This window comes from Halorubrum sp. SP9, from assembly GCF_005435015.1.
GTDB classification, from domain to species: Archaea; Halobacteriota; Halobacteria; order Halobacteriales; family Haloferacaceae; genus Halorubrum; species Halorubrum sodomense.
This window is the reverse complement of the sequence record NZ_SGXU01000002.1, coordinates 48,527-102,185: the sequence shown is the minus strand read 5'-3', so window position 1 is coordinate 102,185 and position 53,659 is coordinate 48,527. Positions and strand designations below refer to the sequence as shown.

At 70.3% G+C, this 53,659-nt stretch carries 59 protein-coding genes and 1 tRNA gene (1 of these 60 only partly in view); 30 read left to right on the top strand and 30 right to left on the bottom strand.

The features are described from left to right. On the top strand, window positions 1-647 hold the 3' portion of the coding sequence (locus EXE45_RS02280; protein ID WP_137693405.1) for an aldehyde ferredoxin oxidoreductase family protein. Its footprint begins 1,075 nt before the window's first position; only the last 647 of its 1,722 coding nucleotides appear in the window; its start codon lies beyond the left edge, outside the window; the stop codon is at window positions 645-647. A 94-nt stretch (window positions 648-741) separates the two neighbouring features. Here EXE45_RS02280 and EXE45_RS02275 read toward each other — a convergent pair whose 3' ends face one another. The 5 genes from EXE45_RS02275 to EXE45_RS02255 all read right to left on the bottom strand — a co-directional run bounded on the left by EXE45_RS02275 (window position 742) and on the right by EXE45_RS02255 (window position 7,579). Beyond that, window positions 742-2,397, bottom strand: coding sequence for an ATP-binding protein (locus tag EXE45_RS02275; protein WP_241989413.1), 1,656 nt, complete (start codon window positions 2,395-2,397; stop codon window positions 742-744). 2 nt (window positions 2,398-2,399) lie between these two features. After that, entirely contained in the window at window positions 2,400-3,137 is a 738-nt protein-coding gene (locus tag EXE45_RS02270; RefSeq protein WP_092920068.1) for a DUF5806 family protein, read from the bottom strand. A gap of 72 nt (window positions 3,138-3,209) precedes the next feature. Then, complete coding sequence (locus EXE45_RS02265; RefSeq protein WP_137693404.1) at window positions 3,210-4,283, bottom strand: TrmB family transcriptional regulator sugar-binding domain-containing protein; 1,074 nt, start codon at window positions 4,281-4,283, stop codon at window positions 3,210-3,212. A gap of 156 nt (window positions 4,284-4,439) precedes the next feature. Beyond that, window positions 4,440-5,042: a PGF-CTERM sorting domain-containing protein gene (locus EXE45_RS02260; RefSeq protein WP_137693403.1), complete on the bottom strand. Its 603-nt coding sequence runs from the start codon at window positions 5,040-5,042 to the stop codon at window positions 4,440-4,442. Then, on the bottom strand, window positions 5,042-7,579 hold the full coding sequence (locus EXE45_RS02255) for a glycoside hydrolase family 3 N-terminal domain-containing protein (protein ID WP_137693402.1): 2,538 nt from the start codon (window positions 7,577-7,579) through the stop codon (window positions 5,042-5,044). The genes EXE45_RS02260 and EXE45_RS02255 overlap by 1 nt, the downstream gene beginning before the upstream one ends. A 175-nt stretch (window positions 7,580-7,754) precedes the next feature. On the opposite strand from EXE45_RS02255, the gene EXE45_RS02250 reads away from it, so the two are divergent. The 4 genes from EXE45_RS02250 (at window position 7,755) to EXE45_RS02235 (ending at window position 10,357) form a co-directional block, all read left to right on the top strand. Continuing rightward, window positions 7,755-8,123: a universal stress protein gene (locus EXE45_RS02250; RefSeq protein WP_092920072.1), complete on the top strand. Its 369-nt coding sequence runs from the start codon at window positions 7,755-7,757 to the stop codon at window positions 8,121-8,123. After that, complete coding sequence (locus EXE45_RS02245; protein ID WP_137693401.1) at window positions 8,120-8,689, top strand: GNAT family N-acetyltransferase; 570 nt, start codon at window positions 8,120-8,122, stop codon at window positions 8,687-8,689. Before EXE45_RS02250 ends, EXE45_RS02245 begins: the two co-directional genes overlap by 4 nt. 65 nt (window positions 8,690-8,754) lie before the next feature. Continuing rightward, window positions 8,755-9,378: an adenylate kinase gene (locus EXE45_RS02240; RefSeq protein WP_092920074.1), complete on the top strand. Its 624-nt coding sequence runs from the start codon at window positions 8,755-8,757 to the stop codon at window positions 9,376-9,378. A 73-nt stretch (window positions 9,379-9,451) separates the two neighbouring features. Then, window positions 9,452-10,357: a DUF106 domain-containing protein gene (locus tag EXE45_RS02235; protein WP_092920075.1), complete on the top strand. Its 906-nt coding sequence runs from the start codon at window positions 9,452-9,454 to the stop codon at window positions 10,355-10,357. 26 nt (window positions 10,358-10,383) lie between these two features. On the opposite strand, the gene EXE45_RS02230 is transcribed toward EXE45_RS02235, so the two are convergent. From EXE45_RS02230 to EXE45_RS02220, 3 genes are all read right to left on the bottom strand, one after another. Further along, entirely contained in the window at window positions 10,384-11,631 is a 1,248-nt protein-coding gene (locus EXE45_RS02230) for a DHH family phosphoesterase (protein WP_092920076.1), read from the bottom strand. 88 nt (window positions 11,632-11,719) lie between these two features. Continuing rightward, window positions 11,720-12,184 carry a universal stress protein gene (locus tag EXE45_RS02225; protein ID WP_092920077.1) on the bottom strand — a complete coding sequence of 155 codons (465 nt, stop codon included), beginning with the start codon at window positions 12,182-12,184 and terminating at the stop codon, window positions 11,720-11,722. Between the two features lie 468 nt (window positions 12,185-12,652). After that, a complete protein-coding gene (locus tag EXE45_RS02220) occupies window positions 12,653-14,278 on the bottom strand; it encodes a heme-binding protein (RefSeq protein WP_092920078.1) in 1,626 nt (541 codons plus the stop codon). 214 nt (window positions 14,279-14,492) lie between these two features. Here EXE45_RS02220 and EXE45_RS02215 point away from each other — a divergent pair, with 214 nt between their 5' ends. Continuing rightward, window positions 14,493-15,089, top strand: coding sequence for a PadR family transcriptional regulator (locus EXE45_RS02215; protein ID WP_092920478.1), 597 nt, complete (start codon window positions 14,493-14,495; stop codon window positions 15,087-15,089). 43 nt (window positions 15,090-15,132) lie between these two features. Here the strand turns inward: EXE45_RS02215 and EXE45_RS02210 are convergent, their stop codons facing one another. After that, window positions 15,133-15,966: an SDR family oxidoreductase gene (locus EXE45_RS02210; protein WP_199233587.1), complete on the bottom strand. Its 834-nt coding sequence runs from the start codon at window positions 15,964-15,966 to the stop codon at window positions 15,133-15,135. Between the two features lie 134 nt (window positions 15,967-16,100). Between EXE45_RS02210 and EXE45_RS02205 the strand changes: the two genes are divergently transcribed. From EXE45_RS02205 to EXE45_RS02190, 4 genes are all read left to right on the top strand, one after another. Next, window positions 16,101-16,322: a hypothetical protein gene (locus EXE45_RS02205; protein WP_092920079.1), complete on the top strand. Its 222-nt coding sequence runs from the start codon at window positions 16,101-16,103 to the stop codon at window positions 16,320-16,322. Window positions 16,323-16,535: 213 nt separating this feature from the next. Beyond that, entirely contained in the window at window positions 16,536-17,564 is a 1,029-nt protein-coding gene (locus tag EXE45_RS02200) for an ABC transporter substrate-binding protein (protein ID WP_092920080.1), read from the top strand. After that, the gene (locus EXE45_RS02195; protein ID WP_092920081.1) at window positions 17,564-18,370 is read left to right on the top strand and encodes an ABC transporter permease; all 807 of its coding nucleotides are present in this window, start codon (window positions 17,564-17,566) and stop codon (window positions 18,368-18,370) included. Before EXE45_RS02200 ends, EXE45_RS02195 begins: the two co-directional genes overlap by 1 nt. Then, a complete protein-coding gene (locus tag EXE45_RS02190; protein ID WP_137693400.1) occupies window positions 18,358-19,152 on the top strand; it encodes an ABC transporter ATP-binding protein in 795 nt (264 codons plus the stop codon). The genes EXE45_RS02195 and EXE45_RS02190 overlap by 13 nt, the downstream gene beginning before the upstream one ends. 11 nt (window positions 19,153-19,163) lie before the next feature. On the opposite strand, the gene EXE45_RS02185 is transcribed toward EXE45_RS02190, so the two are convergent. From EXE45_RS02185 to EXE45_RS02170, 4 genes are all read right to left on the bottom strand, one after another. Then, the gene (locus EXE45_RS02185) at window positions 19,164-19,397 is read right to left on the bottom strand and encodes a hypothetical protein (RefSeq protein ID WP_092920083.1); all 234 of its coding nucleotides are present in this window, start codon (window positions 19,395-19,397) and stop codon (window positions 19,164-19,166) included. Window positions 19,398-19,469: 72 nt separating this feature from the next. Beyond that, window positions 19,470-19,694: a hypothetical protein gene (locus tag EXE45_RS02180; RefSeq protein WP_092920084.1), complete on the bottom strand. Its 225-nt coding sequence runs from the start codon at window positions 19,692-19,694 to the stop codon at window positions 19,470-19,472. A 74-nt stretch (window positions 19,695-19,768) separates the two neighbouring features. Beyond that, entirely contained in the window at window positions 19,769-20,407 is a 639-nt protein-coding gene (deoC, locus tag EXE45_RS02175; RefSeq protein WP_092920085.1) for a deoxyribose-phosphate aldolase, read from the bottom strand. A 142-nt stretch (window positions 20,408-20,549) separates the two neighbouring features. Next, the gene (locus EXE45_RS02170) at window positions 20,550-20,912 is read right to left on the bottom strand and encodes an Hsp20/alpha crystallin family protein (protein WP_092920480.1); all 363 of its coding nucleotides are present in this window, start codon (window positions 20,910-20,912) and stop codon (window positions 20,550-20,552) included. A 245-nt stretch (window positions 20,913-21,157) separates the two neighbouring features. Between EXE45_RS02170 and EXE45_RS02165 the strand changes: the two genes are divergently transcribed. Then, the gene (locus tag EXE45_RS02165) at window positions 21,158-22,498 is read left to right on the top strand and encodes an aminotransferase class III-fold pyridoxal phosphate-dependent enzyme (protein ID WP_137693399.1); all 1,341 of its coding nucleotides are present in this window, start codon (window positions 21,158-21,160) and stop codon (window positions 22,496-22,498) included. Between the two features lie 45 nt (window positions 22,499-22,543). Here the strand turns inward: EXE45_RS02165 and EXE45_RS02160 are convergent, their stop codons facing one another. Then, window positions 22,544-23,191 (bottom strand): non-canonical purine NTP pyrophosphatase, encoded by a 648-nt coding sequence (locus EXE45_RS02160; RefSeq protein WP_092920087.1) that lies wholly within the window; start codon window positions 23,189-23,191, stop codon window positions 22,544-22,546. A gap of 122 nt (window positions 23,192-23,313) precedes the next feature. Here EXE45_RS02160 and EXE45_RS02155 point away from each other — a divergent pair, with 122 nt between their 5' ends. Then, window positions 23,314-23,739: an SHOCT domain-containing protein gene (locus EXE45_RS02155; protein ID WP_137693398.1), complete on the top strand. Its 426-nt coding sequence runs from the start codon at window positions 23,314-23,316 to the stop codon at window positions 23,737-23,739. Between the two features lie 12 nt (window positions 23,740-23,751). Here EXE45_RS02155 and EXE45_RS02150 read toward each other — a convergent pair whose 3' ends face one another. Continuing rightward, window positions 23,752-24,843, bottom strand: a complete 1,092-nt coding sequence (locus EXE45_RS02150; protein ID WP_137693397.1) for a zinc-dependent metalloprotease — start codon at window positions 24,841-24,843, stop codon at window positions 23,752-23,754. A 128-nt stretch (window positions 24,844-24,971) separates the two neighbouring features. On the opposite strand from EXE45_RS02150, the gene EXE45_RS02145 reads away from it, so the two are divergent. The 5 genes from EXE45_RS02145 to EXE45_RS02125 all read left to right on the top strand — a co-directional run bounded on the left by EXE45_RS02145 (window position 24,972) and on the right by EXE45_RS02125 (window position 29,544). Then, window positions 24,972-26,048 (top strand): M20/M25/M40 family metallo-hydrolase, encoded by a 1,077-nt coding sequence (locus EXE45_RS02145; protein WP_137693396.1) that lies wholly within the window; start codon window positions 24,972-24,974, stop codon window positions 26,046-26,048. A 94-nt stretch (window positions 26,049-26,142) separates the two neighbouring features. Continuing rightward, window positions 26,143-26,217: transfer RNA gene (locus EXE45_RS02140), tRNA-Glu, on the top strand. 371 nt (window positions 26,218-26,588) lie between these two features. Next, window positions 26,589-27,053 carry a DUF302 domain-containing protein gene (locus tag EXE45_RS02135; protein WP_137693395.1) on the top strand — a complete coding sequence of 155 codons (465 nt, stop codon included), beginning with the start codon at window positions 26,589-26,591 and terminating at the stop codon, window positions 27,051-27,053. Between the two features lie 90 nt (window positions 27,054-27,143). Beyond that, the gene (locus tag EXE45_RS02130) at window positions 27,144-29,048 is read left to right on the top strand and encodes a helicase C-terminal domain-containing protein (RefSeq protein ID WP_137693394.1); all 1,905 of its coding nucleotides are present in this window, start codon (window positions 27,144-27,146) and stop codon (window positions 29,046-29,048) included. A 304-nt stretch (window positions 29,049-29,352) separates the two neighbouring features. Continuing rightward, window positions 29,353-29,544, top strand: coding sequence for a UPF0175 family protein (locus EXE45_RS02125; RefSeq protein WP_092920094.1), 192 nt, complete (start codon window positions 29,353-29,355; stop codon window positions 29,542-29,544). Window positions 29,545-29,675: 131 nt separating this feature from the next. Here EXE45_RS02125 and EXE45_RS02120 read toward each other — a convergent pair whose 3' ends face one another. Further along, window positions 29,676-30,821, bottom strand: a complete 1,146-nt coding sequence (locus EXE45_RS02120; RefSeq protein WP_137693393.1) for a 60S ribosomal export protein NMD3 — start codon at window positions 30,819-30,821, stop codon at window positions 29,676-29,678. Between the two features lie 142 nt (window positions 30,822-30,963). Between EXE45_RS02120 and EXE45_RS02115 the strand changes: the two genes are divergently transcribed. The 5 genes from EXE45_RS02115 to EXE45_RS02095 all read left to right on the top strand — a co-directional run bounded on the left by EXE45_RS02115 (window position 30,964) and on the right by EXE45_RS02095 (window position 34,831). Then, complete coding sequence (locus EXE45_RS02115) at window positions 30,964-31,317, top strand: DNA-binding protein (RefSeq protein ID WP_092920096.1); 354 nt, start codon at window positions 30,964-30,966, stop codon at window positions 31,315-31,317. Further along, window positions 31,318-31,911 carry an asparagine synthase-related protein gene (locus EXE45_RS02110; protein ID WP_092920097.1) on the top strand — a complete coding sequence of 198 codons (594 nt, stop codon included), beginning with the start codon at window positions 31,318-31,320 and terminating at the stop codon, window positions 31,909-31,911. It abuts the gene before it with no gap. 101 nt (window positions 31,912-32,012) lie between these two features. Beyond that, window positions 32,013-32,243: a hypothetical protein gene (locus EXE45_RS02105; RefSeq protein WP_137693392.1), complete on the top strand. Its 231-nt coding sequence runs from the start codon at window positions 32,013-32,015 to the stop codon at window positions 32,241-32,243. A gap of 101 nt (window positions 32,244-32,344) precedes the next feature. Then, window positions 32,345-33,667 (top strand): histidine--tRNA ligase, encoded by a 1,323-nt coding sequence (hisS, locus tag EXE45_RS02100; RefSeq protein WP_137693391.1) that lies wholly within the window; start codon window positions 32,345-32,347, stop codon window positions 33,665-33,667. Window positions 33,668-33,748: 81 nt separating this feature from the next. Further along, a complete protein-coding gene (locus tag EXE45_RS02095; protein ID WP_092920100.1) occupies window positions 33,749-34,831 on the top strand; it encodes a CNNM domain-containing protein in 1,083 nt (360 codons plus the stop codon). A gap of 368 nt (window positions 34,832-35,199) precedes the next feature. Here EXE45_RS02095 and EXE45_RS02090 read toward each other — a convergent pair whose 3' ends face one another. The 8 genes from EXE45_RS02090 to EXE45_RS02050 form a co-directional block, all read right to left on the bottom strand. Beyond that, complete coding sequence (locus EXE45_RS02090) at window positions 35,200-35,607, bottom strand: DoxX family protein (RefSeq protein WP_092920101.1); 408 nt, start codon at window positions 35,605-35,607, stop codon at window positions 35,200-35,202. Window positions 35,608-35,709: 102 nt separating this feature from the next. Beyond that, window positions 35,710-36,489 (bottom strand): ABC transporter permease, encoded by a 780-nt coding sequence (locus tag EXE45_RS02085; RefSeq protein WP_092920102.1) that lies wholly within the window; start codon window positions 36,487-36,489, stop codon window positions 35,710-35,712. Next, the gene (locus EXE45_RS02080; protein ID WP_199233586.1) at window positions 36,455-37,795 is read right to left on the bottom strand and encodes an ABC transporter substrate-binding protein; all 1,341 of its coding nucleotides are present in this window, start codon (window positions 37,793-37,795) and stop codon (window positions 36,455-36,457) included. Before EXE45_RS02080 ends, EXE45_RS02085 begins: the two co-directional genes overlap by 35 nt. Continuing rightward, window positions 37,792-38,643, bottom strand: coding sequence for an ABC transporter ATP-binding protein (locus tag EXE45_RS02075; RefSeq protein ID WP_137693390.1), 852 nt, complete (start codon window positions 38,641-38,643; stop codon window positions 37,792-37,794). The genes EXE45_RS02080 and EXE45_RS02075 overlap by 4 nt, the downstream gene beginning before the upstream one ends. Window positions 38,644-38,646: 3 nt before the next feature. After that, window positions 38,647-39,600 carry an ABC transporter substrate-binding protein gene (locus EXE45_RS02070; protein ID WP_158293683.1) on the bottom strand — a complete coding sequence of 318 codons (954 nt, stop codon included), beginning with the start codon at window positions 39,598-39,600 and terminating at the stop codon, window positions 38,647-38,649. Between the two features lie 241 nt (window positions 39,601-39,841). Next, on the bottom strand, window positions 39,842-40,672 hold the full coding sequence (locus EXE45_RS02065) for a hypothetical protein (RefSeq protein ID WP_137693388.1): 831 nt from the start codon (window positions 40,670-40,672) through the stop codon (window positions 39,842-39,844). Window positions 40,673-40,688: 16 nt separating this feature from the next. Continuing rightward, window positions 40,689-41,282, bottom strand: coding sequence for a DJ-1/PfpI family protein (locus EXE45_RS02060; RefSeq protein ID WP_137693387.1), 594 nt, complete (start codon window positions 41,280-41,282; stop codon window positions 40,689-40,691). 270 nt (window positions 41,283-41,552) lie between these two features. After that, on the bottom strand, window positions 41,553-41,732 hold the full coding sequence (locus EXE45_RS02050) for a hypothetical protein (protein ID WP_092920107.1): 180 nt from the start codon (window positions 41,730-41,732) through the stop codon (window positions 41,553-41,555). A gap of 217 nt (window positions 41,733-41,949) precedes the next feature. Here EXE45_RS02050 and EXE45_RS02045 point away from each other — a divergent pair, with 217 nt between their 5' ends. Then, window positions 41,950-42,606 carry a helix-turn-helix domain-containing protein gene (locus EXE45_RS02045; protein WP_092920108.1) on the top strand — a complete coding sequence of 219 codons (657 nt, stop codon included), beginning with the start codon at window positions 41,950-41,952 and terminating at the stop codon, window positions 42,604-42,606. Between the two features lie 34 nt (window positions 42,607-42,640). Here EXE45_RS02045 and EXE45_RS02040 read toward each other — a convergent pair whose 3' ends face one another. Then, window positions 42,641-43,543 (bottom strand): acyltransferase, encoded by a 903-nt coding sequence (locus tag EXE45_RS02040; RefSeq protein ID WP_092920109.1) that lies wholly within the window; start codon window positions 43,541-43,543, stop codon window positions 42,641-42,643. 63 nt (window positions 43,544-43,606) lie between these two features. Continuing rightward, window positions 43,607-43,783 carry a hypothetical protein gene (locus tag EXE45_RS19565; protein ID WP_158293682.1) on the bottom strand — a complete coding sequence of 59 codons (177 nt, stop codon included), beginning with the start codon at window positions 43,781-43,783 and terminating at the stop codon, window positions 43,607-43,609. A gap of 230 nt (window positions 43,784-44,013) precedes the next feature. On the opposite strand from EXE45_RS19565, the gene EXE45_RS02035 reads away from it, so the two are divergent. From EXE45_RS02035 to EXE45_RS02020, 4 genes are all read left to right on the top strand, one after another. Continuing rightward, complete coding sequence (locus EXE45_RS02035) at window positions 44,014-45,087, top strand: aldo/keto reductase (protein WP_092920110.1); 1,074 nt, start codon at window positions 44,014-44,016, stop codon at window positions 45,085-45,087. 292 nt (window positions 45,088-45,379) lie between these two features. Then, window positions 45,380-46,120, top strand: a complete 741-nt coding sequence (locus tag EXE45_RS02030) for a helix-turn-helix domain-containing protein (protein ID WP_092920111.1) — start codon at window positions 45,380-45,382, stop codon at window positions 46,118-46,120. 48 nt (window positions 46,121-46,168) lie between these two features. Further along, window positions 46,169-46,360, top strand: a complete 192-nt coding sequence (locus tag EXE45_RS02025; protein WP_092920112.1) for a hypothetical protein — start codon at window positions 46,169-46,171, stop codon at window positions 46,358-46,360. A 295-nt stretch (window positions 46,361-46,655) separates the two neighbouring features. After that, complete coding sequence (locus tag EXE45_RS02020; protein WP_137693386.1) at window positions 46,656-47,030, top strand: hypothetical protein; 375 nt, start codon at window positions 46,656-46,658, stop codon at window positions 47,028-47,030. A gap of 223 nt (window positions 47,031-47,253) precedes the next feature. Here EXE45_RS02020 and EXE45_RS02015 read toward each other — a convergent pair whose 3' ends face one another. Together EXE45_RS02015 and EXE45_RS02010 are read right to left on the bottom strand one after the other, a co-directional pair. Next, the gene (locus EXE45_RS02015; protein WP_137693385.1) at window positions 47,254-48,648 is read right to left on the bottom strand and encodes a M28 family peptidase; all 1,395 of its coding nucleotides are present in this window, start codon (window positions 48,646-48,648) and stop codon (window positions 47,254-47,256) included. Between the two features lie 91 nt (window positions 48,649-48,739). After that, the gene (locus tag EXE45_RS02010) at window positions 48,740-49,075 is read right to left on the bottom strand and encodes a hypothetical protein (protein ID WP_092920115.1); all 336 of its coding nucleotides are present in this window, start codon (window positions 49,073-49,075) and stop codon (window positions 48,740-48,742) included. Window positions 49,076-49,194: 119 nt separating this feature from the next. Here EXE45_RS02010 and EXE45_RS02005 point away from each other — a divergent pair, with 119 nt between their 5' ends. Both EXE45_RS02005 and EXE45_RS02000 read left to right on the top strand, forming a co-directional pair. Continuing rightward, complete coding sequence (locus EXE45_RS02005; protein WP_092920116.1) at window positions 49,195-51,075, top strand: ATP-binding protein; 1,881 nt, start codon at window positions 49,195-49,197, stop codon at window positions 51,073-51,075. 103 nt (window positions 51,076-51,178) lie between these two features. Further along, the gene (locus tag EXE45_RS02000; RefSeq protein ID WP_096395130.1) at window positions 51,179-51,634 is read left to right on the top strand and encodes a universal stress protein; all 456 of its coding nucleotides are present in this window, start codon (window positions 51,179-51,181) and stop codon (window positions 51,632-51,634) included. Between the two features lie 12 nt (window positions 51,635-51,646). On the opposite strand, the gene EXE45_RS01995 is transcribed toward EXE45_RS02000, so the two are convergent. Beyond that, the gene (locus EXE45_RS01995) at window positions 51,647-51,943 is read right to left on the bottom strand and encodes a transcriptional regulator (protein ID WP_092920118.1); all 297 of its coding nucleotides are present in this window, start codon (window positions 51,941-51,943) and stop codon (window positions 51,647-51,649) included. Between the two features lie 173 nt (window positions 51,944-52,116). Here EXE45_RS01995 and EXE45_RS01990 point away from each other — a divergent pair, with 173 nt between their 5' ends. Further along, window positions 52,117-52,848, top strand: coding sequence for a DUF4013 domain-containing protein (locus EXE45_RS01990; protein ID WP_137693384.1), 732 nt, complete (start codon window positions 52,117-52,119; stop codon window positions 52,846-52,848). Between the two features lie 53 nt (window positions 52,849-52,901). Here the strand turns inward: EXE45_RS01990 and EXE45_RS01985 are convergent, their stop codons facing one another. Further along, entirely contained in the window at window positions 52,902-53,378 is a 477-nt protein-coding gene (locus EXE45_RS01985) for a 50S ribosomal protein L11 (RefSeq protein ID WP_137693383.1), read from the bottom strand. Window positions 53,379-53,659: the final 281 nt, after the last annotated feature.

Genomic DNA, 53,659 nt, shown 5'->3' with positions numbered 1-53,659 from the left:
ACGAGTTCGGCAACGCGGAGCTCGTCCGCTCGCTCGTCGAGCAGATCGCCTACCGCGAGGGCGTCGGCGACAAGCTCGCGGAGGGCGTCCACCGCGCCAGCGAGGAGTTCGGCGCCGAGGACTGGACGGTGAAGGGGATGGAGTTCGCCGGCCACGACGGCCGCGCGCTCAACGGGCAGGGGCTCGCGTTCGCGACCGCGAACCGCGGCGCCGACCACATGTACGGTGAGTTCTACCCCCACGAGTACCCGCTCGTCGACCCCGACGACGCGCTCGACCCCGAGGGGCTCGACGGGAAGCCCCCGAAGCTCGTCGCGAAGGAGAACCGCAACGCGGTCCTCGACTCGGCGGTCGTCTGTAAGTTCTCGCGGGGCACCGTCACCGACGACCGGCTCGCGGCGCTGCTCGACGCCGACTACGACGCCCTCCAGTCGCTGGGCGCGCGAATCGTCGAGCTGGAGCGCGCGTTCAACAACGCCCGCGGCTTCGACCGGAGCGACGACACGCTCCCGTACGCCGACGCCATCGACGGGTTCGACGCCGCGCTCTCGGAGTACTACGCGGTCCGCGGCTGGAACGACGACGGCACCGTCCCCGACCACGGCGACGGCCTCGACGCGGGCAGTCGGGCGGCGGCCGACGACTGACCGGATCGCCCTCACTGACGACTGACCGGATCGCCCTCACTGACGACTGACCGGATCGCTCCGCCGTGACGGACCCCGCCGAACCGCGGGCCGCCTACTCGTCGTCCGTCTCGGCGGGGTCGACGTCGACGCCGCGGAACTCGAACCGGGCGCCACCGGTCTCGCTCTCGACTACTTCGACGGTCCAGCCGTGCGCCTCGGCGACCTCGGCGACGATCTTCAGTCCGAATCCGGTCCCGCCCGGCTCCGACGTCACGCCCGCCTCGAACACCGACTCCCGGTCGTCGGGACCGATTCCGGGCCCGTCGTCAGCGACGTAGAAGCCGTCCCCGTCGGCGAGCGTTCCGAGCGAGACCGTGACCTCGGGTCCCGCGTGCGTGATCGCGTTGACGAAGAGGTTCTCGAGCGCCTGCCGCAGGCGGCTCCGGTCCGCGGTGACGACCGCGTCCGTCTCGACCCGGATCGCCGCCGACTCGGTGTCGACGGTCTCCCAGCACTCCGCGGCGAGGTCGGCCAGTGAGACCGGTTCGGTCTCGTCGATGCCGGCCCCCTGTCGGGCCAACACGAGCAGGTCCTCGATGAGCGCGTCCATCCGGTCAAGCGAGCGCTCGACCGTGCCGAGCTCCGCGACGTCTATCGACTCGTCCGCGAGCCGTTCCGTGACGATCTCGAGGTTGCCGGCGGCGACGTTGAGCGGATTACGCAGGTCGTGCGAGACGAGGCTCGCGAACTCCTCGAGTCGGTCGCGCTCGCGGACCACTTCCGCTTCGCGCCGCCGGAGCTGTCGCTCCCGCTCGATGCGGACGAGGACCATCGTCACCGTCGCCGCCCAGATGCGCGCGACGGCCAGGTCGGCGTCGTCGAAGGCGTCGGGGCTGGTCGCGCCGACGTTCAACACGCCGTACCGGCCGAGCGGGACGATGAGTTCGCTGCGGATCGTCGCGTCGTCGTCGTATCGGTCGGGTTCGTCGCCGACGTCCGACACGTAGGTCGGCTCGCCGTTCTCGAACACCTCCCAGGTGATGCTCCGTCCGTCGGCGTCGAACGTCGGGTGGTCGCCGACCACCGCCTCGGCGGTATCGGTCCAGACGGCCGGTTCGAGCGCGTCCCGTCGTTCGTCGTACAGCCAGATCGCGGCGAGCGGGTGGCCGAGCACGTCGTCGACGTACGCCACCGCCGCCTCGGCCGCCGCCTCCCTGTCGGTCGTCTTCAGCAGCTCTCGGGTCGCCTCGTGGAGCGATTCGAGCGTCTCCGTGCGGCGCTGGAGCGCCAGCTGCCGCGTCCGTTCGTTCGAGACGTCTATCGCGGTGACGACCGCGTACGGATCGCCGTCGAGATCGAAGGCCCCGACGCTGACGCGAGCCGGGACCGGAACGCCGTCGCCGCGGCGCACGACGAGCTCGAACCCGTCGGCCAGCGACCGGGACTCTCCGGCGCGCACCGCGTCGATCAGCGCCGCGACGGTATCCGGGGAGGCGTCCCCCGACCCCTCGTCGTCCGTCGTCTCCCCGACGGTCCCGTGGTCGCCGTCGCCCGGACCGCCATCGAGGGTCGCGATCGACGCGGCGCCGTCGCGGTTCAGATCCGTCGGGTCCTCGAACACGTCGATCACCGAGAGCCCCGAGAGGCCGTCCGGGTCGAGCCCGAACACCGTCTCGACGCTCGGCGTCCCGGCGCGGACGACGCCGTCGCCGTCGACGACGAACGTCGGGTCCGGCGTGGCGTCCAACGCCTCCGGGAAGCGGTCCATCGTCACTCCTCCGTCGGGCTGTGGACGTGGCCGCACTCGGGACAGCGGACCTCCTCGCCGCGGAGGTCGGCCGACGAGGCGCGCACCTCGCGCATCACCTCGCTGATCTTGTCTTCGGCCTCCAGCTCGTCGGCGACCGCGAGGTCGACGCCCTCGACTTCGAGGAGGAACTTCGCGACCTCCGTCACCTCGTACATCATCTCGTCTAAGTCCTCGGCCGTGAAGAAGCCGGACATCGCGCCGTAGAGGAACGTCGCGCCCGCCTTCGTCACCTTTTCCTCGAAGGAGTAACGCGCCTGATTGACCGCCTGCGGCGTGTAGGTGTCGGTCATGAACGGGACGAGCTGCGGGAGGTTCTCGCCGATCTTCGTCATCTCGACGCCGGTCTCGGTGCGGAAGTCGGCGCACAGACGCGCGATCGCCCACTCGCGAGCCGTGACGTACGTCCGGTCGCGGAGGAACTCGTTGACGCGCTCGTAGCGCGCCCCGTCCATCTTCTTGAACCGCTCGTACTTGCGGACGTCGCGGGGCACGTCGTCGGCGTCGTCCGGTCCGTCGTCAGTCGCGGCCTCCTCGTTCGGTTCGTCGGTCGCGTCCGAATCCGCGGTCGGCGTCTCCTCGTTCGTCTCGTCGCCGGGCCGGGGACCGGGGTCGCGGTCGCCCTCGGCGGGAGACCGGTCCGCGGCGGAGTCGCCGGTCCCGTCGGCGTCCTCGGCCGCCGGACCGGTGTGGTCGCTCATACGTTCGAAACCCCGCGGGCGGACAAAAGCCTTGTCGGTGAGCCGGCGTCGGTCGCGCCCGAACGAGGCGGATCACGCCGGTCGCAGCGTCGTTCGCTTCGTCTCGTACTCCTCTAGGAAGGCCTCGTATCCCCCGACCTCGGCCGTCTCCTCGCCGAAGTCGATCCGGAGCGAGTTCTCGAACCCGAAGTCGCTGCTGCTGGGCGCGAGGAGGTTCTGCCGGACCTCGACGACCTCGCCCCGCCGCGTTTCGAACGGCTCCTCGGTGCCGGTCTCCCTGAGGTAGCACTCGGCGTCGACCGAGCGGCCGGACCGTCGGTGGAGGGCGGCCGTGAACACCGCCGGTCGGAACCGCTCGAACGTCCGTGGCAGGTCCGGAGGACGGGAAACGAGGAGCTCTTCGCCCAGCGGCCAGTAGTTACCGAGGTACGAGCCGACCAGGATGGCGGCGATGTCCGGCTGCGTGAACGTGATCGCGCGGGTGTCGTCGTGGTCCCACCCCAGCATCGTGGCCGGGGAGACGAACCCGCGCTCCTGGTCGACCGAGAGCAGCGACGGCATCCCCGGCTGCGCGAGGCGAACAGTGCTCGCGACGCCCTCCAAGGGCGCGCCGGTCGCCGGAGCCGTCTCGGCGTCGGGGGCGGCGTCGCCGCACAGCGAGAGGAGGACGAGGACCCCGCGGTCGCGGGCGTCGCGGAGCGGGTCGGCGATCTCCGGGAGGCGCCGCGCGGGCAGCTGGAGCACGACCTCGGAGTCGGCCGCCCGAATGTACGACCGCAGCCGCTTGATGATCGTCGACCGTGACTTCACGACCGACAGCTCCTCGTCGGCCGTCCCGGGGCGCTGGTACCGGTCGTCGACGGCGGACTGGAGCGCGTCGAGGTCGGACCGCAGCGAGTCGAACGCCCGGTCCGGCGGCACCGCGCGGAGGACCGTCGGTGTCCGGTCGCTCTTGACGGTCACGAACCCCTTCGCCTCGAGTTCGTCGCAGACGTCGTACACGTGGCTCGTCGAGATGTCGGCGGCGTCGGCGACCGTGCTGACCGTCGCCGAGCCCCGCTCGACGACGGCCAGGTACGCGTCGGCGGCCGCTTCGGAGAACCCGTACCGTTCGAGCAGCCGACGGATCTCGTCTGTGTCTGGCATCGTCCCGTCGGGTCGATACCACGCGGGTTCGCTCAAGTAAATTTTGTTCGACCCCGTTTCGATACGGCCGCCCGATTCCGGACTCCCGCCCTCCCTGAACCGCCTCGTCGACCGCGGGCGACGGGGACGGTCAGGCCGTCAGCCGGACGGGGGTGTTCAGGCCGTCCGCCGAACGGCCGCGAGCGCCGTCGCGACGACCGCGAGCACGGCGACGACGGCGGTGAAGCCCGGCGTCGACCCGTCCGTGGCCGCCGCGGACGACTCGACGGTCACGGTGCCGTTCGCCGTCCGCACCGCGAGCGGGTCTCCGCCGTCGGACTGGAGGCCGTGTACCGCCACGACGGTGAGACGCGCCTCGCCGGGCGCCTCGCCCCGGACGGTCACCGTCGCGAGCCGCACGTCGGTGGCGTTATCGGCCACCGCGTCGGTCCCGTCGATCCCGGCGACCCTGACCGTCTCCCCGTCGTCGCTCAGCGAGACGTTCGCGACGTCGTCGACGGGGGCCGCGACGCTCGCGTTCGCAACGGTCGCGACGGACTCGTTCCCGACCGCGAGCGTGAGGTCGAACCCGGACACCCCCTCGGGAGCGCGGCTGAGCGTCACCGGGACGGTCGCCGTCCCGTTCGCGTCGACCGTCGCGTTCTCCGGCCCGACCGCGACGCCGTGGTCGGAGGCGACCGCCGCGCCGGAGGCCGCGGCCGCAGCCACCGCGACGGCGAACAGGAGCGCGCCCAGGCGGCGAGCGCGGATCGCGCCCATCAGTCGCCACCCCGGACCGCGCGGAACAGGGCCGCGACGTCCGCGAAGGTCGCGTCGCCGTCGCCGTCGATGTCGTACCGCCCCGGAACCGGCCTGTCGTCGGTTATGCTGGCGCCGTTCTCGACGGTCAGCGTCGCCGTGGGGCCGTCCGGCCCGACCGTCAGTTCGTACTCGCCGGCCTCGACCGTCTTCGGCATGACCGCTAAGACGTCGCCCGGAACGACCTCCAACGCGCTCAGGTCCACGGGCACGTCGACGGTCGTCGTCTCACCGGCCGCGAGCCGGACGCGCTCGTAGCCCACCAGCCGCCGGATCGGCTGGAGCACGGTGCCGTACGACTGCGTGTTGAACACGTCGACGACGTGTTCGCCGGCCCGGTCGCCCGCGTTCGACACCTCCACGCTGAGCGTGAGCTCGGAGGTCTCGCTCGGGTCGGCCACGCTCGACCGCGAGAGCGAGACCTCGCCGTACTCGAAGCTCGTGTAGCTGAGTCCGCGTCCGAACTCGTACAGCGGGCCGTTGTCCGTCGCGCCCGTCGACGTCGGCGAGTACCGGTTCAGAGGGACCGGCGTCGTCCCGACGGGCGTCCCGGCGTTGCCCGGCCACGTAAAGGCGAGCCGCCCCGAGGGGTTGTACTCGCCGACGAGCGTCTCCGCGACGGCCACGCCGGCGTCGCTCCCCGGCTCGCCCGCGAACAGGAGCGCGTCGAGCTGCGAGAACGTCTCGACGGAGCCGCGCGGGCTCCCCGCGTACATCACGCCGACGACGGGCGTCTCCTCGGGCGCCGCCTCGGTGACCGCGTCGACGAGCCGCTGCTGGGACTCGTCGAGCACGAGCTCGTCGCGGTCGCCGAACCCCTCGTTGTGGGGCCCCTCGCCGAGGACGACGACGACGGCGTCGGCGTCCGGCGCGGCGTCGCGCACCGCCGACTCCTGCTCGTCGGTGAACGCGAAGTCCCCGTTCTCGTCGCTCTGCTGGTTCCCGCCGGTCCCCTGTCCCGCCCACCACGTCCCGTTGTCGAACGAGGTGGGGACGTGCGTGAGCGAGCCGACGCGGCTTCGCAGCTCGTCGACGAGCAGGTTCTGTCGGGGGAACGGCCCGCCCGCCGCGGGCCCCTGCCAGCCGAGCGTCCAGCCGCCGTGTTGCATCAGCGCCCGGGTGTCGTTGCCGTTCCCGTCGATCCCCGGGCCGGTGAGCAGCACGCTCTCCGCCCCCGAGAGCGGGAGCGCGTCGTCCTCGTTTTCCAGCAGCACGAGCGACTCCTTCGCCAGCCGCTCCGAGGCCGCCTGCGCGCCGCCGAGGGTCGAGTCGATGCGCGACTCGTCGACGGTCGGACTGCTAAACAGCCCGAGGTCGGCCTTGAGTTCGAGGATGTTCCGCACCGCCTCGTCGACGCGCTCGGTCGGTATCTCGCCGTCCTCGACGAGGCTCACGAGCGTGTCGATGTACTGCCCCGGGCCGGGGGCGCTCCCGCCGTTCCCGATCATGTACATGTCGACGCCGGCGTTGATGGCCCGCTTCGTGGCGGTCCGGAAGTCGCTCACGTAGTCGTGGTTCGTGATGAGCCGGTTGAGGTCGTCGTAGTCGGAGAGGATCACGCCCTCGAACCCGTACCGCTCCCGGAGCACGTCGGTCAACAGCCAGTGCGACGCGTGCGCCGGTTTCCCGTTGACGGCGCCGCTGTTCACCATCACCGTCCCCGGTTCGGCCTCCAGCGCCTCCCGGTACGGCGGCAGCAGGTCCGTCCGGAGGTCGCGGAGCGACGTGCTGGCCGGCGCCCGGTCGTTGCCGTTGTTCGGCACCGAGTAGGCCGCGAAGTGTTTGACGCACGCCGTCATCCGGGGGTCGTCCTCCAGCGCCCGGGCCCGCACCCGAGAGATGTCGCCCTCCAAGAGCGGGTCCTCGCTGATCCCCTCGTAGAACCGTCCCCACCGGGGGTCCCGCTGGAGGTCCGTCGTCGGGGCGAACGTCCAGTGCGCGCCCATCGCGGCCACCGACCGGCTGGTGTGGCGCTCCGCCTCCTCGACGAGGTCGGGGTCGCGGGCGGCCCCCATGTTCATCCGCTGCGGGAGCGCCGTCGCGCCCTCCAGCAGGTCGTTCCCGTGCGTCGCGTCGACGCCGTACAGGAACGGGATCCCGTTTGGCGCGTTCTCCACGTTGTACTCCTGAAGCGCGTTCACGCCGCTGACCACCTCGTTTCCGTCGAAACTTGGGGGGACCGCTCCCCCGGAGAGCACCGACCCGACGGCGAGCTCGGAGAAGAGCTCGCCCACCGTGTCGACCTCGAAGTTATCCGGCACGTTCGACCCCTCCGGCTCCGGTTCGAAGGAACTGATCGCGACCTGCGTCATCTGTCCGGCCTTCTCGCGGAGCGACATCTCGGCGAGGAGCGACTCGACGTCCGTCCCGGTCTGCGCGGCGACGCCGTTCGCGCCGCCTCCCACCGCCGCCGTCGCCGTCGCGGCGCCGGTGGCCTTCATGAACGTGCGTCTGGACGTCCCGTCCGTCTCGTCCGCTGGCTCTGAGTCGTCTGCCATTCCGTCTCGTCCGAAGGTGATTCATTATTAATCATTTTTCATAAATTATATTGTAACGGTTGTCAAAACATTTTCTCCCGGGCCGCTCGGGGCGCCACGCGTTCGGCCTTACCCTCCCCGGACGCCCCCCGGCCCCAGAGATCCACTTTTGTATCGTCGGGTGAAGGGGTGGCATATGAAGGTGCTCTGCGGGATCGGCGGCAGCGACGACTCGTTCCGCGCGCTCGACCGGACGGTGGAGCGCGCGGCGGTCGCGAACGACGACCTGACGGTCGCCGTGGTGGACAACGAGGACTCGTCGGTCGCCCCGGACGACGTGCTGGAACGCGCCCGGGAGGCGGTCGACGAGGCCGGGATCGACGCCGAGGTGCGACGCGTCGAGGGCGACCCCGGGAGCCGACTGGTCGAGATCGCGGAGACGGAGGGGTTCGAGGAGATCGTCCTGGGCGGCGGCCACACCAGCCCGATGGGGAAGATCACGATCGGGTCGATCGCCGAGTTCGTCCTGTTGAACGCCAAGACCTCGGTCACGCTGGTCAGATGAGCGACGGAGGGTACCCGGACGCGGTGGCGGACGAGTTCCCGCCGCCGCCGACCGCGTTCACCGACCGCGAGGACCGCGAGATCGAGGTCCGACCGTACGAGGGGGACGACGAGGCCCGCGAGTCGCTCGTCGAGATGTACGACACCTTCGACCCGGCGGACCGCGCACAGGGGATTCCGCCGGGCGGCGAGAAACGCATCCGCGAGTGGCTGGAGGCGATCCTCGGTGACGACTGCTACAACGTGATCGCCTGGTGCGGCGACGAGCCGGCCGGCCACGCGACGCTCGTCCCGGACGACGACGCCTACGAGCTGGCGATCTTCGTCCACCAGGAGTACCAGCGCGCCGGGATCGGGACGCACCTCATCCGCGCGCTGCTCGGCCACGGACAGGCGAACGACGTCCGGAAGGTATGGCTCACCGTCGAGCGCTGGAACCGCGCCGCGGTCTCGCTGTACAAGAAGATCGGCTTCGAGACCTCCGACGCCGAGAGCTTCGAGCTGGAGATGGGGCTCCGACTCAACGAGGATGCCGGAGACGAGCCCGACGAGGCCGGGGGGAATTGAGAGCCCGCCGCCCCTCGCTCGCCGGAATCTTCAAGCCTTTACGCGCGGCCCGCGACCGCTCCGGTATGAGTCACCGAATTCTGCTGTTGGGGGCGCCCGGCGCCGGAAAGGGGACGCAGAGCGCGAAGCTGGCCGACGAGTACGGCGTCGAACACGTCACGACCGGCGACGCGCTCCGCGCGAACAAGGAGATGGAGACGGAGTACGGCACGCCGAAGTCGTTCATGGACGCGGGCGAACTGGTGCCCGACCCGGTCGTCAACGAGATCGTTCAGGCCGCGCTCGACGACGCCGACGGGTTCGTCCTCGACGGCTATCCGCGTAACCTCGACCAGGCCGAGTACCTCTCGGAGATCACCGACCTCGACGCCGTGATCTTGCTCGACGTCGACGAGGAGGTCCTCGTCGACCGGCTCACCGGCCGCCGCGTGTGCGACGACTGCGGCGCGAACTACCACGTCGACTTTCAGCCCCCCGAGGAAGCGGGCGTCTGCGACGAGTGCGGCGGCGAACTGATCCAGCGCGAGGACGACACCGAGGAGACCGCCCGCGAGCGCATCCAAGTGTTCTACGACAACACCGAGCCCGTCGTCGACCACTTCCGCGACGAGGGAGTCCTCGTCGAGGTCGACGGCGAGGCGACCCCGGACGAGGTCTTCGACCGAATCTCCGACGTCGTCGAGAGTTAATCCGCGGCGTCGAGGGTCGATCCGAGCGGCGATCCTACAAGGTTCTTAACCGTCGACCGCCAATCGGCCGCTAATGAGCAAAGTCGAACGGCGGGTCCGCTCGCTGGTCCGCGAGGACGGCGAGATGCGGGACGCCCTCGAAACTGTCCTCGAACACGCCAGCGGCGGCGAGGTGCGCTGGGTCGACGTTCGCGACGAGATCACGAGCGGACAGTGGGGTCGGCTCATCGAGAAGGAGATCCTCATCGACGGCGAGGAGGGGTTCGCGCTGGCCGACCGCGAGGGTATCGAGGCCGGCATGAGAGACGACGACTCCGGCGGGAGCGACGTGGAGACGCCCGAGACGACCAGCTGGTCGAAATGGGACAAGCTGGCTGGACTCGCGACGCTCGGGGCGTTCGTCGGCTACGCGGTCGGCCCGGTCCGGAACGCGATCGCCGGCGCCATCGACGTCGTCCTCGGCCCCCTCCTGAACGTCGTCCCCTTCTACGTCGTGATCATGGTCATCGCGCTCGCGACGGGGCTGTACTCGACGCTGCTCCGCGCCGGGCTCATGGACATGGAGAAGATGAGCGCGTATCAGGACCGGATGAAAGACATTCAGGAGCGCCGGAAGGAGGCCGAAAAGCGCGACGACGACGAGGCGCTCGACGAGATACAAGAAGAGCAGATGGAGGCGATGGGCGACCAGCTCGGCATGTTCAAAGAGCAGTTCCGCCCGATGGTGTGGATCATGTTCCTCACCATCCCCGCGTTCCTCTGGATGTTCTGGGTGATCGGCTATCGGGGGTCGACCGCCGCGTACCCGGCGGTCGCGGATCAGGCGCTCGTCGTCCCGCTCGCCGGCACCGTCACCTGGGACACGGGGATCGTCGGACCGATCCAGATGTGGATCCTCTGGTACTTCCTCTGCTCGATGGCGTTCACGCAGCTGGTCCAGAAGAGCCTCAACATCGAGATGTCGCCGTCCTCCTCGTAGGCGACGAGCGGACCCTCTCGCGGTTCCTACTCGGCGGCCTCGCCCGCGGCATCGCCGTCGCTTCCCTCGGCCGCGACCTCCTCGGCGACCGCCTCGAACGCCGCGAGGATGACGCGCTTACACGCCTGTCCCTCGGTGCTCCAGTGGTGGGCGTAATCCAGCATGTCGTCGTAAATGTCGGGCTTACAGCCCGCCGCCTGCGGGTGGCCGCCGCCGTTCACCCGTCCGGCGACCTCGTGGGCGTGGCGGAAGTCGTCGGACCCGCGGATCGAGGCCGACCCGGCGGGCTTGACGACCACGGCGGCGTCGGCGCCGGCCTCGCGCAGCCGCTCCGCGACCTCGTTCTGCGAGCAGCGGCCGTAGGTGACCGCGACGCGCCAGCCGCCGACCTCGTGGGTGACCGCGCGGTCGACCGCCAGGTCGATTCGCGCTTCCTTCTCGACCCGGCGCTCCGCGACGAACGACCGCACCGTCTCGGGGAGGTCGACGCCGTACGCACCGATCACGGCCGCGTACTCCTCGGTGCCGGCCCAGTAGGAGTAATCAGCGAGGTCGTCGGACCGGGGGTCCTCCTTGATCCAGAGGTCGTGGTCGCGGGTGACTTCGGCGAGTTCGGTCCACCGGTCGTCGAAGGCGTGCTCCAGCGACCGGAGCGTCACGTCGGCGGTACACTCCTCGTCGGAGTCACCGACGACGAGGTCGACGCCGGCCTCGCGCACCGCGGCGGCGGTCGCGTCGTCCCACTGGTGGTGGTCGAACCAGCGGATCGCGTCGGTCGACTCCGCGAGCGTCTCGAGCGGCTCCGCAATCCACTCGTAGTCGTCGGGACAGAGGTCGCAGACGAAGAGATCGACGTCGTCGTCCGCATGCTCGGCGACGCGTTCGAGCGCGGTGTCGATCGAGTACGGGCCCGCCGAGAGCAGCCCGACCGGCGACTCGGCGTGGGCGTCGGCGAGGGGGTCGTCGTCCTCCGCGTCCGCTTCCGCCGTTTCGTCCGATTCGTCTTCGCCCTCCGCCAGCCGCGCCGCGATCGCGTCCTCGAAGGGAGCGACGTCGAGCGCGGCGTCGTACGCCTCGCGGATCATCGCGGCGCAGGCGAGGCCGTCGGCGTCGCCGTCGGCGATCACGACCGCCTCGCTGCCCTCGATCGCCTCTCGCGCCCGCCGCTCGGCGCGCTCGTCGTCCAGCGAGTCGGGGTAGAAGAACCCCGTCCCCGGCAGCTTCGTGTACCGCGAGCGGGGGGCGTCCCCCGTCTCGATGAGGTCGTCGTCCATACCGTCGAGGCGGGCGGCAGCCGGAAAACTCCGCCGCTCTCGGGGCGGTCGCGCGGCGTCGCCGTCGCGGTGGGCGGTCGCGCGGCCGTCAGATCGTCGTGCGCCGCGGGTCCTCGTCGGTCAGCTGTCGCACCGTCAACACCGGGACCGGGCAGGTCCGGACGACGCGCTCGGCGACGGAGCCGATGAGGAAGCGGTTCTCGCCGTGGCGCCCCCGCGTGCCCATCGCGACGAGGTCGGCGTCGACCGAGCGGGCGTACGCGTCGATCTCCGAGGCCGGGCGCCCCTCGCGGACCTCGATCGTCACGTCGAGGTCGCCGTCGCGGTCGTGCGCGGCGTCGGAGACGCGGTCGAGGGCGTCGCGTCCCTGATCGTCGAGGGCGTCGCGGAGGTCGTCGCGGACCGTGTCCGGCGACGACTCCACCTCGCCGGCGTCGACGACGTACACCGCGTGGACCTCGGCGTCGAACCGCGCCGCCACGTCGACCGCGACCGAGACGGCCCGCCGGACGCTGTCGGAGCCGTCGGTCGCGACCACGATGGTGTCGAACATGGCCGTCCGTTCGCCGCAGCGATACCTAAAACCCGGCGGTCGGCGGAGGGGAACGGAGTCGACAGACACGCCGACGCGACGGCGACACGGTCTATAAATAGGCGACTGCGGGGCGGCGGCGCGTGCCTGCGAGGCCGCCTCGCGGCCGAGCAGCACGCGCGAGGGACGCGGCGACCGGAGCGAAGCGGAGGGAGCCGCGAGGCTGGGGAGGCGTGAGGTGCTGTGCGGGGCGGGACTCGAAGGGGCAGCCGGGATGGCGGCGGAGGCGATGTAAGCACCGCAGGGAGCGAACGTAGTGAGCGACCGAGGAGCGTGGTTCGAGAGAGCGAAGCTCTCTCGTCATCACGAGACGCCTTCGGCGTCTCGAACGACAGCAAGCGTCCGCCGCCATCCCGGCTGGGGCTTCGGCGGTGTTCGCCGCCGATCCTCCGTAGACTGTTTATAAATTATTCTGCACGTTCAGTCGCACTACGCCAGGAACACGTGCCGCGGCCGGTCCGCGAGCACGTCGCGGCCCCACTGGACGGTCTCGGAGAACTCGTCGGAGCGGAAGAACGCCATCGCGTCCTCCTTCGCGTTCCACTGGCTGGCGATGAACATGTCGTTCTCGTCTTCGACGTTCACCATCAGGTCGGTCTCGACGTGGCCGTCCATCTCCCCCAGCAGCTCGCCGACGTCGTCGAAGGTCTCGACGAACTCCGTCTGGTAGTCGGGCTTGACGGTGTAGAACATTCCCATCGTGCCGAAGCCGGACTCCTCGCCGGCGCGCGCGACGATGTCGGGCAGCTCGGAGAGGAACCCGGCAGCGGTCTCGGCCGCCGACGCGGTGTCCCAGATCGAGACCACTGCGGCGCGGTCGGTGTGGCGGCCCTCGTAGACGGCCGTTTTGACGTGGGTGCCGTAGTGGTCGAAGTTGCCGCGGAGCCCCTCGACCTCGTCGAACAGCGCGTCGGTGTCGGCCTCGCTGTACAGCACGGTGGCGTACACGTCCTCGCCGTGGGGCTTCCCGGCGTAGATGTCGAGGTCCGCGAGCTCGCCGCGGATGTCGGCGTCGTCGACGCCGTCACCGCCATCGCCGTCGCGATGGCCTCCCTCGTCGCCGTGACCGTCGCCCTCGCCGTGCGGATGGTCGCCCTCCCCGCCGGTCGCCTCCTCGCCGTGCGGATGGTCGCCGTGAGCCGAGCCGCCGCCCGCGCCGGAGCGGTCGTGCCCCTCATCGCGGCCGTGCGCGTGGTCGCCGTGGCCGCCGCCCTCGCCGTGGCCGCCGCCCTCGTCGTGCGGATGGCCCGCGCTGTCCGCCTCGGGGACGCGGCCGGTCGGGACCGTCCCGCCCGCGAGGAAGGCGTCGAGGTCGCGCGGCGGGAACCGGCGGCCGACGTAGAAGTCGCCGAACTCGCCGTACCGCGAGGAGGCGGGGTCGAACCGCATCTCGTAGACGATGTCCTTGATGTCGGTCGGGTCGGCGCCGAACAGCGTGACGCCCCACTCGTGGTCGTCGAAGCCGACGGAGGAGGCGATCACCTGCTTGATCTTGCCGGCGTACTCCTTGCCGACCTCGCCGTGGCCCGCCATCAGCTCGGCGCGCTCCTCGAACTCGAGGTCGTACCAGTTGTGCTCCTCGCCGCGGCGCTTGCTCATCGGATAGAAGCTGACGTACTCGTCGTCCGGGATCTCGGGCTTCAGCTTCCCCTCGATATACCGGCGGAGCCCCTCGTCGACGGCGTCGGCGCCCTCCTCAAAGTAGTCGTCGGAGACGTACCCGGACACCTCGGTGACGGAGACGTAGGAGGTCTCCCGTTCGGTGAACTCCGCGAGCGCGGTGTCCTCGAAGCGGCGCTCGATCGCGGACAGGTCGTCGAGCGCCGGCCGGAAGTGGAGGAACAGGAGGTCGGCCTTGTGCCCGAGCACGGAGAACAGCGCGGACTCGCCGTCGTCGGCGTCTGCGACCAGTTCGCGGTGCTTCAGGAAGGCTTCGCCCTCCTCGATAGCCCGCTCCCGTTCGGACTCGGGCGCCTCGCGCCAGGCGTCCCAGTCGATCGAGCGGAAGTCGTGTAGCGAGAACCACCCTTCGGCGGTCTGTGGAGCCTCGACCATACTCGGGGTTCGGGCCCCGCGACTTAGGGGTTTGCGGGTCGTCCCGTAGACCGGAAACGGGGGGACGGTCGCGGGATCCGTCCGTCGGAACTGGGGCCACGATCCGGCGTCGTTCGCACCGGGAAACCGGTTCGGACGACGTCGCTTCCGGCCGAGCGGCCCCGGAGTCGCCGTGATCGAAACCCTTTCGACGCGACCCCGAAAGATGGAGACGATGCGGAAAAGCGGCCCGCCGAAAGGACTGATCTCGTATCTCGTGTTGGAGCTGCTCGACGAGCGTCCCCGATACGGGTACGAGCTGCTCGGTGAGATCACCGAGATAAGCGGCGGGCACTGGGAGCCCTCCTACGGCTCCGTCTACCCGATCCTCTACAAGTTCGAGGAGGAGGGCGTCGCCGAGCGCGTCGAGCGCGACGACGAGCCCGACCGGAAGTACTTCGCGCTCACCGACGCCGGCCGCGAGGAGCTGGCCGAGAAGCGTCGTGACATCGGCGGCGAGGCGCGGGACTTCGGTGACGTCGTCCTCGGCTTCTACCACCTGTACGCCGCGCTGGCCACCGACGACCGGTTCGACGTCGACGACGCGGACGCCGACTGGGGCTACTCGGAGCGGTACAGCGCGTGGATCGTCGAGCAGATGATCCGCCACCACGAGCGCGACTTCGGCGAGTTCGAGCGGATCGACGCCTCGCCCGAGGAGTTCTACGCCGAGGGGAACGGAACGGCGGCGGCCGACGCGGAGTCCGAGGCCGAGAGCGCGGACGACCCGGAGGAGTCCGAGGGGGCGTCGTCCGGCGCGGCGGACGACTGACTCGCCGCGGCGCGCCCCGCGGGAGACGTCCGCCGCGAGACGGCTACCGGTGGAGCAGCCGCCACAGGAGCCCGCCGGGAAGTCCGGCTCGGACGAGTCGGTCGTACACCCGGTCCGGGAGGACGCGCGCGAGCCGGGGCAGCCACCGCGCCCGGCGGCTCACGCGGTACCGGGTCCCCGGCCGGTCCGCAGTCGTCGCGGTCACCACGCGCTCGACGACCGTCTCGACGTCCGTCGCCGCCGGGGAGTACCCCTCGAACGCGCGGTAGGCGTCGGCGTACGGCCCCTCGCCGCTCGGCCCCTCGTCGCCCGTCGCCTCGCCGTTCTCGGCCTCGACCGCCGCGGCGGCTCGCTCGTTGAAGCCGGTCGGGACGGGCCCCGGTTCGACCAGCGCGACGGCGACTCCCCGAGGTCCGACCTCTCGGCGGAGCGCGTCGACGTAGGCATCGAGGCCGGCCTTCGCGGCGCTGTAGGCGCCGTGGTACGGCAGCGCCACCGACCCGACCATCGACCCGACGACCACGACGCGGCCGCCCCGCTCGCGCAGCGTCGGCAGCGCCGCGGAAACGGTCGCGTGGACCGCTGTCAGGTTCGTCTCCACCTGCCGGCGGAACGCCTCGGCCGAGGTGTCCTCGATCGCCGCGATCTCGTAGCCGCCGACGCAGGAGACGACCGCGTCGAGCGGGCGGTCCGCGAGCAGGTCTCGGACTGCGGCTTCGTCCCGGAGGTCGACCGCGGCGGTCTCGACCGCGTCGGGCAGGGCCGCGAGCCCCTCGGCGTCGCGGTCGACGCCGAGCACGTCGTGGCCGGCGGCCGCGAGCGATCGCGCGACCCCGCCGCCGATCCCGCCGGCGCCTCCCGTCACGAGAACGTCCATGACGGAGCGTCGCGGCGCGCCCAGTAGACGGTGGCGGTTGGCGGCGTCGGCCGGAGCAGGACCGACCCCGGGACCCGGCGGCGCCGCCCCCGGCCCCCGAAGGCATATATCCGCCACGGGAGATCGTACGGATCATGTCCACCGACGAGCCGTCCGTCCCGATCGTGTGCGACGAGTGCGAGACGGAGACCCGCGTGCCCCTCGACGACCTCGCGGACGCGCTCGAGAAACACAACGCCCAGAAACACGACGGCGAGTCCGTCGCCGAGGTCGATCCCGCGATCAAAGACCGCCTCGCCGACCTCGTCGCCGAGGACCTGGGACTGTTCGACGAGGACGCGGTCGGTGGGGCCTGACCGCCGCCCACGGAGCGATTCCGGCCGACGGGACGATGGGAGCAACAATTGCGTCTATCGGTGACGGAAACCGATCGAGAAAATACGTCAAAGAGTGGCTAAGAGCGCCCAAGAGCGTCTGAGACGGGTACTTCTCCGCGTGTCGCCGTCACCGGAATGCGCGTCTGTTGCTGGTGACGCGAGGGTGTTACTCGTAAGGGTCTTCGCGTACACGTGTACGAATCAGCGCGGACGGCGTCGCGACGGTCCTTCCTCGCGGCCGCGGGCGGAACTGCGACGGTCGGCCTCGCCGGCTGTCTCGGTGGCGGAAACGGCGGCGGACTCGACGAACTGACGGTCGCACATATGCCGATCTACCCCGACCTCCAGTGGTACGTGATGGAGGGCGAGGGGTACTTCTCGGAGATCGACGCCGAGATCACCGGTCAGGAGTTCGGCAACGGGCCGGCGATCGTTCAGGCGCTCGGCGGCGGGAACATCGACGTCGCGATGTTCGGGATCGTTCCCGCGATGATCGCGATCGATCGCGGGATCGCCGCGCAGGTGACCGCCGCGAACATCCGCGAGCCGATGGGGATCATGGCCGAGGAGTCGTTCCACGAGACGTTCGAGCGGCAGGGCGCCGACGCGTTCGCGACGTGGGCGGAGGAGCGGGGCGAGCCGTTCACGTTCGGCACGTTCCCGCAGGGGAGCGTCCCGGACGTGCTGCTCCGGTACTGGCTCCGCGACGTCGGCGTCGACCCCGCCGAGAACGACAGCGTGGAGATCCTCGAGATCAACGGCGCGAGCGCGGTGTGGCAGGCGATCGCCAACGACGAGATCGACGGCACATCGATCATGGAGCCGGTGCCGACCATCGCGCAGGCCGAGGGGTCGTCCGTGACGATGCTCCGGACCGCCGCCGAGGTCCTCCCCGGCCAGCCCGCCGCGGTCACCCTGATGAGCGATGCGGTCCGAGACTCGCCGCTCGCGGCGCAGTTCCTCGAACAGCACGTCCGCGCGACCGAGTTCATCGACGCGAACCCGGACGCGACCGCGTCCCACGTCGAGGAGGGGATCGGGATGCCGGCCGACCGCGCGCGGGACGCGCTCGACTCGCCGCTGTCGAACTTCATCACGGACCCCAACGAGATCACGGAGGCGACGCAGGTGTTCTCGGAGTTCGCGGCCGGTAACGGGCAGATCGACGAGCCGCTGTCGACCGACGCGATATTCGACCTCGAGGTGTACGACTCGCTCTGATGGCGACCGAAACCGGACCGCGCGTCGGGGGCGACGGCGGGGCGTTCGCGAGCGTCGGGCTCGGCGACCGCCGCCGGCTGCTCCGCGGGGCCGCCGGAATTGCGGGCTTCCTCGTCGTCTGGCACGCCGCCTCGCTCACGCAGGACCCGTTCGTCCTCCCCTCGCCGGTCGCGGTCGGCGGGGCGTTCGTCGGCGAACTCGCGTCCGGCGACATGACGACCGCGCTCCGTCAGAGCGTCCGCCACTGGGTCCCGGGGACGATCGCCGGGACCGGGCTCGGGGTGGCCGCCGGCGTCGCCTTCGGGTGGAGCCGCCTGCTGGACGACCTGACGGCGCCGCTCGTCCGGACGCTGCGACCGGTGCCGCCGCTCGCGCTCATCGGCTTCGCGATCGCGTGGTTCGGGATCAACGACTGGGGCGCCGCCTTCATCATCGCGGTCGGCGCCTTCTGGATCAACTTCTACGCGTCGTACGGCGCCGTGGAAGGCGTGAGCGACGACCTCCTCGACGTGGGGCGGACGCTGGGCGTCCGCGGCGACCTCGACGCGGTCCGGTCGATCGTGTTGCCGGCGTCGATGCCGGGGATCATGACCGGGATCCGGACCGGACTGGGCCGGTGCTGGATGCTCGTCGTCGCCTCGGAGATATTCGGCGTCCCCGGGGTCGGCCGCGAGATAATCCGCGCGAGCAACAACCTCCGCGTCGACCGGGCCATCGCGTACATCCTCGTGTTGAGCCTGATGTTCCTGATCGTCGACGTGGCGTTCCGCGCGGTCGAACGGCGGGTGTTGGTATGGCGGGCGTGAACGAGAGCGCGGCCCCGTCCCCGGGGGAGGCGAGCGTCGCCCTCGACGGGGTCGGCAAGACGTACGCCGGCGACGGCGACGGGGATCCGGTCCGCGCGCTCGACGACGTGTCGTTCTCGGTCGCGGACGGGGAGTTCGTCTGTCTCGTCGGTCCGTCGGGCTGCGGGAAGACGACGCTGTTCCGGATCGTCGCCGGACTGACCGAGGCGACGGACGGTCGGGTGCTGCTCGACGGCACCCGGGTCACGGAGCCGACGACCGACATGGGCGTGGTGTTCCAGGAGTACCACCTGTTCCCGTGGCTCACCGTCGCGGAGAACGTCGGGTTCGGGCTCGAACGGAGCGACCGCTCGCCCGCCGAGCGCGAGGCGCGCGTCGACGAGATGCTCGACCTCGTCGGGCTGACGGAGTTTCGCGACGCCTATCCCAAATCGCTGTCCGGCGGGATGAAACAGCGCGTCGCCATCGCCCGGGCGCTCGCCGTCGACCCCGCCCTCCTCCTCATGGACGAGCCGTTCGGCGCGGTCGACGCCCAGACCCGCGAGATGCTCCAGCGGGAGCTGCTCGACGTGTGGGCCTCGACCGGCAAGACGGTCCTCTTCGTCACGCACGACGTCGCGGAGGCGGTGAGGCTCGCGGACCGAATCGTCGTGATGGCCGCGGAGCCGGGTCGCGTCCGCGAGGTGGTCGACGTCGACGTCGAGCGCCCTCGCGAGCGCGGCGACGCGGCCTTCGCGGAGTACGTCGGCCGCGTCCGGGAACTGATCGGCGCCGACCCGTAGCCGGTCGCGCGCTACCCCTCCCGGTCCTCGCTCTCTTCTTCCTCGCTCCCCCCGTCCTCGCTCCCCCTGCCCTCGCTCCCTCCGTCCTCGCTCCCCTCGACGCCCGCCGACAGCTCGTCGACGTGCGTGCGCAGGGTCGCCAGCGTCGCGTCCGCGTCCGCGTACCCCTCGTCGTAGTCGTCGAGCGCCGCCGCCGCTCGGTCGAGGAAGCGTTCCACGGCCTCGTCGGTCGACTCGTCGGTCATGCGCGTCGCTCCGCCCGCGAGCGGTTTATGTTTCCCGGCGTCGCGGCCGGACCTCGGCAGGCGGGTCCCTCGTCAGCGTCGGCGGAGCGCGTACGTCGTGTAGCCGACCGCGACGACGAGGGCGGTCGAGAGGAGGGTACCGAAGACGGCGGGCGACGCGGTGACGTACTCTCCGAACGGATCCGTCAGGGCGAGCACGCCGACGATGAGCGCGACGGAGATGGCGATTCCGACCGCGCCGAACGCCTTGAACGCCGCGTCGAGGTCGAAGCGTTGCGATCCCGGTTGGTGGCTCATGGCCTCCCGTACGCGCTCCGATTATAAATCCGTCCGACCGTATTTTCACGCCGGGAGAACGGCGAGCGGCTCCGTCACTCGGGGTACCCTTCGACGATGTCGACGCCGGCGGAGGCGCCGATCCGGACGGCGCCGGCGTCGAGCATGGCGGTCGCCTCCGCGTAGGAGGCGACGCCGCCGGAGGCCTTCACCGGGAGGTACTCGCTCATCAGCTCCACGTCGGGGACCGTCGCGCCGCCGTCCGCGAAGCCGGTCGAGGTCTTCACCATGTCGGCGTCGGCGGCGACGGCGGCCTCGCAGGCGCGACGCTTCTCGGCGTCGTCGAGCAGCGCCGTCTCGACGATCACCTTCACCGGGACCGGGACGGCCGCGACGACGTCCGCGAGCTCGTCCGCCACCGCGCCGTCGTCGCCCGCCTTGAGCCGGCCGACGTTGATCACGATGTCGACCTCGTCGGCGCCGTCCTCCCACGCCGCGACCGCCTCGTCGCGCTTGACCGCCGGGGCGTGCTGGCCGTGCGGGAACCCGACCACGGTCGCGATCGTTTCGGGCGCGTTCTCGTACTCGGCCGCTTCGGACACGTAACACGGCGGGATACAGGCGTTCATCCCGTGATCGGCGGCCTCGTCGAGAACGGTTCGCACGTCGGCCGGGGTCGTCTCCGGACCGAGGACGGTGTGGTCGATGCTGGCGGCGAACTCCTCGCGGTTCATGTCTCGCCCGTCGCGCCGGGAACCCAAAGGCGTGCTGGGTCGACGCGACCGGCCGTCTTGGAACGCGCGGACGGCGAAAAACGGACGGGGAAACGGATCGGAGGCGGCCGGCAGACGGCCGGCGAAACCGACGGGATCGGCGTTAACTCTCGATTTCGATCTCCGTGCCGGAGACGGCGTCCTCGACGGTCACGGGGAGTCGGACCGTCAGGATGCCGTTCCGGTACTCGGCCTCGATACCCTCCTCGTCGATCGCCTTCGGGAAGCGGAACCGCCGGTGATACGTCCGGCGGGCCCCCCGGGTCTCGTCCTCGTGTTCGCCGGCGACGTTGAGCACGCCGTTGTTCCACGAGGCGGTGATCTCCGCGGGGTCGAACCCCGGAAGCTCGACCGAGAGGACGAACTCGCCGTCCTCCTCGTACAGTTGGTAGTCGTTGCTACCGGATTCGAACAATCGGCTCGGGAAGTCGAGTCCTTGCGTCCACGTGTTCGCCGGTTCGAGCATGGGCATTGCTGACCACCTCGAACGCAGGCGTATGTATGATTGCGATTCTATAAAAATTTTCCGTATTATGGTACTTTACCACATTTTACGTCTCGACTCGTGTCCGAACCGAACACGCGTTTCGACGCGTCGCGCCGACGGATCCGGTCTCTACCCCGGACGAGGGCGAGCGAACGGACGTCGGATGTCTCCCCGACTTCCCCGCGGTCGCCCGGATTTATCTCGCCCGGGCGCGATCGTTGCGCATGGACCGCGACACAGCCACGCCTGCCGTCGACGACCTCCCCGGCGAGCGCGCCCGCGAGTGGGTCGAGTACCACCACGAGTCGGCCGCGCCGAGCACCTACGTCTACGAGTTCGTCTGGGACCGCACCGCCCCCGCCGAGGGCCCCTTCTGTACCGACGTCGACGGCAACGTCCTCATGGACTTCACCAGCCACGTCGCCGCCGCGCCGCTCGGGTACAACAACCCGCTCGTGATGGACCGGCTCGCGGAGTTCGACCTCGTCGACCCGCTGAAGATCGCGGGACAGGACTTCTACGCCGCGGGCGGCCCCTCGCCGGACGACGGGATACCCGGCGCCTCGGGGCTCATGGACCGCTTGACGGACCTGACGAGTCACTACGATATGGACACCGTCTTCCTCTCGAACTCCGGCGCCGAGGCGGTCGAGAACGCCATCAAGATCGCCTACGACGCCTCGGACGGCGCCACGTACGCGATCACCTTCGACGGGGCGTTCCACGGCCGGACGCTGGGCGCGCTCTCGCTCAACCGATCGAAGTCCGTCTACCGCCGCGACTTCCCCGAGGTGAGCGGCGTGACCGACGTCCCGTTCTGCGAGGACCGGACCTGCTCGCCCGAGACCTGCTCCTGTGGCTTCTTCGCGGACGGCGTCTCGCGGCTCCGGAAGAAGCTCGACACGGAGCGCGGGACCGTCCACCCGGACGACGTGGCCTACCTCATCATGGAACCGATCCAGGGTGAGGGGGGCTACCGGTTCCCCTCCGAGGCGTTCACCGACGAGATCGCGGCGCTCGCCGAGGAACACGACATCACGGTGATCGCCGACGAGATCCAGACCGGCGTCGGCCGCACCGGCGAGATGTGGGGGTCCGACCACTACGCGTACGACCCCGACGTGATCGCGAGCGCGAAGGGGCTGCGCGTGGGCGCGACCGTCTCGCGCGGCGACGTGTTCCCCGAGGAGACCGGCCGCCTCTCCTCGACGTGGGGCGCCGGCGACCTGATCGCCTCCGCGCAGGGCGCGCTCACGCTCGACGCGATCGAGGAGGCGAACCTCACCGACAACGCCGTCGTCCGCGGCCGGCAGTTCATCGAAACGATGCGCGACGCCGACCTCGACCCGGTCGACGACGTCCGCGGGAAGGGGCTGCTGTGCGCCCTCGAGTTCGACACTAAAGAGCGCCGGGACGCGGTCGTGAAGAACGCGTTCGAGCGCGGCCTCCTCACGCTCGCGTGCGGCCACGAGGTCCTCCGGCTCCTCCCGCCGCTCGACGTCACCGAACGCGAGATCGACCTCGGCGCCGACCTCCTCGCAGACGCGATCGCGGCCGCGGCCTGAGTCGGTCCCGACTCGGTCGTCGTCCGCGGCTCGACGGGGCGAGCTTCAGCGGTCCGCGTACCACTCGGCGAACTTCGCTAAGGCCCGCCCGCGGTGCGACACGGCGTTCTTCCGGTCGGTGTCCATCTCCGCGAACGTCTCGCCATCGTGCTCGAAGATCGGGTCGTAGCCGAACCCGCCGTCGCCCCGCGGCGCGACGATCCGGCCCGGGACGTACCCCTCGAACAGCTTGACCGGGAGCGGCTCCGCGTCGGTCCCGTCCGATCCGCCGTCGCCCTCGCCGTCCGGCCCCGCCGCCGCGGCCGCGTCGCGGTCTCCCCGGTCGACGGGGTCGGGGCTCGCCGCGAACCCCTCGCCGTCGCAGTAGCCGAGCACGCAGCGGAAGGCGGCGCGGCGGTCGTCGAGGTCGGCGGCGATCTCGTGGACCCGCTCGATCCCGAGCGTGTCCTCGACGTACGAGGAGTACGGGCCCGGGAAGCCGTCGAGCCCCTCGACGAACAGCCCCGCATCGTCGACGAGGACCGGCGCGTCCGCGTGGCGGTACGCCTCGCGGGCCCCCCGCGCCGCGATCGGACCGAGTCCGTCGGCCTGGATCTCCGTGTAGTCGAAGTCGAGCCGCTCCACCGAGCCGTCCGGGAGGTACCGCTCCGCCTCGCGCACCTTCCCCGGGTTCGTCGTCACGTACCTGAGCACGGATCGGCGTGGGCGCGCCCGCGAGGAATAGCCGTCGGTCGCGGGCGGGCGAACACCGGCCCGGCGGTCGAGGCTCTCACCCCGGCAGTACGCTTTTGTCAGCGCGACAGCGTACGTGACACATGGCCCTCCCCACGTTCGAGAAGAAGCGGCTCATCGGCCTCATCGCGATCCTCTCGTTCGGGCTCACGTCGCTTCTCGCCGTCCTCCTCCCGACCGTCCTGGGAGCGCTGATCCCCGCCGTGTTCATCACCGGGTTCTTCATCCTGATCCCGTTGGTGTTGGTGCTCGGCGAGGACTTCCCGCTCGTCGCGTCGGACGACGATGCGGCCCCTGCCGACGAGACCGTCGGATCGACGAACGCGACGGCGGCCGACCACCCGGTCGCGGCGCTGCGCGAGTGGTACGCGACCGGCGAGATCGACGAGGCCGAGTTCGAGCGCAGACTCGACCGCCTGCTCGCGACCGAGGACCTCGACGAGCGGTTCGACCGGATCGAGTCCGACCGGGGCGAGGAACCCCGGGAACGGGACCTCGAACTGGAGTGACTCGCCCCGCGCTCAGGGGTCGACCCGGACGAGCCACGCCTCGGGGTCGTCGATCTCCGCGGCGGTCGGGAGGTTCTCGGCGCGCTCCCAGACGGCGCCCGCGGCCTCGATGTCGCGCGCGTCGGCGACGTGCCGGAAGAAGGCGGCGCCGCGCTCGTACTGGCGGCGCTTGAGGCCGAGCCCGAGGAGGCGCTGCGCGAGTCGGCGCACCGGTCCGCCGCCGCCGCGGCGCTCGTCCAGTTTCCGCCGGAGGTCCGCGTACTCGTCGTCGAACGCGCGGTCCATCAGCACCTCTGCGTACCCCTCGACCGCGGTCATCGCGGTCTGAAGCTCCGCGAACGCGTCGGGGTCGAGCCCGCGTCCGGCCGTTCCCTCGACGCCGCCAGCGCCGCCGACCATCCCTTCGATCCCCCGCTCGACGCGCGACTCCAGGTACTCGGGGAGCCACGGGGCCGCGCCGAACTCGGCGGCGTGGGTCACCTCGTGGAACGCGATCCACCGGCGGAACCGGGGGTACTCCACGTCTAAGGCGTCCGCGACCGCGACGATGTTCGGGTGAACGAAGTAGAGCCCGTGGTCGGCGTCCGGCTCGTCAGCGAGCAGGAGCGGGTCGTACTGACCGAGGACGTTGCGCGCGAGGAACCCCAGCGCGAACGCCATCGACCCCGTGTTGGCGACCCGCGAGAGGTCCCGCGCGAACGCGGCGCCGGGCGCGGGCCCGATCGGTCCGGGCGCGCTGTCCGGCATCACGTCGAGCGAGTCGGCCCCGGGATTCCCGACCGCTCCGACCTCCTCGCCGTCGCCGACCGCGGCCGCCTCGATCGGGTCCATCACGCGTCGGAAGGTGCCGACGCTCGCGTCGATCCAGTGGTGTCGGTTCTGGACCTCGACGGCGTCGGGGACGTCGAAGTCGATCCCCGCCACCGCGGCCAGCCGCGATCGGGCGTCGCGGACGTCGGTCGCGTACCCGGCGCGCTCCGCGTCGGTGAGCGCGATCGATCCGGGGTCCGTGGCGCGCTTCGCGGCCGCCGCGGCCCGGTCCCAGTCGACGACGCCCGGCCCCTCGGCCTCGGCGACCGCCCGGACGCTTCGGAGGATGTCCATGTCGATCGGACGGGCGGGCGCCTCAAAGCGCTTGCGTCGGTCGCCCCCGTACCGATCGGCCGTCGCCGGCCTCCGGAGCGGATCCCCGATATCGGTGTTTTCTTGCTCGCCGGCCGACAGCCTCGTCCATGGACGACGAGCGCCGAGCGTTCCTCGACGACCTCCTCGCGACGCCGAGCCCCTCGGGGTTCGAGACGGCCGCCCAGCGGGTCTGGACCGACTACGTCGACGCGTTCGCGGAGCGGGTCGACATCGACGCCTACGGCAACGCCGCGGCGGTCTACGAGGGCGACCCGGACGCGCCGACGGTCGCCGTCACCGGCCACGCCGACGAGATCGGGTTCATCGTCCGCGACGTGCTCGACGAGGGGTTCCTCCGGATCGCGCGGATCGGCGGCGCCGACCGCACCGTCTCGAAGGGCCAGCACGTCACGGTCCACGCCGAGGAGCCGGTCCAGGGGGTCATCGGACAGACCGCGATCCACCTCCGCGACGGCGGCGACGACGAGTACGAGGACGTGGCCGGCCAGTTCGTCGACATCGGCGTCGACGACGCCGAGGAGGCGCGCGACCACGTCGAGATCGGCGACCCGGTCACCTTCTCGACGGGCGTTCGCGACCTCGCCGGCGACCGACTCGCCGCCCGCGGAGTCGACAACCGGGCCGGCGCGTGGGCGGCCGCGGAGGGGCTTCGCCGGGCTACCGAGGCGGACGTCGACGCCACCGTCTACGCGGTTTCGACCGTTCAGGAGGAGGTCGGTCTCCGGGGCGCTCAGATGGTCGGCGTCGACCTCGAGGACGTCGACGCGTTCGTCGCGGTCGACGTCACGCACGCCACCGACAACCCGGACGTCGACCGCGAGCGCCGCGGCCCGATCGAACTCGGCGCCGGTCCGGTGATCGGACGCGGCAGCGCGAACCACCCGGTCCTCGTCGACCTCGCGCGCGACGCGGCCGCGACCGCCGACGTCGACGTCCAACTTCAGGCCGCCGGCACCCGCACCGGCACCGACGCGGACGCGTTCTACACGGTGCGGGGCGGAACCCCCGCGCTCAACGTCTCGATCCCGAACCGGTACATGCACACGCCGGTCGAGGTGATCGACGCGACCGACCTCGACGGGGTCGCGGACCTCCTCGCCGCGATCGGCGCGGCGGCGGGCGACGTCGAGCCCGGACCGGAGCCGTTCGCCGTCGACGTCTGAACGCGGCTCGCCACGATAAACCGGGGCACGGCGGCGTCGAAACGGAACTGTTTTACTATCGTCTTTCCTACCGTAGATTGCGACGAACGGACGTGCTCTGGTGGTGTAGTCCGGCCAATCATATCACCCTCTCACGGTGATGACCTGGGTTCGAATCCCAGCCGGAGCATTTCTTCGACGAAGCGAGTGACCCCGACGAGCGCGGCTCGAACCTATCGGTCGCGCGTCCCCTGAGCCTCCCTTCGGTCGCGGCCGTCGGCTTCCCCGCTGTCGACCGACACCGCCTCCTGCTCGAATCCCGCCGCGTCTCCGCGCCAGCGCCGCGACCAGACGAACGGGGAGCCGTCCAGCGCGCAGATGACGTACGAGTAGCCGGGCCGCCCGCTCGAACTCGATCACGCATCGCCCGACGGGCGGCCGCCGGACAGAGTCCGTCTCGGTCGGGCGACGGCGCCCCGGCGTCGCAGTTCCCCGTCGAAGGTAGCGGCAGGTGTTGGGAGGGCGAAACGGACTTCACCGGGTAGCGTGTGAGAGATTCTCATGAGCGACGCCGCACTCCCCGCGCCGACCGCCGACGAGGCGCTCCACACGACCGTCGACATTCCCTTCGAGGACGCGGTGCCGTTCGTCCAGCTCGAACACGAGCTCGCCGACTTCGAGACGGTGCGCGTCACGCGGCTCGACGAGATGATCCAGGGGATGCTCGGCCACGACGACGTGGAGCGGACGGCGCTGATCGTCGTCTGCCACCCCGAAATCGCGTACGACGCGCTGCGCATCGACCCCACCCTGGCGGGAATGCTTCCGTGTACCACCGTCGTGTACGAGCGCGCCGGCGACGACCGCGTCCACGTCCACCACGTGTCGGCGACGAAGGCGATCCGCGACCTCGGCTGCGCGTCGGCCGCCGGGGTCGACGAGAACGCCGTCGAGGACCTCGTGACGAAGACCGGCGAGCTGATGGCGATCGTCTGGGAGAACATCGAGACGCACGGGCAGGCGTGACCGCGCTCCGAGCCCGCCCCGCCGTCGCCGGCTCGGTCGACGGCGGCCGCCAAGCGAGGGTTTAATTCCGACAGCGCGCGAGGGCGTCGTGTGGACTCGAGCCGGATCCCCGACGAATTTCCCGCGCCGAGCTTCCGCGGCGCACAGGAGCGGGCCCTCGACGACATCCGCGACGCCTTCGCGGCGGGCAACCGGGTCGTGCTGGTGCGCGCGCCGACGGGCAGCGGCAAGTCGCTGCTCGCCCGGGCGATCATGGGCGCGGCCGAGACCGCGGGCGAGGCGGCGCCGAGCGAGGCGACCGGCGCCTACTACACGACCCCGCAGGTGTCGCAGATCGACGACGTCGCGGCCGACGACCTGCTCGACGACCTCGCGGTGATCCGCGGGAAGTCGAACTACGACTGCGTGCTCCCGGGCGAGCACGACACGCCCGTGAACCGCGCGCCCTGCGCGCGCCAGCAGGGGTTCGACTGCTCGATCCGGCACCGCTGTCCGTACTTCTCCGACCGCGCCATCGCCTCCGGGAACCGCTTCGCCGCCATGACGCTCGCGTACTTCATGCGCACCGCCGGCTCCGAGGTGTTCCGCAAGCGCGACGTGGTCGTGATCGACGAGGCGCACGGGCTCGCGGAGTGGGCCGAGATGTACGCCACCATCGAGATCTCGCCCGAGCGCGTCCCGGTGTGGGACGACGTCGGCGTCCCCGACGTCGCGGCCGACGCCGGCCCGGAGGAGGACGCGATAGACCGGACCGCGCGGTTCGTCGAGACCCTCCGCGACGTGTCGATCCGCGCGAAAGACGAGCTGGTCGGGCGACCGGAACTCGACCGCGAGGAGGTCGCCCGACGCGACCGCCTTCAGGAACTCATCGGCGAGCTCGGCTGGTTCCTCGAGGATTACCGCGATCCGGAGACGCCGACCACGTGGGTCGTCGACCAGCCGGGCGGCGAGGAGTCGACGATAGCGATCAAGCCGCTCGACCCCGCGCGGTACCTCAGGCACACGGTGTGGGACCGCGGCAACCGGTTCGCGCTGCTGTCGGCGACGATCCTCTCGAAGGAGGCGTTCTGCCGCGGCGTCGGGCTCGACCCCGCCGACGTCGCCCTCGTCGACGTCGAGCACACGTTCCCGCTCGCGAACCGCCCGCTGTACGACGTGACGCAGGGGTCGATGACGTACGAGCACCGCGACGAGACGACCCCGAAGATCGCCCGGCTGATCGTCCGACTGATGGCGGAACATCCCGACGAGAAGGGGCTCGTCCACGCGCACTCGTACGACATCGCCGAGCGGCTCACCGAGCGCCTCGGCGAGTTCGGCGTCGCCGCGCGCGTCAGGCGCCACGATCGGCAGAATCGCGACGCGGAGCTGGAGGCGTGGAAGTCGAGCTCGGACCCGGAGGTGTTCGTCTCCGTGAAGATGGAGGAGGCGCTGGACCTGAAGGACGCCCTGTGTCGATGGCAGGTGGTGTGTAAGGCGCCGTATCGGAACACGAACGACTCGCGGGTCGCCCGCCGGCTCGAAGACGGCCAGTGGGCGTGGTACCACCGCACCGCGCTGCGTACCGTCATCCAGGCGTGCGGCCGGGTCGTCCGGTCGCCCGACGACTACGGCGCGACGTACCTCGCCGACGACTCCCTGCTCGACCTGTTCGAGCGCGCCGAGGCCGACACGCCGTCGTGGTTCCGCGATCAGATCGACGCGATGACGCCCCCGTCGCTGCCGGCGTTCGACCCCGAGGCCGCGCTCGCCGGAATCGACGCGTCGCCCTCGAACGGCGCGGGAACGGGGCGGCGGCGAAGTCGACGGTCGGGCGGGTCAGAGCGCGGGAACGCGGATCGCTCGTCTCGCGGCAACGGCGACTCGGAGGCCGGCGGCGGCGACCCGACCGCTGACAGCGGCACGGCCGACGGCGAGTCGGTCCGGACCCGCTCCGAGCGGGACGCGGACCGACGGAAGGACCACCCCCTGTCGGACGTGTGGGGCGACGGCTGAGAGGGCGCGGCGGCTCGCGGGGAGCGACGAGCCGCACCGCGGAGGAACCCGTTACAGCAGCGAGACGCCGTACGCGACCATCGAGCTCAGCATGAGAAACGCGAAGAACAGGGCCATGACCTGTTGTCTGTCCATGTCCGGGTGTCGGCCGTAGAGCGGTATAATTCCTGCGGGCGAGGGGAGCGAGAGGCGGGCTGTATTAGTCTCTCCGTACCGATCGTCTGTCAATATATATCGTATAAGGTGTACTAGGCCCCTCAATGAAGTAGTAACCTTCATAATCCCTCACGCGACTACTGGGTGTATGGCCACGAACGGGCTGTCGAGTGCGCTGACGCTGTACGGTGCGCGAACCCTGACGCTGTCGCAGGCGGCCGCACAGGCAGGGCTGAGCGAGGCCGAATTCATCGAGCAGCTCGAACGCCGCGGCATCGAGGTAACCGATTCCGAGCGCGCCGCAGCCCTCGGCCGCGAACGGCCCGCCCGCGCCGACTGACCGACGACACGTCCCCGCTGGCGCGTCGACGCGCCCGACCGCTTTCGCGACGCTCTTCCCACGAACGATCAGTTTCGTCTCTCCTGCGGGCAACGCTCAAGACGAGTTCGACCCGGTCCGCGAGGGAGGCGCTAGTCCCGGCTTCGCGGTGACGTTGCGGCCGGCTCCGTCCCCGTTTCGGGCACGAGGTGAACGTCGCCGTCGTGTTCGAACGCGAGGACCGACTCGGCGTCGCCGTCGACGAACGCGGGGTTCGGCACGGTCTTCGCCTCGTAGGTGACCGGGTCGAGTACCTGGATCGCGTTCTCGTCCTCGACGGTCACGACCGTCGTCTCCGTCGCGTCCTCGCGGGTGCCGAGTCGGGTCGCGTCGGGCGCCTCCGCGTCAGCGAACGCGGAGGTGTACTCCTCGCCGGTCGCGAGCCGAACGCCCTGGAGGCGGCCGGAGACGCCGGTGACGAGGACCGGCCCGTCGCCGTCCTCGGGGTCGACGATCTCGCCTGCCGCGTACTTCGGGAGCCGGACCGCGAACGTGACGCGGTACACCTCGTTGCCGTCGCCGTCCTCGGTGACGAGCGTCGGGTACGACTCGAAGCTCCCGCCGAGCGACTCCGTGATCCGCGTCGCGACGTTCTGCGCGAGCCGGTTCGAGGAGAGCTTGATGTCCGGTCCGTCGTCCGTCTCGTTCACCTCGGTGACGAACGCCTCGCGGTCGCCGTCGGCCTCCTGGTCGGCCACGTACGCCTCGGCGATGTCGAGGGCCGCCGCGCGCTCCGCCGGCGTGAGGTCGCGCTCGTCCGCGCGGACCTGAACGATCCCGGCGTAGTACCCCCCGGCGATGCGCCCGCAGCGGTCGCAGGTCCCCCGCGAGATCTTCACGGGGACCGTCACCTCCGCCGAGCGGAGCGTGCCGCGCACCACGCCCGAGAAGCGGCAGTGCATCCGCACGTTGTTCTCGTCGACCTGCTCGGGCTCGACGCCCCACTCCACGTCCTCGGCGTCGACGTGGACGCCGAGCGCCTCCGCGACCTCGTCGACGGCGACGTCGGTGTAGTCGCGCGCGCCGACGTCGCGCCACGACTCGCCGCGCCTGACGGCGCCGCAGCCGGAACACACCAGCACCTCGATCCGGTCGGGCGCGTCGACCAAGTCGAAGTCCTCGAAGTAGCAGTCGTCACAGAGCAGCGCGTCTCGCCCGCGCGGCTCGCCCGGGAGGGGGTCGCGCCGCTCGGGGACCGGGTCGCCGCAGCGCGGACAGAACTCCCGCGACTCGCTCATTGGCTCCGGCTACGCCGAGGATCCGTTTAAGCGGCGCGGACCGTGTCGACCGGGTGCCGCCGACCGCGACACCGGTTCCGGTCGAGACGGGCGGGTCGCGACCGCCGAAATGGTTTTTCGCACGGACCGAGAACGGGCGTGTATGAGCGGCAACCCCGACGACGAACGACTCGAAGAACTGCGAGAGAAGAAGATGGAAGAGCTCCGCGAGCGCAAGCAGGGCGGCGGCGGCGACGCCGAGGCCCAGCAGGAGGCCCAAGAGCGCGCCGAGGCCCAGCAGGAAGCGGTGCTGAAACAGCACCTCACCGACGGCGCGCGCCAGCGGCTCAACGCGGTCGCGATGTCGAAACCCGAGTTCGGCGAGAAGGTGAAACAGCAGGTCGCCGCGCTGGCACAGAGCGGACGGGTCCAGGGACAGATCGACGAGGACCAGATGCGCGAGCTCCTCAAAGAACTCCAGCCCGAACAGCAGAGCTTCGATATCCAGCGACGGTAGATGGAGCTCGCGCTGCTGTACAGCGGCGGGAAAGACTCCTCGCTCGCCGCTCACCTCCTCGATCGGTTCTACGACGTCCGCTGCGTCACCGGGAGCTTCGGGCTCACCGACGACTGGGAGTACGCCGAGCGGGCGGCCGCCGAGCTCGAGTTCCCGTTCGAGCGCGTCGACCTCGACCGCGAGGTGGCGGAGAGCGCCGCCGAGACGATGGTCGCGGACGGGTACCCCCGGAACGGGATCCAGCGGGTCCACGAGCACGCGTTAGAGACCATCGCCGCGCTCGACGTCGACGCCATCGCGGACGGGACGCGCCGCGACGACCGCGTCCCGACGGTGTCGCGGGCGCAGGCGCAGAGCCTCGAGGACCGAAACGGGATCGACTACATCTCGCCGCTCTCGGGGTTCGGCCGCCACGCCGTCGACCAGCTCGTCGACGCCACCTTCGACGTCCAGCAGGGGCCGAGCGAGGAGGTCCCCAAGGCGGACTACGAGGACGAGCTCCGGACGCTCATCGCGGACGAGCACGGCGAGGAGACCGTGACCGACGTGTTCCCGGACCACGACCAGACGTACGTCCACGGGCGGAACGACTGACCCTCCCGCTGCGTCGGGCCTCTGTTCTCCGATCCCGTGTTAAAGACCCTCGCTACTGTGCGAGCGGCGTTTCCTCCCTTCGTCCGCAAGGATCGGCCGCGATGGTCGACGACCCACGAGACGCCGCGGACGCACGGGACGCGCTCGCCGAGGCCTTCGAGGAGCCGGCCGCCCGACCGGTAGCGACGCGGACGCGAGTCCCGCCCTCGGTCGACCGAGAGGCGGGCGCGGACGCTGCCGAACCGGCGGACGACCGGGAGGAAGCCCCGGAGAACGACCGACGAGAGTCCGTCGACGAGGACCCGATCCACCCGCGAACCCGGACGTCGTAACCGCCGCCGCCGAGTTCGCCGACCTCGCCCCCGGTCGGCCGGACGGCGCCCGAGCGCGCGGAAGGGATGCTTTCAAGCGGGCCCTCACCGAACCGACGTTCATGTACGACGGCCTCAAGGGATTCCGCGATTTCTATCCCGGCGAGCAGTCCGCCCGGCGCGAGGTGACCGACGCGATCGAGGACGCGGCGGCCCGACACGGCTTCCGCGAGATCGCCACCCCCGCCTTGGAGCGGACGGAGATGTACGTCGACAAGTCCGGCGAGGAGATCGTCGAGGAGCTGTACGCCTTCGAGGACAAGGGCGGCCGCGGCGTCTCGATGACGCCGGAGCTCACCCCCACCGTCGCCCGGATGGTCGTCGCGAAGGGCCAGGAGCTGTCGAAGCCGATCAAGTGGGTCTCCACCCGCCCGTTCTGGCGCTACGAGCAGGTCCAGCAGGGCCGCTTCCGCGAGTTCTACCAGACGAACGTCGACGTGTTCGGCTCGTCGGCGCCCGAGGCCGACGCCGAGGTGCTCGCGGTCGCCGCCGACGCCCTGACCGACCTCGGGCTCACCGGCGACGACTTCGAGTTCCGCGTCTCCCACCGCGACATCCTCGGCGGGCTCGTGCGCTCGCTCGCCGCCGACCCCGAAGCGGTCGACACGGCGGCGGCGATCCGCGCGGTCGACAAGCGAGCGAAGGCCGACGACGGCGAGTACGTCGGCCTGCTCTCAGACGCCGGCCTCGCCCGCGACACCGCGCGCGACTTCGACGACCTCATCTCGGGCGTCGAGACCGTCGACGACCTCGACGCGGTCGCCGAGGCCGGCGGCGAGGACGTGGAAGCGGCGGTCGAGAACCTCCGGAACGTGCTGGCCGCCGCGGACGACTTCGGCGCGGGCGAGTTCTGCGAGGTGTCGCTGACGACCGCCCGCGGGCTGGACTACTACACGGGCGTCGTCTTCGAGTGCTTCGACTCCACCGGCGAGGTCTCCCGCTCCGTCTTCGGCGGCGGCCGCTACGACGACCTCATCGAGAGCTTCGGCGGCCAGCCCACGCCCGCGGTCGGCGTTGCGCCGGGCCACGCCACCCTGAAGCTCCTCTGTCAGCGGGCCGGGGTCTGGCCCGACGAGGAGCTCGCGACCGACTACTACGTCCTCTCGGTGGGGGACACCCGGAGCGAGGCCGCCGCGCTCGCGAGCGACCTCCGCGCGCTCGGCGACGACGTGGTCGTCGAGCAGGACGTCTCCGACCGCTCGTTCGGCGCGCAGCTGGGCTACGCGGACTCGATCAACGCCGAGACGGTCGTGGTCGTCGGCGAGCGCGACCTGGAGAACGGCGAGTACACCGTGAAGGACATGGCGAGCGGCGACGAGACGACGGTCTCGGTCGAGGAGTTCCCCCCGGACGAGGGGCTGCCGACCTACGGGGACTACGCGTAGCGCCGCGGCGCGCGGCCTCGGTCCGGCGGGGCCGCCCGGTCCCTCAACGCTTTTCAATCGCGCGCCGGGACCGTGGGCACGATGATCCCGCTCGCGACGGCGATGGCTCCCGGCGAGATCGGTCTTCGCGTGGCGGCCGGCGTCGCTCTCATCCTGATCAACGCGTACTTCGTGGCGATCGAGTTCGGGCTGACGCGCCTGCGTCAGTACCCCGAATCGGAGATGGACTCACCCGGGCTCCGCCGCGCCTGGGAGATGACCGACGACCTGGAGTTCTACCTGACGACCTGTCAGGTGTGGATCTCCGGGACCTCCATCGCGCTCGGTATCGTCGCCGAGCCGGGGCTCGCGGCGCTTTTCGCGCCGATATTCGAGAACACGGCGCTCGCGTCCGCCGGCGCGGGCTCGCTGCTCGGCTTCTTCCTCATCAACATGGTCCACCTCACCCACGGCGAGCAGACCCCGACGTACCTCGGCGTCGAGCGCTCGAAGCAGGTCGCCCGGTACGGCTCCCGGCCGCTGTACTGGTTCGCGTGGCTCATCTCGCCGCTGATCAAGTTCGGCGACTGGGTCGCGAAGGCGACGCTCGGGCTGTTCGGCGTCGAGATGACCGGGTCGTGGACGGAGGCCGAAGAGGAGGTGTTGGAGACGCGCGCACAGCTGCGCAACCGTCTCGGCTCGATGATGGAGGAGATCGAGCTCCCCGAGGAGCGCCGCGAGGAGGTCCTCAACGCGCTCGACGTCGGCGAACTCGCCGTGCGGGAGGTGTTGACCCCCGCCGACGAGATCGTCTCGCTGTCGACGACCGCCTCCGCCGAGGAGAACCTCGACCGGATCCGCGACACCCCGCACAGCCGCTTTCCGCTCGTCGGCGACGACCTGAACGACTTCGAGGGGATCGTGTACGCCCCCTCCATCGTGAGCCGGTTCGACGAGCTCCGGGACGGCGACCTGTCGTTCGCGGACGTCGCCGCCCCGCCGATGACGGTCTCGGCGGACGTGAGCGTCAGCAACGCCTTCGACCAGTTCCAGGCGGAGTCACAGGAGCTCGCTCTGGTGATCGAGGACGGCGAGGTCGTCGGGCTGATCACCGCGACGGACGCGATGGAGGCGGTGATGGGACAGTTAGAGGACCCGCTGGACGCTGGTAATGTTATAAAATAAGACGCGGCGGCGCGTGCCGGTGAGCGCCCGAAGGGCGCGAGACCGCACGCGCGAGGGAGTCGCGAACGTAGTGAGCGACGAGGCTGGGGAGGCGTGAGGTGCTGTGCGGTACGCGGTGGGATTCAAATGGGCAGCCGGGAGGCGGGCGCAGGCGACGTAAGCACCGCAGTGAGTGAGCGAAGCGAACGAACGAGGAGCACAGCGAGCGTGCGCCCGCCTCTCGGCTGGGGCTTTGGCGGTGTTGACCCCGGGGTCGTCGATCACATAGCGCCGAGCGGCTGGGGCTTCGGCGGTGTTCTCAGCCGATCCGGGAGCAGCTATTTATAAACGAGAAGCCAACATCTCAGGTCCCCACTTCACGCCCCCCCTCACTTCTTGTACGCCTCGCGCAGGAACACCAGCGCGCCGCCGAGCATCGCGAGGTTACCGAAGAAGGCGAGCCGCTCGCCGCTCTTGTCGTCCTCGTCGGCGTTCCAGAAGTCGTGCATCGTCGCGGTCACGACCGTCAGGAACGCGACCGCGGCGCCCGTCGCAACCCGCGGGAGCCGCCAGAGCGCGATCCCGACTCCGGCGACCACCATCATGCCGGAGGCGAACGGCGCGGCCAGATCCGGCATCGGGACGCCCGCCGACTCGGCGTACTCGATCGTGTCGTCCATGTCGCGGAAGTCCTCGGAGGCCTGCGCGGCGAGGCCGACCCCGAGCAGCACCCGGCCGATCCGGGAGGGGGCGCCGCGCTCCTCGCTCGCCTCGGGCGCGTTAGTGTCGTCGCTCATGTGATAACCAACGGCCGCGCCCCACATAAATCGCCCCGCCGGGAGCGGGTCGGGCCGCGGTCGGCCGTCGCGTGCCGCGCCGCGAACGAGCGGCCCCGACCGCTACTCCCAGGTCCGCCGGGCGTGGAGCCGGCGGACGGCGGCGTCGAGCGCGAAGCCGATCGTGCCGATCACCAGCATGACAGCCGGGATCTCGGCGTACGCGAACCGGTCGCGCGCGTCGAGGATGAGGTAGCCGAGCCCCGTGTTGACGCCGAGCATCTCCGCCGGCACGAGGATGATCCACAGGATTCCGATCGACAGGCGGACCCCGGTCAGCATGTCCGGGATCACCGCCGGGACGACGACCCGACGCAGCAGCGCGCGGGTGTCGCCGCCGAGCGACTCGCCGACCGTGATCCAGTCGTCCTCGATCGTCGCCACCCCGTGCGCGGTGTTCAATACGACCGGCCAGACGCCGGCCATGAACATGATGAACACCGCCGAGCGGGTCCCGACGCCGAAGACGATGATCGCGATCGGGAACCACGCAAGCGGCGAGATCATCCGCATGAACTGGAACAGGACCGTCGTCGCCTTCTCCGCCGCGCCGAAGTACCCGACGACCAGGCCGATCGGGAGCCCGACCGTCAGGCTGAGCGCGAGCGCCACCGCGAACCGGTATACGCTGACGAACACGTGGTCGTAGAACGCCGGCGAGACGACGAGGTCGGCCAGCACGGCGAACGCCGCCGCGGGCGCGAAGTTGGTGATGATGCCGCTACCGAGCGCCGTCACCGCCCACCAGACGGCGAGCCCGCCGAGGAGCCCGACCGCCGGCAGCAGACGACCGCTCTCCCCGACCAGCTCAGAACCGTATCGTTTCCTGTCTCTCGTAGCCATCGTCCTCAGAGATGTCGAACGCCGGCGGGCCGCCGGCCTCTTCCAGCGCTGTGCGAACGGGGTCGTACGCGACGAGGTCGTCGGCGACCTCTGCGGGCGACAGGTCGTCGAGGAATGCGTCCTCGCCCTCGACGCGCGTCTCGCGCATGCGACGCACGAGCTCCTCCGTGTACGAGCGGTACGGGAACGGGTAGAAGCCGATCCGGTCCGACTCCCACTCCGTGTTCTGTATCGCGCCCGACTCCAGGTACGGCTCGTGCTCGTCGTAGTGGGTGAGCGCGCGGTCGATCGGCTCCGGCCCCTGCGGGAGCAGCCCGCTCCCCGCCGAGGAGAGCAGCTGCGCGGCCTCCGAGCGGTTCTCGCGGAGGTACCGCTGCGCGTCGACGAGCCCGCTCATCACGTCGGTCGTCCACTCGGGCTGCGCCTCGACCAGCTCCTCGCGCATCACGACGACGCAGCAGGCGTGTTCCCGCCACACGTCGCCGGTGAAGCGCAGGATCTTCCCGTCGGCCTCCAGCTCGCCGATCGCGTTGAACGGCTCGGCGACGATGTACCCCTCGATGGAGCCGTTGTTCAGGGCCGCCGGCATGTCCGGTGGCGGCGTCACGACGAGGTTCACCTCGTCGTCGGCCACCTCGTCGGCCGAGGAGCCGGTCCGGGGCGTGAGCCCGTGTTCGCGCAGCCCCATCTGGAGGATGACGTTGTGGATGGAGTACCAGAACGGGACGGCGACGGTGCCGCCGCCGAGGTCGTCCCAGCTCTCGACGTCGGGCTGGACGGTGAGCGCCGAGCCGTCCGTGTGGTCCCACGCGACGACCTTCGCGTTCGCGTCCAACTGGTTCCCGTACCGCATCCAGACGGTCATCGGCATCAGGAAGTGGGCGACGTTCACCTCGCCCGCCAGGAACGCCTCGGCGAGGTCCGACCAGCCGCGGAACAGGGTCGGCTCCGCGGCGTCGACGTCGTGGTCCGCGAAGTGGTCGTTCGCGTACCCGGCCAGGAGCGGCGCGGCGTCCGTGATCGGGAGGTAGCCGATCTCCGCGGTCGGCGGGCCGTCCCCGCCGCCTCCGCCGCCGAGACAGCCGGCCGTCGAGCCGACGCCCGCGGCCGCCAGCGACGCGAGCCCGGACTCCTTCATGAACTCGCGGCGCGAGAGCCCCTCGGTCCGGGCCTTCGCCGAGGGGTTCCGCCAGCCGCTCCCGCCGACGAGGCGGCGCGCGCTCGCGGCCACGTCGGGGTCGACGTCGTCGGGCTCAACACCGTCGCGGTCGGCGTCGCCGCGGTCCGCGTGACTATCGCGCGTCATTGGATCCCCACCGCTTCCAGGTGTTCGAAGACGGCCGCGCGCTCTTCGACGAACGCCTCGTCGCCGCGCGACCGCGTCTCGCTGTCGATCGACTCGACGCGCTCGATGCCCGCGGGGACCGGTCCCATGACCGCGACGCGGTCCCCGAGGTACACCGCCTCGTCGATGTCGTGCGTGACGAAGACGGTCGTGACGCCGAGCTCGTCGACGATCCGCAACAGTTCGTCCTGGAGCTCCATCTTCGTCAGCTGGTCGAGCGCCGAGAACGGCTCGTCGAGGAGGAGCACCTCGGGCTCGTTGGCGAGCGTCCGGGCGAGCGACGCGCGCTGCGCCATCCCGCCCGACAGGTCGGACGTGTCCGCGTCCTCGACCCCGTCGAGCCCGACCAGTTCGAGCAGCTCGTCGACGTGGTCGTCGTCCGGCTCCTCGCCGCGGAGCCGCGGACCGATCTCGACGTTCTCGCGCACCGAGAGCCACGGGTAGAGGAGCGGGTCCTGGAAGACGACGCCCCACCGGTAGTCGGGGCCCGTCACCGCCTCGCCGTCGATCTCGACGCGGCCGTCGGTCGGGTCCTCGAGCCCCGCGAGGAGGTGGAGCAGCGTCGTCTTCCCGCAGCCGGACGGCCCGAGGAGACAGCAGACCTCGCCGGGGGCGACCGACAGGTCGAGCCCGTCGAAGACGAGCGTGTCGTCGTACCGCTTCGTGAGGTCGTCGGCGACGACCGACGCCGCGTCGTCGGCGCGGCGGTCCGCGTCGCCGGCGTCGGCGCCGACCGCCGACGCGGCGTCGGACCGGGCGTCCGGCTCGTCGCCGCCGTCGTCGGTCGCCGCGCGGGACTCGAGCGACATCGGTCAGTCCGCCGTCGCCTCGGGCTCGTCCTCCTCGGACTCGGCCTCGTCGTCCGGGAGCACGCCCTCGTTTTCGACCTCCTCCGCGGTCCCGACGTCGGCGTCGTCCGGGACGAACCCCTTGTCGCGCATCCAGTCCGTGGTGGCGTCGATCCGCTCCTCGTCGGGGGCGCGCACGGGGAGGAACTCGCGGAGCTCGAACTCCTCGCGGAGCCGCTCGAAGTTCACGTCGTCGAAGGCGGGCTTGTCCGCCGCCTCGTCCTCCAGCAGCTCGACGTACCGGTCCGTGTACCCCTCGAGGTCGTCGTTGATGTCGGCGACGGCGCGGTTCAGCGCCGCGAGGAACCCCTCCAGCTTCTCCGGCTCGGGCTGCTCGCGCGTCGTGATGGCCGCGCGGCACGGGCCGTCGAACACCTCCTTCAGCTCCTCGTCGTACCGGCCGAGGGTGACGAACGGCTCGAGCACCGCGATGGAGTCGACCTCGCCGTCCTTGACCGCCTCGAAGCGCTCCTCCGCCTCGCCGACGTGCTCTAAGACGATGTCGTCCTCCTCGAACCCCTCGTTCTCCAGCATCTCGCGCATCGAGTAGAACGAGGTGGCGTACTTGTTGATCCCCATCGGTCGACCACGCAGGTCGTCGATGGTCTCGGCGTCGTCGTCGTCGCGGACGAAGACGACGCGGTCCCACTCGCTATACGAGCCCACGATGTCGCGGTCGGTCTCGGAGGCTTCCTGAACCGCGTTCCACTCGCAGACGCCGTGGGTGCCGCCGTCCTCGTCCATGTCGTCCCACCAGTCGGCGTCGAAGGCGTTCTCGCCCTCGAAGTCCTGCGTTCCCGGCGCGAAGTACGAGAGGTCGGCCTCGACCCCCTCGTCCTCGAAGTACCCCTTCTCTTCCGCGACGTCCTGCACGAGCTTCCACGTGAAGTATTCGTGCGAGATATTCAGGTCTGACATCGAATACACCATAGTTTTATTTTGGGGTATAAATCACGAAACCGACAAACATGTGAGGTGGAACCCTCTTCGCGCAAATATTACGGGCGCCGAATATGTTCGGTTTTCGATTCGACCGCCTCGGCGACAAAATCGGCCGTAGACGCCCCGATAGCGCTTTTTCGATTCCGGGAGAGGCCGTCTTCCCGCAATCACCGGCAATACTTGGGTATTTCTGCGTTGACACCCGAACCCCGCCGACTCAGGGCCGATTGATCCGCGCCAGCAACCGACTCGTCGCCGCCGCGTCGAAGGCCATCGGGCGGCGCCACCACGGGCCCTTCCCGGAGTCGCTCGACAGGTCGGTGACGATCGGGTTTGCTTCGCTCCCGGCGTCGGGCGAACTCAGCGGGACGACCCGGTCGAAGAGCCCCGACGCTTCGGGGTCACCGACCGCGACGACGCGGGCGTCGAACGGATCGCGCTTCAGGTGCGCGTTCGTCGGGGCGCGCTCGGCGGCGACCGCGCGGTCGACGACGCCCCCGCCGTCTCCTTCCTCGTCTCCGCCCGAGAGTACCCGCTCGACCCGCATCCCCGCGAAGAGGTACGCGCCCCAGTCGGGCGCGAGGTCGTCGTTGACCGCTATCCCGCGCTCGCGGAGCCACGCGCCGTCGCGGTCGTCGGCGCCCGCGTCGCCGGGACGCTCCTCGCCCGGGCCCGCCCACCCGTACGGTCGCGGCGTCAGCGTCGCGTAAAACAGGAGCCGGTCGCCGGGCCCGAGCGCCGCGATGCGGCCCGCCTTGACCCCGTACGGGTCGCCGTAAGTCGCGCGCTCGCGGCCGTGGACCCCCGGGAACTCCGGGTCGGCGTGGACGGGCGTCTCGCGCAGGCTCGCCGGGACGGCGAAGGGGAGATCGAGGTCGCCGTACGTCGGCATCGACTCGTCGACCGGGAACCGCTCGCGCGGCAGCGTCGCCGCCGACTCCGGGATCGGAACGTACGCGAAGGAGCCGTCCGGGTAGACGGGGCCGCGGAACCCCGGCTCGTTCGTGTTGGCGGCGACGTTGACCGCGAGGGCTCGGGGGTCCGACATCGGGGTTCCGGACGCGTCAGTCCGCGGTCGCCGCCGTCGCCTCGTGGTCTATCTCCGTGCCGAGGAGGTCGAGGAACTCCGCGATCCACTCGGGGTGGTCGGGCCACGCCTGCCCGGTGACGAGGTTGCCGTCGGTCGTCACGCCGTCGACCCACGAACAGCCGGCGGCCTCGACTTCGGGCCTGACGGCCGGGTACGCCGTCATCTCGTAGCCGTCGAGCACGCCCGCCGCCGCGAGGATCTGCGGGCCGTGACAGATCGACGCGACCGGCTTGTCGGCCTCGAAGAAGTGCCGAACCGCGTCGAGCACTTCCTCGTAGCCGCGGAGGTACTCGGGGGCGCGTCCGCCGGGGACGACGAGGGCGTCGTAGTCGGCCGGGTCGACGTCGTCGAAGCCGTGCGTGAGCTCGAAGTCGTGGCCGCGCGTCTCAAGGTACGTCTGGTCGCCGCGGAAGTCGTGGATCGCGGTCTTGACTGACTCCCCGCTCTCCCGCCCCGGGCAGACGGCGTGGACCTCGTGGCCGACCGCCTGGAGCGCCTGGAACGGGACCATTATCTCGTAGTCCTCCCCGAAGTCGCCGACGATCATCAGGATCCGCTGTCCTGTCATGTGTGTAACACCGGCTGTTGATACGCGCTACTACCCAATAACGGTACTGGCGACTGGTAACACACCGCCCAATCTCGCGGGCGACGTGCTTGCCGGACAGCGGAGGCGCGACGGCGCGGATCGGTGACTCGCACTCCGCCGAGGCACTCGATGCCGGTCACTTCGAACCGGGCTCTCCCGCTCCCCGCGTCGGCCGCGATGACGTCCCAGCCGTGCGCGTTGACGATGGTTCGGCCGACCGGGAGGCCGACCGGCCCGGCCCGCGGCGCGTCAGTCCGCCAGCTCGACCACCATCACTTCCACGTCCGAATCCGTCCCGTTGGTACGGTACTCCCAGGTCCCGCGGGGGTCGATGCCGTTTTCGAGGGCGGTGAGAATCACCTGACCGAGAGCCGCCTCAAACTCCTCTGGACTCGACATCTCGTCGTCTGAAGTGAAGTCAGTTGTCATGGTGGGCAGCACACGCGACTGCGATACGACGCCGCCGGATCGTGGGAGTTACCACCACACGGACGAGGGACCGCAGCCGCGTGTCTCAACGACATATGACACGGCTTCGCACGGCATAACAGTACCGGAACGCATGGTACACCAAGTTACTATCGGCGCCGTCAGAGCACCGCTACCGAGTCTTTAACGCGGTTGCGCCAGAACGGGAACGTATCTGATGAGCGTTATCGTCGAGATAACTGTCCCATCTACGGCGTTCGAGTTAGGACAGATCCTCCGGGTCGAACCGCCGACCGAGGTCACGCTCGAGACGATGGTGCCGCTCGGCGGGCGACCGACACCGTTCGTCCGGATCCGGAACGACGCCCGGGAATCGTTCGAGCGCACCGTCCGCGACCACCCCTCGGTCGACGAGATCCGACTCGTCAACACGCACGACGACGAGACGCTGTACGCGTTGGACTGGGAGCCCTCCGAGGCCTCGCTGCTGCGGCGGATCCTCGACCTGGACGCGGTGGTACTCGGCGCGACCGGCACCGCCGACGCCTGGGAGTTCGAACTCCGCTTCCCGACCCACGAGGCGCTCTCGGCGTTTCAGGACTACTACGTCGACGAGGACATCGAGGTGTCGGTCGCGCGAATCTACAACCCGACGAAACCCGACGCCGGTCCGTGGTACGGGCTGACGTCCCCGCAGCGCGAGACGCTCGCGGCCGCCGTTGACGCCGGGTACTACTCGCTGCCGCGCGAGATATCCACGCAGGAGCTCGCGGACTCGTTCGACATCTCCGACCAGGCCGTGACCGAACGCCTCCGGCGCGGCATCGCCACGCTGGTACGGAACACGCTGTTGGTCGACGAGGAGGAGAGTTGACCGCCGCGACACCCGTTTTCCGCCGGACGGACCCTCAGTTCGGCGGTCGGAGGTCCCGCTCGAACTCGTCGAACCGTTCGAGGTCCTCGGGAAGGTCGTACTCGATCTCGCGCTCGTCCTGGTTGTCGGGGAGCCGCCCGTCCTCCAGTTCCTCGGCGGTCTCCTCCCAACCGGGCTTCACGCGGACGCTGCGCGCGGGCGAGCCGACGACGACGTGGTGGGCCGGAACGTCTCCCTGGACCACCGAGCGCGCGCCGACGACGCTGTTCTCCCCGATTCGGCAGCCGGCTCGGACCATCGCGTCGTAGGTGACGCGCGCGTCGGCCTCGACGATCGTGTGGAAGTTCCGGACCTCCGTCTGGTCGACGATGTCGTGGTCGTGGCTGTAGAGGTGGACGCCGTCGGAGACCGACGCGCGGTCGCCGATCGTCAGCTTCCCGCGGTCGTCGAGGTGGACGTCGTCGTGGATCACGACGTTGTCGCCGACCTCGATGTTGTGGCCGTAGGTGACGGAGATACCCTTGAAGAAGCGGCAGTTCTCTCCGCACTCGGCGAACAGGTGGTCCCCGAGCATCTGCCGGAACCGGAGCGCGAACTCGACGTTGTCGGCCATCGGCGTGGCGTCGAACTGCCGCCAGAGCCACTGGAGGTGTTTCGAGCGCTGGAACCGGTCCTCGTCCTTCTCGGCGTAGTACTCCGACTCCAGCGTCGCGTTACACGGGTCGTACCCCTGGAGACGGACGCGCTCGGCGCGCGACACGGGCTCGCCGTCCTGCCACGCCTCCCACGCCTCGCGGTCGCCGTGGAGGTCGATCAGCACGTCGCGGACGACCTCGCAGGTGTCCTCGTCCGAGGAGAGCCGCTCGTCCACCTCGTCGATGAACCCTCGGACCCCGGCCTCGGCGCCGTCCGGCAGGGACACGTGTCGCTTTGTCATCGGCGCCCTTTCGTCGCCGTCCCTCAAAGGGATTCGGTTGTGCGAACGCGGCGCCCGATCCGGTCAGTGTAGTTCGGCGTCGACGAACAGGGCGACGAGCACGCCCACGAACGCGACCGTGAAGACCGGGGCGATCGCGGCCCTACCGAACGAGAGCAGCAGGGCGGTGACCGAGACGACGGCGATCGCCGCGAGCAGGGCGACGATCGCGTCGAGTCGACGGCGGAGGGCGTCGTCCATGCCTCCACGGTTGGCGACGAGGGAGTAATATCCGACGGTCCGGGCCGTGACGCCGTGCCGCATTCTGCCACGGTCGCGGGGGGGTCCGCCGCGGTCGCTAGGAATCCGCCGCGGTCGCCAGGAATCCGCCGCGGTCGCGGGGGGTCTACCGCGGTCGTCGGAACCCCGTCGATTCCGCTCTCCCGGGACCGACCGCGCCCGATAAGTGTCCCGACCGCCAACCGACCGGTATGGAACACCGCGAACTCGGTAACTCGGGCGTCGAGGTCTCGGAGGTCGGCTTCGGCGCGTGGGTCGTCGGCACCGACTGGTGGGGCGACCGCTCGGACGACCAGGCGGTCGAGATGGTCGAGGAGGCGCTCGACGCCGGCGTCACCTACGTCGACACCGGCGACGTGTACGGCCACGGCGACAGCGAGGAGATCATCGGGAAAGCGATCGACGGCCGCCGCGACGAGGTGACGCTGTCGACGAAGGTCGGCTACGACTTCTACGACAACCCCCAGGCCGGCCACGGCGAGCTCCCGAAGGAGCTGAACCGCGAGTACCTCACCGAGGCGTTCGAGGCCTCGCTCGACCGGCTCGACACCGACTACGTCGACGTGCTCCAGCTCCACAACGCCGACGTCGACGAGGTGACGCCCGAGGTGCGCGACCTCCTCAGCGAGTGGAAGGCCGACGGTCGCGTCGGCGCGCTCGGCTGGGCGCTCGGCCCCTCGATCGGCTGGCTCGCGGAGGGCGACGCCGCGATCGAGTACGAGGAGTTCGACGCGGTCCAGACCGTCTTCAACCTCTTCGAGCAGGAGCCCGGTCGCCACTTCGTCGAGACGATCCGCGAGTCCGGCTCGGACACATCCGTCATCGCCCGCGTCCCGCACTCGTCGGGCCTGCTCAACGAGCAGGTGACGCCCGACACCGTCCTCGGGGACGGCGACCACCGCTCGCACCGCCCGGAGGAGTGGTACGAGACGGGCTGGGAGAAGGTGGAGGCGATCCGCTTCCTCGAGGACCCGGACCACGCGGAGGGCACGCGCACGATGGCGCAGGCCGCGATCCGGTGGCTGCTCGCGCACGACGAGGTCGCCTCCGTCACGCCCACCTTCCGCGACGGCGACGACATCGCCGAGTGGAGCGCCGCGAGCGAGGTGCCCCCGATCTCCGACGCCGAGTACGAGCGCCTCGACGAACTGTACGCCCGGAACTTCGACGTCGACCGCGACGACGGGATGGACGTCCTCCGCACCTCCGTCGACGGCGAGGACATCGAGGCGGCCGGCCTCGACAAGCGCGCGGCCTCGTACTGAGCGGCGACGAGTCCCCTTTTCGCCGACCCGGACTGACCCGCTTCTTTCGCCTCGAAACCGCACGACAGCGACGGGCCGCGACCGCGCAGAACCACTTTCACCGCGCCCCGGCCCGGCCGCGCCGCTGGCGGGCACGGAAACGGTGGCTCGGTGGAAACCCGTCGTCACAAGGGGCTCGGTGGGGGTAACCGACTCGTCATCGCCACCACGCCGACCGTTGCGCAGTCGCGGATATAAATGGCTCGCGACCGGTCCGGAACCCGTTTGAACCTCGACGCCCTCGGGTCCGCCTATGCGGGAGGTGACGTTCCGGATCCACCACGCCGGGGAGCCGGAGTGCGAGGTGAGCGCTCGCCACCCGGAGGTGCGCTACCGGTCCGTCTCGTCGATGACCGGGAGCGGGCCCGAGCGCAAGCGGATCGCCGAACTCACCGGGCCGCCGGCCGAGATCGAGGCGTTCGTCGAGGAGTTCCGGGAGTTCGACCTGATCGTGTCCGCGGAGCCGCTGGCGCCGATCGAGGGGACCCACGCGTACGTCGCCCTGACGATCGACGTCTCGGCGGCCGACTGGGAGGGAATCAGCGAGCGCTTCTCGCGGATGGGGATCCACTACCGGACGGGGACGACCATCTCCGGGGGCGTCGAGCGCTGGACGGCGTACCTGGAGGACGCCGACGACCTCTCGGCGGTGATGCGCGAGCTGGAACGCGGCGGCAACGAGGTGGAGCTGGCCCGGAACGTGGAGCTCGCGTCGATCGAGCGCTCCCCGCAGCTCCCCGCGTCCGGCCTCCTCGACGGGCTCACCGACAGGCAGCGGGAGGTCCTCGCGACCGCGATCGCCGCGGGCTACTACGACCACGGCGGCGGCGTCGGCGTCGAGGAGGTGGCGGCCGAGCTCGGACTCGGCACGACGACGGTGTGGGAACACCTCTCACGCGCCGAGTCCGCGGTGATGAACGCGCTGTTCGACCGGTTCGCCGAGGGCGAGCCGGTCGGGGCCGTCCGCGAGACCGATCGGTCTGATTCGTCGTAGATACGGCTCAGACCAACGTTTTTGTAGCTTCGAGACGGAGCGCCGCGTATGGACGACGGAACCGTCTCCGTGCCGGACGAGCAGTACGAGCGCCTCGCGGCCCTCGCCGCCGCCCGCGGCGTGAGCCCGGAGACGCAGGTCGCCCGGCTCATCGACGACGCGTACGCCGGCCTCGACGCCGACGGCGACGCCCCCGAGTCGCTCCCGCTCGGCGTCTGCGACGGCTCCGACGAGGAGTGAGTCGAGCGGCGGGAGGGCCAGGCGTCCGTGAGCTGCCGTGCCGGGCTCGACGGATCGATCGGCCGCCCTGTTATGCTCTCAACGCATTAGCCGCTGACTGTCGGGGGAAACACTGTCCCCGCAGGCGCGCTGTCGCCCCGGGCCGTGGCGGGCCGAAGCGTTCCGCCGACCGTTCGGAAAGTCACCGCGGCTCCGGGGCCGGAACCCGCGCATGCGCTGCGTCCGCTACTGCCGAGTAATTTCAAACAGTTGTTAGGACGGTACTTTTATTAGTCGAAAACGTACCCGTGCTGGTATGGGACTGTTTAGCAGTGGACCGAGTTACACCGATCGTGAAGAAAAGATGCTGGACTTAGTGTTCAACAGTTCGAATGACGGGAAGAGGAGAGACGCGATCGACAAATTGGCCCGCACTGAGAACGCGGCGACGGCCTTAGACGAGATCGCGTACGACCACAGCGAACGGTGGGTGCGCCGAGAGGCTATTGACAAGTTGGAGTATGCTCGGGGGAAAGAAGAGCTAATGGAGCTCGCTTTCGACCTGGACGACGAAGATCTCCGGTTACGGTGCGTCGAGGCATTGGACTCGATTAACGCGGGTTCAGAACTAGCCGAAATCGCTCAGTACGACGACGGCTCCGTCGGCAGAAAGGCGTCCAAAGTGATGTAGTTCGGCGGGAACAGTTAACTCCCGGACACGACCGACAGCCCGTATCGGGAGGTTCGGACGGCCGGATGCAGAGCCTAACTGCCCTTCGAGATCTCAGTCGCCGAACACGCTCCGTACACTCAGTACGACTCTAACACGAACGTCGACCGAGGACTTCGCCACGGCCGTCGATCCGATCTCCGTCTCGGTCCCGGTCGCGCTCGCTCCGACTCTTCCGCCGCCGTCACCCGTCGTAGGGCCACCGCCCGCCCGTCTTCAGCTCCTCGACGTACCCCTCGTCGATGGCGTCGCGGATCGACTCTCGCGACCGGTGTTCGGCCTCGACTCCCCCCGTCGCGAACCGGGAGACGGCCGCCGTGACGAGCGTCGCCATCTCGCGGAGGTCACGGGAGTCGAGCTTGTCGAGGGTGTCGGCGTGGGTATGACCCCAGCCGCGGCCGGACTGGTCGCTCGTCGTCGAGGCCATCACGGCCGGGATCCCCTCCTGAACGAACGCCCACTGGTCGCCGTGCGGCGAGATCGTCTCGCCCGTTTCGAGCGGGGCGTCGAACGCGTCCGCGACCGCCTCGAACGTCGAGCGCATCTCCTCGAACCCGTTCGTCCCCACGCGGAGGTTCCGGGAGCTACAGGCGCCGTCGAGGTTGACCACGCAGGCGATCTCCTCCTCGGGCGTCGTCTCCGCGGTGTGATACGCCCCCCACAGCCCGATCTCCTCGGAGCCGAAGGTGACGAGGCGCACCCGCGTGTCGAGGTCGTCCTCCACCGTCGCGAGCAGGCGCCCGACCTCCGCGACGAGCGCCGACCCGGCACCGTTGTCGTTGGCGCCGTCGCTCACGTCGTGGGCGTCCACGTGGGCGGTGAGGTACACCGCCTCGTCGGTGTCCGGGCCGACCTCCGCGACCGCGTTCACCGAGGTCGTCGGCTCGTTCCGGCAGTCGACATCGAGCGAGACGGTCGGGCGGTCGCCGTCCGCGGCGCCGTCTCCCGACCCGTCGCCGCCGCCCTCGGCCGCCGCGGCCAGCCGCGAGAGCCGGTCGCCGACCTCCTTCGAGACGCCGACAGCGGGGATCGGGCCCGGTCGGTTGTGGTAGCCGATCTCGCCGGTCGGCGGGAGCGCCCCCTCGATGTGGTTCCGGAAGACGAACCCGACCGCGCCGCGCTCCGCGGCCGCGACGTACTTCTCCATCCGGTGGATCCACCGGTCGCGGCTCTCCGGCGTGCGCGAGGAGGCCATCGCGACCGCCCCCTCCAGCTCGTCTTCCGCGGCCGCGAACTCCTCGTCGGTGCCGTCGCCCACGTCGACGAGCGGGGCCGTCACCTCGCCGCTCGGTGTGCCGGGCAGCGCGATCACCTCGTGGGAGCTCTCGTGGTGCCGCTCGACGGATCCCGACACCGACAGCGACGACTCGCCGCGCCACCAGCCGGGAATCTCGAACTCGTCGAGGCCGGCGTTCCGCAGGCCGGCTTCCTCGAACGCCTCGACGACGCGCTCGGCGCCGCGGCGCTCGCCGGTCGATCCCGCCATGCGATTCCCGATGTCGGTCAGGTCGGTGAGGAGGTCCCACCCGAAGTCGCTCGTCCGCGCGTCGCCCACGACGCGGTCCGGTAGCTCGGTCATACGAAGTGGTAGGGCCGCGGGTGAAAAGGGGTTGCGGGAAGCGGAGCGGCGACCGTCTCACTTCGGCTCGTCGGCGTCTTCGGCCGCGGGGTCAGGCCGGATCCGCAGCGCTCACTTCGACCTCGACCTCGTCGGGGTCGACGCCGATCCGGGCGAACTGCGTCCGGACGTGGTCGCGGGCCGCCTCGACCGCCTGGTCGCGGGTGTCGAACCCGCGGGGCATCGGCTCCTCGAAGGCGACGCGGATCTCCTCGCCGTCGACGACGAGCGGGGAGCCGCCGCTCTCGACCTCGTAGAAGGAGTCGCACACCCACACGTACGGCGCGTCCTCGTCCGGCGCGCCCTTGTAGGCGGGCGGCTCCTCGCCGCGCTCGAACACCGTGCCGGTGAGGTCCGTCCCGCCGCCGCTGCCGCGAACGAGTATCATGCCACGGGTACGGGGTCGAGCGGGATAAGGGCGCCGTGACGCCTGAGCGGTGGGAGAGCGACACGCACGGTCGCCGCCCGAGGGCAAACGCTTTCGGCCCGGCGACCGGTGGATCCGCCATGACGCTGGAGGATTTCACCGAGTTCAACGGTGACGACGACGCCGACGGCCGCGCGGACGAGGTCGACTCCGCGGCCGACGGCGGAAGCGCCGCTGACGCCGCCGACGCGCCCGGAGCCACCGCGGGGGCGGACGCGTCGTCGGGCGGGTCCGACGCGCGCGACGACGCCGAGGACGACGCCTTCGCCGCTTACGAGGCGACGCCGGCCGGCAGCGACGCGGGGCTCGGCGTCGTGTCGGTGTCGCAGGGGCTCCGCGTGGCCGAGGACGAGGAGGAGACGTCGCTGAAGGCGTTCGTCACGACGGACAACCGCGAGTCGGTGCGGCTCGGCAAGTACCTCCTGATCCCGTACCCGGACGGCGAGCGCCTGTTCTGTCGGATCACGGGCCTGGAGTACGCGCAGGAGTTCCAGTCGGACGACGCGACCGAGATCCACGCTCGTCGGCAGATGCGCCGCGACGAGTTCGCCGAGCGCGACTACAAGTTCGTCGCCGACCTGGAGCCGATGTCCGTCGTCTACGGCGAGGGCGAGGAGATGAAACGCCGGATGACGGACCGAGTTCCGAAGCCGGGCGCCGTCGTCGAGGAGGCGGCCGACGACGCCGAGATCAAGACGGGGCTGAAGATCCCCGACGACGGCGTCTTCCTCGGCCACCTCTCGGTCGGCGGCGAGAAGGTGCGGACCGCCGCGGAGCCCCCCACGGTCGACTACCGCGTGAAGGACGACTACGCCGACGGCGACCCGCTCGCCTTCCGGCACACGCTCGTCGCCGGCGGCACCGGATCGGGGAAGACGCACGCCTCGAAGAACGTCCTCCGGCAGTACCTCGATTCCGACCGGACCTACCCGATGGGCGACGGCCGCGAGTCGCGGATGGCGGTCGTCCAGTTCGACCCGCAAGACGAGTACGCGCAGATGCACGACGACAACCCCGACCTCGACGACGCGTTCGCCCGGCGGCTGGAGCGCGAGGGGATCGCCCACGGCGGCCACGACGACACCGTCGCCCTCGTGCCCCGCGTCGCGAACGCGACGTACCCCGGCGAGGGCCACCGCGCCGAGCGCGTCGAGTTCACGATACCCTTCTCGCTGGCGCGGGAGATGCCGTGGCTCGTCGCGGGCTCCGGGCTCAACGACAACCAGTACCCCGCGCTGCTGACGCTGCTCAACCGCTTCTTCGACAGCTACGGCGACTCGGGGACGTACAGCCAGTTCCTCTCGTACCTCGACGACCCGGCGCTCAAAGAGGAGCTCCACGAGAGCGGCCGGGTCCACGAGGCGACCTTCGACGCCGTCAAGCGCCGGGTCCGCGGGGTCCCGGGCGGCGTGTTCGACCAGGACGCGAAGCCGATCACGGAGCTGGACCACACGCTCGTCCGTCCCGGCGGGCTCTCGGTCGTCCCCACCTACCACCTGCCGACCTCCCGGCAGAAGGAGATCGTCGTCCTCGCGGTCGCGGGGCTGCTCATCGACGACAAGCTCTCGAACGACCCGGACAGCGACCGGATCAAGGAGACGCCGCTCCTCGTCGGGATGGACGAGGCCCACAACTTCCTCGCCGACGCCGACAACGTCCAGGCGCAGAAGGTGGTCCAGAAGTTCACCGAGGCCGCGAAGCAGGGCCGCAAGGAACGGCTGGGCCTGTTCCTGATCACGCAGGACCCGCAGGACGTGGCCGAGTCGGTGTTCAAGCAGGTAAACACGAAGATCGTCTTGAACCTCGGCGACGAGGACGCGATCTCGAGCGTCAACATCCCGACGAACCTCGCCGGGAAGGTACCGTACATGGAGAAGGGGCAGATGGTCGTCTACTCGCCGGACAACTCCGAGCCGGTCGAGCTGATCGGGCTCTCGGAGTGCGTGACCCGGCACGATTGACGAGACGTATCCGCGCCCCTCTGCGCGACGCGGCGCGCCCCGGATTACCGCCGAGCCGGAGTCGCCGCCGCCCTTTTTATCTGGAGCGGGCGAACCGCCGCGTATGAGCAAGCGCATCCTCGTCGCGGTCGACGGGTCGGAGGAGGCGGCCGAAGCGCTGCGGTTCGCGGCCGGCGAGTGGCCCGACGCCGACCTCACGGCGCTCCACGTGATCAACCCCGCGGACTCGGCGACGGGCGCCGAGGGGGGGTTCCCGGGCGCCTCCGACCAGTGGTACAAGAGCGCCAAGCAGCGCGGCGAACGGATTCTCTCCGAGGCGGTCGACGCGGTCGATCAGGAGATCGACACGCGGCTGGAGGTCGGGCGCCCGACGAAGACGATCCTCGCCGTGGCGGGCGGCGAGAAGCCTGTCGGCGAGGACGGCGACGAGCCCGGCGAACCGTTCGACCACGTCGTCTTGGCGAGTCGGGGCCGAACCGGCCTCTCGCGGGTCCTCCTCGGCAGCGTCGCGGAGGGCGTTGTCCGCCGCGCCGAGGTGCCCGTCACGGTCGTTCGGTGAGGGAGGCGCCGATCACTCCTCGGCCCGCTCGGCTCGTTCGGCGGCGACCACCTCGCCGACCATCGACCACCCCTCCTCGTCGGGGTCGGAGCGGCCGAGCAGGACCCGCTCGTAGTCCTCCGAGCTGATCAGCCGGAAGTCGGCGTCGCGGTCGGCGTCGGTCCGGACGCCCTCGCCGCGGAACTCCCGCTGAAAGAACTCCGTCGACGAGAACTCGAAGACGCCGGTCTCGCCGGAGTCGAGCTCGAGCCGTACCGGGCGGGGCTGGGCGTTGTGTATCCGTTTGGCGACGGGGTTGAGGTCGGGCATACCGGCGTGTCGCGCGGACGCCACTATAACGCGTCGCCTCGCCGCCGGACACGTCGACGTAACGCGTCGCCTCGCCGCCGGACACGTCGACGTAACGCGTCGCCTCGCCACCGGACACGTCGACGTAGTACTACTTTAATACCTCACGGCGCGTGTAGACCGTGAGAATCACCATGTTAGACGCATCGCTCACGTATCTCCGCGACGGCGACGACGCCGTCATCACCGCCGTCATCGGCGGGCTCCTGCTGCTCGCGAGCCCGCTCGTCATCCCCTCGGTTCTGGTCCTCGGCTACCTCACGCGCGTCGTGCGGCGCACCGCCGACGGCGACGACGCCCCGCCGGCCTTCGAGGAGTGGGGAGAGCTGTTCGTCGACGGCCTGAAGGCGTTCGCCGTCGTCTTCGTCTACTCGCTGCTCCCGCTCGCGGTCGTCGCGACCGCCGCGGTCGTGAGCCTCGGCGCGTTCGTCGTGGTACCGGGGAGCAGCGACGGCGGCGCGGGGGCGTTCCTCGGCGCCTTCGCCGTCGGAATCTTGGTCCTCGTCGCCGGGACCGTCGCCCTCGCGCTGTCGCTCGTCGGGCTCTACGTGACGCCGGCGGCGCTCGCCGCGGTGGCGGAGTCGGGACGGGTCGGTGACGGGTTCGCCGTCGGGGCGCTCTGGGGCGTCGTCACGAAGCGGGCGTACGCGACCGGGTGGCTCACGGCGACGGTCGTCGTCCTCGCCGGCGCGCTCGCGATCGGCGTCCTCTCCGTGGTTCCGATCCTCGGGACGATCGCCGGCGTGTTCGTCCAGTTCTACGCGCTCGTCGCCGCGGCCGCGATCGTCGGCTGGACGTGGACCGACGTGCGGCCGGTCGCGACGGAACCGTCCGAGCCGGAGTCCGCGGAACGGCCCGCGGTGTAACGGGTCGGCGTCAAAATCAGCGCAGAGAAACGAAAACGGGCCGGACGGGAGCGTTACTCGTCGAGGACGTCGTCGTACTCGCCGGCGTCGACGCGGTCGTCGAACGTCCGGGCGTCCTCGCCCTCGATGGTGACGCCGAGGGAGGCGCAGGTGCCGCCGACCTCCTTGGCGGCGGCCTTCGTGTCGTAGGCGAGCAGGTCGCTCGACTTCTGCTCGGCGACCGTCTTCACCTGTTCGATGGACATGTCCGCGACGAAGTTCTCCTGGGGCTCGCCGGAGCCGGTCTCGAAGCCGGCCTCGTCCTTGATAAGCTCCGCGGTGGGCGGCACGCCGACCTCGATGGTGAACGAGCCGTCGTCGTCGTAGTCGACGGTGACGGGCACTTCCATGCCGTCGAACGCGGCGGTCTCGTCGTTGATCTGCGCGACGACGTCTTGAACGTCCACCGGCGTCGGTCCGAGCTCGGGACCGAGCGGCGGGCCGGGGGTGGCCTGCCCGCCGGGGACGAGCGCTTCGATAGTTCCAGCCATGTCCGTACGAACCCGACGCCGACTTTTAACGGTTGTTCTTTCGGGTAGGGGGAGTCAGCGGTTCGCACACCTTACATCTCGCGTAACTGGCGGTGAACGACCGTTTCGACGAGCTACGTAGATCCAGTGCGGATTTATAAAGGATCTCGATATTCCTAGTGGAGCAATAGCGAACCCCTAGCCGCTCATTTATAAATGTCTGATGCCGGATCGGCGGAGAACGCCCCCAAAGCCCCAGTCCCTCGTTTATAAATAGTTGATCGCGGTTCGGCGGCGAACAC

Excerpts from the sequence above, each read along its gene's own strand:
- EXE45_RS02265 (WP_137693404.1), bottom strand. The coding sequence starts at position 4,283 with ATGCCAGACACAGACGAGATCCGTCGGCTGCTCGAACGGTACGGGTTC.
- EXE45_RS02085 (WP_092920102.1), bottom strand. The coding sequence starts at position 36,489 with ATGGCTACGAGAGACAGGAAACGATACGGTTCTGAGCTGGTCGGGGAG.
- EXE45_RS02230 (WP_092920076.1), bottom strand. The coding sequence starts at position 11,631 with ATGGACGACGACCTCATCGAGACGGGGGACGCCCCCCGCTCGCGGTAC.
- EXE45_RS02120 (WP_137693393.1), bottom strand. The coding sequence starts at position 30,821 with ATGAGCGAGTCGCGGGAGTTCTGTCCGCGCTGCGGCGACCCGGTCCCC.
- EXE45_RS02260 (WP_137693403.1), bottom strand. The coding sequence starts at position 5,042 with ATGGGCGCGATCCGCGCTCGCCGCCTGGGCGCGCTCCTGTTCGCCGTC.
- EXE45_RS02220 (WP_092920078.1), bottom strand. The coding sequence starts at position 14,278 with ATGGTCGAGGCTCCACAGACCGCCGAAGGGTGGTTCTCGCTACACGAC.
- EXE45_RS02205 (WP_092920079.1), top strand. The coding sequence starts at position 16,101 with ATGTCCACCGACGAGCCGTCCGTCCCGATCGTGTGCGACGAGTGCGAG.
- EXE45_RS02210 (WP_199233587.1), bottom strand. The coding sequence starts at position 15,966 with ATGGACGTTCTCGTGACGGGAGGCGCCGGCGGGATCGGCGGCGGGGTC.
- EXE45_RS19565 (WP_158293682.1), bottom strand. The coding sequence starts at position 43,783 with ATGGACGACGCCCTCCGCCGTCGACTCGACGCGATCGTCGCCCTGCTC.
- hisS (WP_137693391.1), top strand. The coding sequence starts at position 32,345 with ATGTACGACGGCCTCAAGGGATTCCGCGATTTCTATCCCGGCGAGCAG.
- EXE45_RS02190 (WP_137693400.1), top strand. The coding sequence starts at position 18,358 with ATGGCGGGCGTGAACGAGAGCGCGGCCCCGTCCCCGGGGGAGGCGAGC.
- EXE45_RS02020 (WP_137693386.1), top strand. The coding sequence starts at position 46,656 with ATGGGACTGTTTAGCAGTGGACCGAGTTACACCGATCGTGAAGAAAAG.
- EXE45_RS02250 (WP_092920072.1), top strand. The coding sequence starts at position 7,755 with ATGAAGGTGCTCTGCGGGATCGGCGGCAGCGACGACTCGTTCCGCGCG.
- EXE45_RS02275 (WP_241989413.1), bottom strand. The coding sequence starts at position 2,397 with ATGGACCGCTTCCCGGAGGCGTTGGACGCCACGCCGGACCCGACGTTC.
- EXE45_RS02110 (WP_092920097.1), top strand. The coding sequence starts at position 31,318 with ATGGAGCTCGCGCTGCTGTACAGCGGCGGGAAAGACTCCTCGCTCGCC.
- EXE45_RS02030 (WP_092920111.1), top strand. The coding sequence starts at position 45,380 with ATGCGGGAGGTGACGTTCCGGATCCACCACGCCGGGGAGCCGGAGTGC.
- EXE45_RS02125 (WP_092920094.1), top strand. The coding sequence starts at position 29,353 with ATGGCCACGAACGGGCTGTCGAGTGCGCTGACGCTGTACGGTGCGCGA.
- EXE45_RS02080 (WP_199233586.1), bottom strand. The coding sequence starts at position 37,795 with ATGACGCGCGATAGTCACGCGGACCGCGGCGACGCCGACCGCGACGGT.
- EXE45_RS02065 (WP_137693388.1), bottom strand. The coding sequence starts at position 40,672 with ATGTCGGACCCCCGAGCCCTCGCGGTCAACGTCGCCGCCAACACGAAC.
- EXE45_RS02090 (WP_092920101.1), bottom strand. The coding sequence starts at position 35,607 with ATGAGCGACGACACTAACGCGCCCGAGGCGAGCGAGGAGCGCGGCGCC.
- EXE45_RS02215 (WP_092920478.1), top strand. The coding sequence starts at position 14,493 with ATGCGGAAAAGCGGCCCGCCGAAAGGACTGATCTCGTATCTCGTGTTG.
- EXE45_RS02235 (WP_092920075.1), top strand. The coding sequence starts at position 9,452 with ATGAGCAAAGTCGAACGGCGGGTCCGCTCGCTGGTCCGCGAGGACGGC.
- EXE45_RS02185 (WP_092920083.1), bottom strand. The coding sequence starts at position 19,397 with ATGACCGACGAGTCGACCGACGAGGCCGTGGAACGCTTCCTCGACCGA.
- EXE45_RS02150 (WP_137693397.1), bottom strand. The coding sequence starts at position 24,843 with ATGGACATCCTCCGAAGCGTCCGGGCGGTCGCCGAGGCCGAGGGGCCG.
- EXE45_RS02010 (WP_092920115.1), bottom strand. The coding sequence starts at position 49,075 with ATGATACTCGTTCGCGGCAGCGGCGGCGGGACGGACCTCACCGGCACG.
- EXE45_RS02095 (WP_092920100.1), top strand. The coding sequence starts at position 33,749 with ATGATCCCGCTCGCGACGGCGATGGCTCCCGGCGAGATCGGTCTTCGC.
- deoC (WP_092920085.1), bottom strand. The coding sequence starts at position 20,407 with ATGAACCGCGAGGAGTTCGCCGCCAGCATCGACCACACCGTCCTCGGT.
- EXE45_RS02040 (WP_092920109.1), bottom strand. The coding sequence starts at position 43,543 with ATGACAAAGCGACACGTGTCCCTGCCGGACGGCGCCGAGGCCGGGGTC.
- EXE45_RS02225 (WP_092920077.1), bottom strand. The coding sequence starts at position 12,184 with ATGTTCGACACCATCGTGGTCGCGACCGACGGCTCCGACAGCGTCCGG.
- EXE45_RS02045 (WP_092920108.1), top strand. The coding sequence starts at position 41,950 with ATGAGCGTTATCGTCGAGATAACTGTCCCATCTACGGCGTTCGAGTTA.
- EXE45_RS02170 (WP_092920480.1), bottom strand. The coding sequence starts at position 20,912 with ATGCTCGAACCGGCGAACACGTGGACGCAAGGACTCGACTTCCCGAGC.
- EXE45_RS02155 (WP_137693398.1), top strand. The coding sequence starts at position 23,314 with ATGGCCCTCCCCACGTTCGAGAAGAAGCGGCTCATCGGCCTCATCGCG.
- EXE45_RS02060 (WP_137693387.1), bottom strand. The coding sequence starts at position 41,282 with ATGACAGGACAGCGGATCCTGATGATCGTCGGCGACTTCGGGGAGGAC.
- EXE45_RS02070 (WP_158293683.1), bottom strand. The coding sequence starts at position 39,600 with ATGTCAGACCTGAATATCTCGCACGAATACTTCACGTGGAAGCTCGTG.
- EXE45_RS02015 (WP_137693385.1), bottom strand. The coding sequence starts at position 48,648 with ATGACCGAGCTACCGGACCGCGTCGTGGGCGACGCGCGGACGAGCGAC.
- EXE45_RS02005 (WP_092920116.1), top strand. The coding sequence starts at position 49,195 with ATGACGCTGGAGGATTTCACCGAGTTCAACGGTGACGACGACGCCGAC.
- EXE45_RS02180 (WP_092920084.1), bottom strand. The coding sequence starts at position 19,694 with ATGAGCCACCAACCGGGATCGCAACGCTTCGACCTCGACGCGGCGTTC.
- EXE45_RS02105 (WP_137693392.1), top strand. The coding sequence starts at position 32,013 with ATGGTCGACGACCCACGAGACGCCGCGGACGCACGGGACGCGCTCGCC.
- EXE45_RS01990 (WP_137693384.1), top strand. The coding sequence starts at position 52,117 with ATGTTAGACGCATCGCTCACGTATCTCCGCGACGGCGACGACGCCGTC.
- EXE45_RS02240 (WP_092920074.1), top strand. The coding sequence starts at position 8,755 with ATGAGTCACCGAATTCTGCTGTTGGGGGCGCCCGGCGCCGGAAAGGGG.
- EXE45_RS02145 (WP_137693396.1), top strand. The coding sequence starts at position 24,972 with ATGGACGACGAGCGCCGAGCGTTCCTCGACGACCTCCTCGCGACGCCG.
- EXE45_RS02270 (WP_092920068.1), bottom strand. The coding sequence starts at position 3,137 with ATGAGCGACCACACCGGTCCGGCGGCCGAGGACGCCGACGGGACCGGC.
- EXE45_RS02195 (WP_092920081.1), top strand. The coding sequence starts at position 17,564 with ATGGCGACCGAAACCGGACCGCGCGTCGGGGGCGACGGCGGGGCGTTC.
- EXE45_RS02025 (WP_092920112.1), top strand. The coding sequence starts at position 46,169 with ATGGACGACGGAACCGTCTCCGTGCCGGACGAGCAGTACGAGCGCCTC.
- EXE45_RS02165 (WP_137693399.1), top strand. The coding sequence starts at position 21,158 with ATGGACCGCGACACAGCCACGCCTGCCGTCGACGACCTCCCCGGCGAG.
- EXE45_RS02000 (WP_096395130.1), top strand. The coding sequence starts at position 51,179 with ATGAGCAAGCGCATCCTCGTCGCGGTCGACGGGTCGGAGGAGGCGGCC.
- EXE45_RS01985 (WP_137693383.1), bottom strand. The coding sequence starts at position 53,378 with ATGGCTGGAACTATCGAAGCGCTCGTCCCCGGCGGGCAGGCCACCCCC.
- EXE45_RS02245 (WP_137693401.1), top strand. The coding sequence starts at position 8,120 with ATGAGCGACGGAGGGTACCCGGACGCGGTGGCGGACGAGTTCCCGCCG.
- EXE45_RS02115 (WP_092920096.1), top strand. The coding sequence starts at position 30,964 with ATGAGCGGCAACCCCGACGACGAACGACTCGAAGAACTGCGAGAGAAG.
- EXE45_RS02050 (WP_092920107.1), bottom strand. The coding sequence starts at position 41,732 with ATGACAACTGACTTCACTTCAGACGACGAGATGTCGAGTCCAGAGGAG.
- EXE45_RS02035 (WP_092920110.1), top strand. The coding sequence starts at position 44,014 with ATGGAACACCGCGAACTCGGTAACTCGGGCGTCGAGGTCTCGGAGGTC.
- EXE45_RS01995 (WP_092920118.1), bottom strand. The coding sequence starts at position 51,943 with ATGCCCGACCTCAACCCCGTCGCCAAACGGATACACAACGCCCAGCCC.
- EXE45_RS02075 (WP_137693390.1), bottom strand. The coding sequence starts at position 38,643 with ATGTCGCTCGAGTCCCGCGCGGCGACCGACGACGGCGGCGACGAGCCG.
- EXE45_RS02135 (WP_137693395.1), top strand. The coding sequence starts at position 26,589 with ATGAGCGACGCCGCACTCCCCGCGCCGACCGCCGACGAGGCGCTCCAC.
- EXE45_RS02255 (WP_137693402.1), bottom strand. The coding sequence starts at position 7,579 with ATGGCAGACGACTCAGAGCCAGCGGACGAGACGGACGGGACGTCCAGA.